The sequence below is a fragment of the Streptomyces sp. NPDC001985 genome (assembly GCF_040296845.1).
Classification (GTDB): domain Bacteria; phylum Actinomycetota; class Actinomycetes; order Streptomycetales; family Streptomycetaceae; genus Streptomyces.
Window position 1 is genome coordinate 1 of the sequence record NZ_JBEOYB010000039.1, and the last position, 56,771, is coordinate 56,771.

Here is a 56,771-nt window from a genome sequence, read left to right on the forward strand (position 1 = left end):
CGCGGGGGGTGGGGTGGCGGGGGGGCGCCCCGCGCCCGGCCCCGCCTCCCCGCTGGGTCCCGCGAGTCCTACGAGGCGGCCTTGAAGCCCCGCAGCCGCAGGCTGTTGCCGACCACGAAGACCGACGAGAAGGCCATCGCCGCACCCGCGATCATCGGGCTGAGCAGGCCCAGCGCGGCGAGCGGCAGGGCGGCGACGTTGTAGGCGAAGGCCCAGAACAGGTTGGTGCGGATGGTGCCGAGGGTGCGCCGGGCCAGCCGGATGGCGTCGGCCGCCGCCCGCAGGTCTCCCCGTACGAGGGTCAGGTCGCCGGCCTCGATGGCGGCGTCCGTGCCCGTGCCCATCGCCAGACCCAGATCCGCCTGGGCGAGCGCGGCGGCGTCGTTGACGCCGTCGCCCACCATGGCGACGCTGCGGCCCTCGGCCTGGAGGCGCTTGACCACATCGACCTTGTCCTCGGGCATGACCTCGGCGATCACCTCGTCGATGCCCACCTCGGCGGCGACCGACTCGGCCACGGCCTTGTTGTCACCGGTCAGCAGGATCGGGGTCAGGCCCAGGGCGCGCAGCCGGGTGATGGCCTCGGCGCTGGTGTCCTTGACCGCGTCGGCGACCTCCAGGACCGCGCGGGCCTCGCCGTCCCAGGCGACCGCGATGGCGGTACGGCCCGCCGCCTCGGCCTCGCGCTTGGCCCGGAGCAGGGCCTCCGGCAGGTGGATCTCCCACTCGGCGAGCAGCTTCTCGCGGCCCACCAGGAGGGCGTGGCCGTCCACGATGCCCTGGACACCGAGTCCGGGAACGTTGGCGAAGTCCTCGGGGGTGGCCAGCTCCCCGGTCCGCTCGGCCGCGCCGGCGGCGACGGCCTGGGCGATGGGGTGCTCGGAGGCGTTCTCCAGGGCGCCGGCCAGCCGCAGGACCTCGTTCTCGTCGGTGGAGGCGGCGGTGTGGACGGCGAGCAGGGTCATCCTGCCGGTGGTGACGGTGCCGGTCTTGTCCAGGACGACGGTGTCGACCTTGCGGGTGGTCTCCAGGACCTCGGGTCCCTTGATCAGGATGCCGAGCTGGGCTCCCCGGCCGGTGCCGACCATCAGCGCGGTCGGCGTGGCCAGCCCCAGGGCGCAGGGGCAGGCGATGATCAGTACGGCGACGGCCGCGGTGAAGGCGGCGGTCCAGCCCTCCCCGGTCGCCAGCCAGACACCGAGGGTGCCCAGGGCGAGCAGGATCACGATCGGGACGAAGACGGCGGAGATCCGGTCGGCGAGGCGCTGGGCCGCGGCCTTGCCGTTCTGGGCGTCCTCGACGAGCTTCGCCATCCGGGACAGCTGGGTGTCGGCGCCGATGCGGGTGGCCTCGACGACCAGCCGGCCGCCGGCGTTGAGGGTGGCGCCGGTGACGCCGTCGCCGGGGGAGACCTCGACGGGGACGGACTCGCCGGTGAGCATCGAGGCGTCCACGGCGGAGGAGCCCTCGACCACGGTGCCGTCGGTGGCGATCTTCTCACCGGGGCGTACGACGAACCGGTCGCCGACCGCCAGATCGGCGGTGGGGATGCGGACCTCGCGCCCCTCGCGGAGCACGGTCACCTCCTTCGCGCCCAGCTCCATCAGGGCCCGGAGCGCTGCGCCCGCCTTCCGCTTGGAGCGGGCCTCGAAGTAGCGCCCGGCGAGGATGAAGGCGGTGACTCCGGCGGCGGCCTCCAGATAGATGTTGGACGCGCCGTCGGTGCGGGAGATGGTCAGCTCGAACGGGTGGGTCATGCCGGGCATGCCCGCGTGGCCGAAGAACAGCGCGTACAGCGACCAGATGAAGGCCGCCGAAGTGCCGACGGAGACCAGGGTGTCCATGGTGGCCGCGCCGTGCTTGAGGTTGGTCCAGGCGGCGCGGTGGAAGGGCCAGCCGGCGTAGACCACGACCGGCGCGGCGAGGGTGAGCGAGAGCCACTGCCAGTACTGGAACTGAAGCGCGGGGATCATCGCCATCGCGATGACGGGGACGGAGAGGAGGACCGCCGTGATCATCCGCTCGCGCAGGGTGCGCAGCTCGCGGTCGTCCTCCGGAGCGCCGTCCTCACCGGGTCCGGCCTCCGCGGCCGTGTCCCGGGGGCGGGGCTCGGTGGCGCTGTATCCGGTCGCTTCGACGGTTCCGATCAGGTCCTGTACGGAGATGTCCGCGCCGCGGTAGGTGACCTTGGCCTTCTCGGTGGCGTAGTTGACCGTGGCCTCGACGCCGTCCATGCGGTTGAGCTTCTTCTCGATGCGGGCCGCGCAGGAGGCGCACGTCATGCCGCCGATGGCGAGCTCTACCTCTTGGTGGGTGGCTGTGTGCGCCACGGTTCCTCCCTGTCCGGTGGCCTATACCCCTAGGGGGTATCTCTTATGGCTCCATGTATACCCCCTCTAGGTATTAATCGCAAGTGTAGGCCGACCCCGGACGCGGTTCCGGATGGGCTCCGGGCGCGGCCGTGCCCCTGTCTTGATCCCGCCCTCGACCGGCAGGGGTGCTGGTGCGCTCGCGGAGCGTGCGCACTAGGCTGGCATTGGACTAGACCTATTTCTAACCATTAGCCGTCGACCAGGAGGAATGGGGTTCCCATGAGCAACCGTGCGGTCCTGGAGGTGATCGCGCTGGACGCGGCGGACGCGGTCGCGGCGCAGTCCGGCGGCGCGGACCGGCTGGAGCTGGTCGCGGACATGGCGGCGGACGGGCTGACGCCGTCGCGGGAGACGTTCGCGCGGATTCGCGCGGCGGTGGATGTTCCGCTGCGGGTGATGCTGAGGCTGGCCGACGGGTTCTCGGCCGGTACGCCCGCGGAGGTGGACGCGCTGGTGCGCGCCACCGAGGGGCTGCGGGCGGAGGGCGCCGACGCCTTCGTGCTCGGCTTCCTCGACGAGGCCGGGAACGCGGACCTCGTGACCGTCGAGCGGCTCGTCGCCGCGATGGAGGGCTGCTCCTGGACCTTCCACCGCGCGATCGACCGCGCGGCGGACCGGGACGCGCTGCGCAAGCAGCTCGCGGACCTGCCCGGGCTCGACACCTACCTCACCGCCGGGGCGCCGGGCGGGGTCGACGACGGCCTCCCCACCCTCCTCACGGAATCGGCCCGCCGGGGCGAGCCCGGGTACGACCCCCTGATCCTGGTGGGGGGTGGGCTCCGCCTCGAACACGTCCCCCAGCTCATCGAGGCCGGCCTCACCGGCTTCCACATCGGCGGCGCGGCCCGCCCCCAGGGCTGGGAGGGCCCGGTGGACGCGGGGGCGGTCCGCGAATGGCGCAAGGTCCTGGACGGGTAGGGGGTGGGCTGTACGGGGTCCTGTGGCCCGGGGGGCCGCGGGGTGCGGGTGTCCTGTGGTGCGGGGTCCGTCCTCAAACTCCCCCAGAGCTGCCTCTGGGAGGTGCCCCCGGCGGGGCTGGGGTTGCTCAGGCTCTCTGGGGAGCTGAGGCACGAAATCCAGCCCCGCCGGCGTTTGAGGCGCGGGGGTTCGGGGGCTGGTCCCCGACGGTGGCCCGCAGGGTGCGGGTGTCCTGTGGTGCGGGGTCCGTCCTCAAACTCCCCCAGAGCTGCCTCTGGGAGGTGCCCCCCAGACGGGCTGGGAGTGGCCGCCCCTGTTGGGGTGCGGGGGGTCGGGGTGCGGGGCCCGGCGCTCGGGGCTGGGCATCCGCGTTGGTGGCGGGACCGGCGGCCTCCGGGCTCGACTCCTCAGGGTCGGCGGGCAGCGGGGTCACGACGGGATCGACCGGGTCTCCCCGCCGATCCCTTCCGGGGACGACCCTGCACCCCCCTCACCCCCCAGCGGCCAGCCCCCCCTCAGCGCCGCGACATGTACAGATCGAGCGCCTTGTGCAGCAACTTGTTCAGCGGGAAGTCCCACTCACCGAGGTACTCCACGGCCTGCCCCCCACTCCCCACCTTGAACCTGAGCAGCCCCAGCAGATGGTTGCCCTCCTCCAGCGTGTCGGTGATGCCCCGGAAGTCGTAGACCCCCGCACCCAGCGCGTGAGCGTCCGACATCATCCGCCACTGAATCGCGTTGTTCGGCTGCACCTCCCGCTTCCGGCTCGTGGACGCGCCGTACGAGTACCAGACATGCTCACCGACGGTCAGCATCGTCGCCGCCGCCAGCACCTCCCCCTCGTGGTGCGCCAGATACAGCCGCATCCGGTCCGGGTCCTCCGCCGTCAGCACCGTCCACATCCGCTGGAAGTACGCCGGCGGTCGCGGGATGAACCGGTCGCGCTCGGCGGTCTCCGCGTACAGCTCGTAGAAGGCGGGCAGATCGTCGTAGCCGCCGAGGACCACCTTCACCCCCGCCTTCTCGGCCTTCTTGATGTTCCGGCGCCACTGCTGGTTCAGACCCCGGTGGATCTCCTCCAGCGACCGCCCCGCGAACGGGACCTGGAACACATAGCGCGGCTGCCCCGCCGCGAAGCCCTCCTCGCCTCCCGCCTCGGTCTGCTGCCAGCCCATCCGCCGCAGCCGGTCGGCGACATCGAAGGCCCCCGGCTCGTGTGCGGTGGCCCGGGCATCGCGCAACTGCCGGGCCTCCGGGTCGGCGATCGCGGCCTTCACCGCCTCCGCGCTCCACCGGCGGGCGACAACGGGCGGCCCCATCTTCACCGAGAACGCGCCCCTGCTCTTGAGATGGGCCAGCATCGGCTCCAGCCATCGCTCAAGATCCGGCGCCTCCCAGGCGATGACCGGCCCCTCGGGCAGATACGCGAGATACCGCTTGAGCCTCGGCAGCGGCCGGAACAGCACCAGCCCCACCCCGGCGAGGCGGCCCCCGTCGTCGAACCACCCCAGACTCTCCGCCCGCCAGTCCGGCTTCACATCCCCCCACGAGGGGACCTGCATATGACTGGCCGAGGGCAGGGCCGCGATGAAGGCCAGATGCTCCTCACGGGTGATCGTCTTGAGGCGGAATCCCATGTGCGCTGCTCCTTCGCTCGACGCGTCAGCCTACTGAGTGCCCCTGTCGGCGATCACGACGAATCCGCACGCCGTGCGGCGATTCCCGGGGCGCTGCCCCCGGCCGGCTCCCATCCCAGCGGCACATGCGCCAGGAACGTCCGCCGCGACCCCAGCCGGTCCAGTACCTGTTCGTACTCCCCGGCGGCGGTGCTCACGGCGGACTGACCCGCCGTCACCACTCCCTGGACGAAACCCCCGACAACCAGCTCCTCGGCCCGCCGCCACCCCGCCCGCCCCAGCGGCTCGGTCATCCCGCACCCGTCCCACAGCACCTCCGCGTGCACCCGCCATCCCCGGTGGACCGCGTACGCCGTGACCCGCTCCAGCGTCCGCGCGGGCGCCCGGTCGCTGGTCGTCAGCGCGTACACGGCGACCAGGAAGCCGTTCGCCGGCTCGGTCAGTCCGGAGAGAAGTTGCTCCCGCCGCGCGGCGAGATGCGCGGTGTCGGGGTGCAGGGGGAGAAGTGGCATGGCGGAGTCCTCCGCGTGAGGGGTTTGGGGGCGCGCGGGGTGGTTGCGCAAGCCCCCTGATCAGGGAACTCGCTCCCGCCGCGCTGCTTCTCAACTACCGTGACGGTCAGGCGTATTGCGTCGCAAGCAAAACGCCGCTGAATAACCATCGCGAGCCCAAAGTGGATTATGCGCAGCCATGCGCACAGGGCCGGGTCGACTGCGCGGGGGCATGGGAGCCTGCGCAGGGTGATACTGAACATGCACAGGGGCACTGGGAGGGTGCACAAGTGGGAGCCAAACGCGGGGCGTCGGGACGTCGCCTGGAACTCGGCATTCAACTGCGGCAGTTGCGGGAGAACTGCCCGGCGATAGAGCCCCACGGAGCCAGAGGGCTGACGCGAAAGGAAGCCGTCCGGGGCCTCAAGGACCTCTCGGAGGCCTCCCTCGCCCGGATCGAGCTGGGTGAACTCAACTTCCGTCGTCATGTGGGCAATCTGCGGACCCTGCTCAAACGTTATGGCGTGACCGATGAGGACCTGGTCCAGCAGTTCATCGAGCTGAACCGCGAAGGCCCGAACGAGCAGTGGCTGACCCAGTACCGCCATGTCATGCCACCGGGCATGCCCCACTATGTGGGGCTGGAGGCCGAGGCACAGGCCATCGCGGCGTACCACCCCACGGTCGTTCATGGGCTGCTCCAGACCGAGGCATACGCCAAGGCGGTCTATGAGATGGACCGTCCCGTGGAGGACACCACGGCAGAGTTCGTGACCCGCAATGTCGGGCTTCGAATGGAGCGAAAGCACCGGGTCCTGACGCGCGAGGACCCCGTGCGCCTTCGGTTCATCCTGGGGGAGGCGGCGTTGCGTGTCCCGATGGGGGACGACGAAGTGATGTGCGAGCAGTACGAGGAGATCATCAGGATCGCCCGGCTGGACCATGTCTCGATACAGATCCTCCCCTTCCGGCGCGGGTATCGAGCGATCAACGACTTCGCGGTACTGAACCTCGGTGGTCTGCCGCCGCGCGTTCAGACCGACAACGCTTGGGGCGCGATCTCCACATCGGACAAGCCCCGAGAAGTGGACCGGTTCACTCGCCGGTTTGACTCGATGGTGGGTGTGGCCCTCGGGGTCGAGGAAACCATCGAATTCCTGACGGAACTAGCCAAGAGGTAGCAGAGCCATTAACACTCACACTCCGGCCACCGAACTGGTAGCCGAAAACGCGTGGTTCAAGTCGTCGTACAGCGGCGGCACCGGCAACAGCTGTGTCGAGGTCGCGGCTCTGACCGGCCGGGTCGGTGTCCGTGACTCGAAGGTGCGGTCCGGTCCGGCCCTGGTGGTTGGCTCGGCGGCCTGGGCGTCGTTCGTGCACTTCGCGGCGGCCTGATCCGTACACACGTACAGCGCGAGTGCCCTCCCCCGGCTCAGGGGGAGGGCACCTCACAGAGACTTCCGAGGTCATGCGGCAGTTCACGCCTCCTCAGTCAGGCGGCCACGGCACGACGGATGCCGTCACCATGCCGTTGTGGTCGAAGGAGCACGGGTCCAGTTCGATGCTGCTGATCAGAACCCCTGGGATGTGCTCGATGCGGGCGAGCGCGCACTTCAAAGCTGTCATGGGTGTCCATGATGTCGTTCTGCTCCACCGTCAGCGGGGTCTGAGGGTGCATGATGAAATGCCAGCCAGGCGTGGTCCCGGCGCTTTCGGACGAAACCATCGATTCTCTTCGACTCGTTTCCCGCGTTCTGGGGTGTGCAGGGACAGCAGATGACGAACCCCACCGGTGCCGGTTCTTGTCGTGGGTCACCTTAAGGCCACATGCCTCCGCCCTCCTGAGTGCGGCTTCGACATCCTTTTTCTGGTGCCGGTCCCCGATTCCCATGGTCATACGACTGCTCCGGCCCGACCGGCCCGGGAATGGGCCGCACGGATTTATCACTCCAACGGGGCGCTGTTCGTATCGAAGGCCCCGGACAGGGGAACGGAGAGAGCATGACCTCCACTGAAGCGGCTCTCCCCGCTCCCGATAAAGCGTGGTTCAAATCTTCCTACAGCGGCGGCACCGGTAATAACTGTGTCGAGGTCGCGGCTCTGACCGGCCGGGTCGGTGTCCGTGACTCGAAGGTGCGGTCCGGTCCGGCCCTGGTGGTCGGGTCGGCGGCCTGGGCGTCGTTTGTGCACTTCGCCGTCCGTACGCCGGCGGGCTGACCCCTCCGGGTCGGAATTCGGTCGCAGAGCTGCCCGCCCGCGCCCTACCCTCGCACCGCGACAGCTCCGATCCCTCCCAACCCCGAGGCACGTATGCACATCCGCTCAGCCGCCCCCCACGACGCCGACTTCCTCGCGCTCATCCTCCTGGAAGCCTTCAACTGGGACGGGAAGGCACGGTTCACGCTCGACGACATGATGCGGGAGCCGCAGATCGCGCACTATGTGAGCGGATGGCCGCAGGCCGGGGATTTCGGGGTGGTGGCCGAGGACGCCTCGGGGGTGGCCATGGGGGCCGCCTGGGCGCGGAGCTTCCCCAGCGACGACCAGGGGTACGGCTACACAGGCCCCGACGTGCCGGAGCTGACCCTCGGCGTGCTGCCGGACTTCCGCAGGCGCGGGGTCGCGCGGGCGCTCATGCGGGGGCTCATCGACCGGGCGGCTCGGACAGGTGTCCCCCGGCTCAGCCTCAGTGTGGAGGACGGGAACGCCGCCGTGGGGCTGTACACCGCGTGCGGGTTCACGACCGTCGGGCGCAACGGCGGGTCGGACACCATGGTGCTCACGGTGGGAGGGGGGCGCGCAGGGGAGGTGCCGGGACGTAAAACGTGATTTGTGGCGCTGAGGGGGCCGCGCTTCGCGGGGGCCCGCACGCGCCGTAAATCATGAGTCCCGGCACCGCACCGGAGCGACCCCCGGTCCCGCCACCACAGGCGCCCCCACACCCCTGGTCACCCGACACTGCCCCCGCGCCCCCGCCCCAGCAGCCCCCCGCCCCAGAGCGCCGGGGGCCTAGCGGAGGCTCACACCGCGCCCAGCTGCTCCGGCAGCTCCTCCCGGTGCACCACCGTCAGCCCCGACACCGCCCGGGTCAGCGCCACGTACAGCCGTCGCAGCCCGGTCCGCTCGTCCGGCTCCCCGGCGACCACGGCGGCCGGCTCGTCCAGGACCACGTAGTCGTACTCCAGGCCCTTCGCCAGCGACGCCGGGACGAGGGTGAGCCGCGACTCGGCGGTGGTCTCGGAGCCGGGGGAGAGCGGGGCGAGCCCCGCGTCCGTGAGGGCGAGGGCCAGCTCCGGCACCCGGGCGTCGGCGGCGATCAGACCCACGGAACCCTCCCGGCGCAGCGCCTCCTCGCAGGCGGCCACCACGGAGGCGGTCGCGGAGGCGGGCTCGGGGGCGACCCGCCGCACCTCCAGTGAGCCGGGGGACTCCCGTACGGAGCTGACCGGCCGCAGCCCGGGGGACATGTGCGGCAGCAGCCGCGAGGCGTAGGCGATCACCTCGCGCGGAACGCGGAACCCGGCGGTCAGCTCCTCCACGGCGGCGTCGGGCTTGCCCAGATGGGTCAGGGCCTCCGCCCAGCTCCCGGTGGCCCACGGGGTGGTCCCCTGGGCGAGGTCCCCCAGCACGGTCGCGGAGCCGGTGGAGCAGCGGCGCCCGACGGCGCGGTACTGCATGGGGGAGAGGTCCTGGGCCTCGTCGAGGACGACATGGCCGAGGGAGGGGGTGCGCTGCACCAGATCCGTCACCTCGTCGATCAGGACCGCGTCGGCCGCCGACCACTTCGCGGACCGGACGCTCCGCGCCGGCCTCTCCCAGCGGACGGTGTGCTGCTCGTCCTCGCTGAGCACGCCGTCGGCGTGGACCGCGAGGTACTCCGGGTCGGAGAGCAGCCGCAGCACCAGCTTCGCCGGGTCGACCGGCGGCCACACGGCCTTGACGGCCGCTTTCACGGCGGGGTTCCGCGCCACCGCGTCCTGCACCCGGTCGTCGGGCGCCTCCCCGGACTCCTCCATGCGGACGAGGACGGAGTGGGCGATGCGCTGGGGGAGGGCGTCGCGGGCGGCGCCGTACCGCATGTCCCGGGCGAGCAGTTCGCGGACGATCGCCTCCAGTTCACCGGCGGGCACGCGCCACCGCCGCGAGCCGCGCACGACCACCACGGGCTCGGTGGGGAGGGTGACATGGGAGCGGACGGCGCGCCGCAGCACCTCGGCCATGCGGGCGTCGCCCTTGACGACGGCCGCCGCCGCGCCGTCCGTGCCCCGGATCTCCACCCCGGCGACCAGGTCGTCCACGGTGGACTGCCGGACGTCCAGCTCGCCGAGGGCGGGCAGCACCTGCTCGATGTAGTGGAGGAAGGACCGGTTGGGCCCGATCACCAGGGTCCCGGTGCGGGCGAGCCGCTCCCGGTGCGCGTACAGCAGATAGGCGACCCGGTGCAGGCCGACGGCGGTCTTCCCGGTGCCGGGGCCGCCCTGGACGCAGACCGTGCCGCCGAGCCCGGACCGCACGATCTCGTCCTGCTCGGGCTGGATGGTGGCGACGATGTCGCGCATCGGGCCGACGCGCGGGCGTTCGATCTCGGCCTGGAGGAGTCTGCTGGTACGGGCCTCCTCGGCCGGGTCGGTGAGGTGCTCGTCCTCGTAGGCGGTCAGCTCGCCCGCGGTGTAGCCGAAGCGGCGGCGCAGCCCGACGCCCAGGGGGTCCTTCCGGGAGGCGCGGTAGAAGGGCTGGGAGACGGGGGCGCGCCAGTCCACCACCATGGGGTCGCCGTCGGCGTCGTGGACGTGCCGGCGGCCGATGTAGAAGCGGAACTCGTCGGGTCCCGGGGCGCTTCCGGCGCCGGGCAGATAGTCGAGACGGCCGAAGAAGAGCGGGGTGTGGCTGAGGTCCGCCAGCTCCTTGATCCGGGTCTCCATCTGGGTGGCCAGCACGAGGGAGTTGACCCAGTTCGCGGTGACATTGCTCAGATCGAGGGCCTCCACGCCCTCGCGCATCACCCGCAGGGCGGTGCGGGAGGCCGTCAGATGGGCGCGCTCACGCGCGAGCGGGCCGGTGTCGGTGTGGTCAGGGGCGTGCGCGGGCACAGGTCGCCTCCGGGCGGACGTACAGGCATGGGGGACATGACATGACCGGCCGGTTTCCGTCCGGGCGGCGGCTCTCCCCGGGGAAACGGGAGGCGGGCAGGCGGGGGAGTCTAGTCATCGGCCGGGAGGAGGGCGAACGGATTTCTCCGCGCGAGGGAGGACCCGGGTCTCCTCCTCAGGTGCCGGACCCTGAGACGAACCCCTATGCCTGGAGTCGTAGGAGGGGCGGGGCAGGGTTCCGCCCTCGGGGCGATGTGGCGGGAGGGGCGGGAAACGAGGATGGGGACATGAACACAGCGACGTTCACCCCCAGCACCCACGCCTCCCGCACCGGCCACACCGAGGGCGGCGCCGCCCCCGCCCCGCAGGGCGTCGGCGGCGCGCTGCGCGCGGTCATGACCTTCGCGGGCGCGCTCTTCAGCGTCGCCGTCCTCGGGGAGTACGCGGAGGACGCGGGCGTCCGCCGCCACTGACCCCGGCTCCTACTTCAGGAGTTCGTCCGCGTCCACGATCCGGTACGCGTACCCCTGCTCGGCCAGGAACCGCTGGCGGTGGGCCGCGAAATCCTGGTCGATGGTGTCCCGGGCGACCACCGAGTAGAAGCGGGCCTCGTGCCCGTCCGCCTTGGGACGGAGTACGCGGCCCAGCCGCTGGGCCTCCTCCTGGCGGGAACCGAAGGTGCCCGAGACCTGGATGGCGACCGTCGCCTCCGGCAGGTCGATGGAGAAGTTGGCCACCTTCGAGACGACGAGCACCGAGATCTCGCCCTGCCGGAAGGCGTCGAAGAGCTTCTCGCGCTGCGCGTTCGAGGTCTCGCCCTTGATGACGGGCGCGTCCAGATGCTCTCCCAGCTCGTCGAGCTGGTCGATGTACTGCCCGATGACCAGGGTCTGTTCGCCCCGGTGCTTGGCGACCAGTGCCTCCGTGACCTTCCGCTTGGTCGCGGTGGTGGCACAGAAGCGGTACTTCTCCTCGGTCTCGGCGGTGGCGTAGGCGAGCCGCTCGGCGTCGGTGAGGTTGACCCGCACCTCCACGCAGTCGGCGGGCGCGATGTACCCCTGCGCCTCGATCTCCTTCCACGGCGCGTCGAACCGCTTGGGTCCGATGAGCGAGAAGACATCCGACTCGCGGCCGTCCTCGCGGACGAGGGTGGCGGTGAGTCCGAGCCTGCGCCGGGCCTGGAGGTCGGCGGTGAACTTGAAGACGGGCGCGGGCAGCAGATGCACCTCGTCGTAGACGATCAGGCCCCAGTCGCGGGAGTCGAACAGCTCCAGATGGGGGTAGATGCCCTTCCGCTTGGTGGTCAGCACCTGGTAGGTGGCGATGGTGACCGGGCGGATCTCCTTCCGCGTACCGCTGTACTCGCCGATCTCCTCCTCGGTCAGCGAGGTCCGCTTCACCAGCTCGTGCTTCCACTGGCGGGCGGAGACGGTGTTGGTCACCAGGATCAGGGTGGTCGCCTTGGCCTGGGCCATGGCGCCCGCGCCGACGAGGGTCTTGCCCGCGCCGCAGGGGAGCACGACCACGCCGGAGCCGCCGTGCCAGAAGCCCTCGACGGCCTGCTGCTGGTAGGGGCGCAGACCCCAGCCGGTCTCGTCGAGGTCGATGCGGTGGGCCTCGCCGTCGACATATCCGGCGTGGTCCTCGGCGGGCCAGCCCAGCTTCAGCAGGGTCTGCTTGATCTGCCCGCGCTCGGAGGGGTGGACGACCACGGTGTCGGGGTCGAGCCGCTCGCCCACCAGGGGCTGGACCTTCTTGGAGCGGAGGATCTCCTCCAGGACGGGCCGGTCGGTGGAGGTGAGGACCAGCCCGTGGACGGGGTGCTTGGAGAGGGTGAGCCGGCCGTAGCGGGCCATGGTCTCGGCGACGTCGACGAGCAGGGCGTGCGGTACGGGGTAGCGGCTGAACTGCACCAGCGCGTCCACCACCTGCTCGGCGTCGTGCCCGGCGGCGCGGGCGTTCCAGAGGCCGAGGGGGGTGATGCGGTAGGTGTGGATGTGCTCCGGGGCGCGCTCCAGCTCCGCGAAGGGGGCGATGGCACGGCGGCAGGCGCCGGCCTGCTCGTGGTCGACCTCCAGGAGGAGGGTCTTGTCGCTCTGGACGATCAGGCAGGACACGCATACCTCCGAAAGTAGGATCGTCCCGTGACAGACAGCACACCCGCCACGGCTCGGGCCCTGCCCCGCGCCAGACGTTCCAAAGGTGTCTCGGCCAGTGCGCCGGGATTGCGCGCTGCCATCTACATCAGACTTTCACGCGAAACAGACGAGTCTACCTCGCCCGAGCGCCAGCGGGCCGCATGCGAGGCGTTGTGTCAGGCCAGGGGCTGGAACATCGTCGCGCTGGAAGAAGACATCGACGTGTCCGGCTATTCCCGGGGACTGGACCGCCCCGGGTTGCAGCGGGTCTTCGCCCGCCTCGCCGAGTTCGATGTGATCGTGTTCTTCAAGATCGACCGTCTCGCCCGGTCCACCGTGGACTTCGCCGAGATCATGAAGGTCACGCAGAGCGCGAGCGTGGCACTGGCATCGGCCAGTGAGCCGCTGGACCTCACGTCGTCCATGGGGCGCGCCATGGCGAAGGTGATCGCGGTCTTCGCCGAACTGGAGTCCGACACCATCGGCATGCGTGTCTCCAGCGCTCATGAGCACCTGCGCCGGGAGGGGCGCTACACGGGTGGCAGGGTGCCGTACGGGTACCGGGTGATCCCGAACCCTGAGGGAGCCGGGAAGGTCCTGGAGATCAACCCTGAGGAAGCGGAGACCATCCACGGGATCGTGGAACGGGTCCTGAACCGGGACTCACTCCTCAAGATCGCATCGGACCTCACCAAGTCGGACAAACCCTCGCCAGGCCACTCGTCTCGGCAGACGACCGGCAAGCGAAGCGATTCGAAGCAGTGGTACACGTCGACGCTGCGCAATATGCTGACCAACCCCCAGTTGCTGGGGCAGGTCATCGAGGATGGCAAGCCGATCCTGATGACCGATGGACTGCCGCTGGTCAACCGCACGCCGATTCTCGACATGGACACCTGGCAGGCCTTGCAGGACGAGCTGAGCCGGCGGGCCAGCCCGGGTGATCGCAGGCGGGAGGGCACGTCGCTGCTGCGCGGGGTTGTCCACTGCGCGGTGTGTGGGACGCGGATGTACACCTACGTCGCCAAGGGGCGGACCCGGTACCGCTGCATCGGCCGCTTGAAGGCGCGACAGGCGGGTGTGGAGAGCACGTGCTACGGGGTGAGCATCGCGGGCGAGGGGACGGAGCAGCACGTCACGGATCTGTTCCTGAAGAAGTTCGGCGCGCTGCGGGTGGTGCTCATGGTCGAGCACGTGGGGGAGGACTTCCGTCCGCAGATCCGGCAGGCCCGGGAAGCGCTGGACGACCTGGAGAAGGACCGGTACGACCGGGGACTGTTCAAGGGGGACGAAGGTGCGCAGAGGTACGCGGCGCAGTACGCCAAGTTGGAGGAGCGCTTGCGCTCGCTGAACGAGAAGCAGCGTCATGCCAAGCCTGCGGGGGTCGAGGCCGTTCCCACGGGCCGGACGCACGCGCAGCTCTGGCACGGTGCCGACACAGCGGGGAAGCGGGATCTGCTGCTCAACGCTGGTACGTACGTCGAAGTCGGCATGTCCCGGAAGGGCGGCCCGAGGCTGGACACGTCCCGTCTGGTGGTCCACTTCGGAGAGGACGGCGAGATTCGCCGTGCGGACGCTGATGGCAAGGACGTTGAAGCGGTCATACGAAGAGCTGTGGCCAGGGACCTTGAGCTGTTCTGAGGCTGCCTGAGGGGCTGTCGCGGTCCGTCGCTGGGGATTCTTCCGGTGGCGGGCCGTTCGGCGTTCCTGGAGTGCGTAAAGGGCTTGGAGAGGTGCCCGTGGCGGTGCCAGGGTCTCGGAGTGGTTCGTGGTTCGGTTCGGTTTTTGTCGTGGGAATGGTGAGGTGATGTTGACGGGGGTGGGTCCGGGTAGCTCTCTTTGCTTCTTCAGGCCCCGTCCGGCACCCCGTCCCAACCCGTGCGATTGCTGGGCTGTAGGCATCTCGCCGGAACCATTCATGATCAACAAAAATGAGAGGGAGGTTGCCACTTGCCAGCCCTTGAGGAGTCGCGCGCCACGTGTTCGGAGTGCCTTGGTCCATGCCCACGCTCCGACCGTGGGACGTGCGGTGCGCCGCTGTGCCGAGAGTCGGCCCGGTTGCAGATCGCCGCCCGTAAGGCTCGTGAGGCGGTGCGTGCCGCCGTAGGCGCCCCTCGGTGCCATCGGTGCGACAAGCCCCATGGTCGGGCCGGGTGGGCGCTGTATTGCGTGCCTTGCGCTGAGGAAGTGGACGCGTCCCGGGAGGCGGAGCGCCGTAAGCGACTGGAGGAGAAGCGGAGGGAAGCGGCCCGCAGACCATGTGAGGGGCTGGAGTGCTCGAACCTTGTGGGCCTGTCGGGCGGGAGGGATCGCTCGTACTGTTCCGACGCCTGCCGCCGTGCCGCTGAGTACATCCGTAAGCGCGCCCGCACCAAGCCCGGCCCGGTGCCCTGCCGGCGCTGCGGCACCCCCGTGGTGCTCAAGTTCCGGGACGGGGTGTGCCGTGCCTGTCAGAAGGTCCAGCGCATTGCCGCACGACGGGTGACGATCCAGCGGCGGGTACGGGCGGCGCATGGTGACGCCGGTTGCTTCCACTGTGCCGCGCCGTTGCCGGAAGAGGGCGTGATTGATCACCTGATCCCGATATCACGGGGTGGACTCTCAACGGTCGCGAACATGCGTGTGGTGTGCGTGCTGTGCAACGCGTCGAAGAAAGATCAACTCATGGACGAGTGGTCTCCGGTGATCTACGCGCGGCAGGGAGACTGAGGCGCACGGGCGGGACTGAACCACTTTGCGCGCTGCGCCCCGCCCCCCCCAGGGGGATGCCCCCTCCTCGTTGTGATTCTGCGCGGCAGGGAGGCTTTTCTTTCGCATGGCTCATCGGAGCGTTTGCGCGGGGCGTTGCTGTGTGTGACGGTCGGCGGGGCGTCCATCAAACGATGGTTTATGAGACACCCCGCTGAGCCGGGCCCGGGGCATCGGAAGCGCGTTCAAAACCCGTCTCAAAACATGCTCGAAACCCCTATCGTTCTGAGACGGGTTCTGAGACGATTCCCGCATGACGACGAACACGAACGCCGGGACCCTGATCGGCTACAAGCGCGTCAGCACCAACGCACAGGACGCACAGCTTCAGACAGACGCGCTGAGCGACGCTGGGTGCTCTCGGGTCTTTGAGGACAAGGCGAGCGGGAAGAACGTGGATCGCGCGGGCTTGATAGCCGCTCTCGACTACATGCGGGACGGGGACACTCTCTGTGTCTGGAAGCTGGACCGGTTGGGGCGCTCCACCAAGGATGTGCTGACGATCGCCGAGGACTTGCACGCACGTGGAATCAGCCTGCGCATCCTTACGGGAACGCTCGCCGGTAGCTACTCCCCGAAGGGTGAGGGGAAGTTCTTCTTCACGATGATGGTCGCCTTTGCTGAGCTTGAGCGAGACATGATCGTTGAGCGGACTCGCGCCGGCCTGGATGCTGCCAAGGCGCAGGGGCGTACGGGTGGACGCCCGACCGTGATGGACGCTGACAAGCTCGCTGCTGCCAAGGCGCGTCGGGCCACGGGGGAGAGCATCACGGCGGTTGCCAAGGCGCTGGGGGTGTCCCGGGCGACGCTGTACCGGGTGCTGAGCGAAGAGGCGTAGCCACCCGACTGGAAGACCGTCCATCCCTGGCGGTGGGTGGACTTCGGGTGTGCGTCAGTGAGTTGAGCCGGCTCCGATGCTCTGCCTCGGGCGTACTCTCGGCTTATGCCTGCAAACTTGGGTGATCGGCTCAGGAACGTTCGCAAGCGTCGGGGGATGACCCAGCAAGGTCTGGCCCGCGCGTCCGGCGTGTCCCTGTCGCTGATCCGGAAGCTCGAACAGGGTGAGAGACAGGACACCCGCCTGGAGACCGCGCGGCTGCTCGCTGCGGCGCTCCGGGTGCCCACCATGTGTCTTGTGGCTGATTCGATGGAGGACGGGGCGAGTTCCACCACCCTTGACCAGTGGTCCGCTGTCAGAGAGGCGCTGACCGCCCCGCTCGGCGACGGTGCCGAGCTGGATGAACCGCCCACCGTGCAAGGGGTGCGTGACGCACTCGGCGCGGCCGTTCCCCTCTTCGCCGGCGACCGGTTCGCGGAGTTGAGGACAGTGCTGCCCCCGCTCCTGCGTGACGCCGACGCCATGGCCCGGATCGACCCCGAGGGGCGCGCTGTCCGTGTGCGCCTCCTGCAGCTCACGGGTTGGCTTCTGGTGCAGACGCGCCAGTTCGAAGCCGCTGAATGGTGTCTGGGGGCCGCCCTGGACGGTTCTGCGGACCGGCTGCAAGGAGCCTGCACGGTCAGCACGATGTGCTGGCTGCTGCTGCGTCAGGGGAAGCTCGGCGAAGCGCGCGAGTTGGCCACCCGTTGGGCCGATGACACGGAACCCCGGCTCTCACGCGCCACGCCGGACGAACTGAGCGCGTGGGGGTGGTTGCTGCTGCGCCTATCGGCTGCGGCAGTACGGGACAACCGCCCGGAAGAGGCTGATGACGCGCTGAGGCTGGCCCACTCCGCCGCTGTGGCCCTCAAGGGGGAGTTCGCTCCGGGTGGGGACTTTCTGCGGGCGTTCGGACCCGTCACGGTGACACTCAAACGGACCGAGAACGCCATGGTTCTGGACCGCCCGGATGTGGTGCTCAAGCTCGCCGCGAAGATCCCCACGACAGGGTTCCGGCCCACTTCGAACAACCGCAATCGTCATCTGCTCGACGTCGCCAACGCCTACGCCAGGACGCGGCAGTACGGGCAAGCCGTCGACACTTTGGCGGGCATCCGTGACGATGCCCCGGAGTGGCTGCCGAACCAGCGGTACGCCCGTGACATCCTCGGCCGCATCGTGGCTGGGCGACGGACGTTGACGGGCGACATGCGTTCCCTTGCCGACACAGTGGGACTGCCCGTGTAACGCTCTGTGGCACTTCCTGTCGATCGTGAACGGGATTGCCATTGTTGCTGGTAGTGGTGATCCCTAGCGTCGTAGGACATGACCACCGAACCCACGCGCTATACCACTTCCCCGATCGAACTGCCCTTGCGGCTGGACCCGGAACCGGCTCCCGTTGAGGGGTGCCCCGGCTGCGTGGAACTCGCCGCCGTACGGGACCGTGCCCGCGCGGGGGGTGACATGACGACAGTCTCCGACTGCAATGTTCATATGCGTCGGCACCCCGAGGGCCACCAGTGACCACCAGCGACGGCGGAAGCGTCCCTGCGGACACGGTACGGCCGTTGCTCGCCTTGAGGGTGTCTCGGGACAGTGGGCGTACCTGGGGCGCTCAGACGGTTGTCCACAGCACGGAGAACCTTGTCCTTCTGTCCTCTGCTGCCTGGCCGCCCTGCGAGTGCCCCAAGTGCGGGGAGTGCTCGTAGTCACCCCCACCGTGAACGGCTCCGTCCGGCTATGGCGAGTGACAGGCGCCGGGCGGGGTGTTCTCGCATTCCTGCTGAATGTGCTAGGTATGTGTATTGCGCTTGATCGTATGGACGATGAGTGGTCCGTTCACACCTGCGCCCTTTCGGTAAGCCAAACCTCCAGTGTGCCGTACTCGTCCTGAGTATCCGTCCGAATGGAGCTGAGTACGCGGGCGGTGCCCCGGGCGGCGGGGGGCCGCTTGAGTGGTGGCATGAGAAGCCCGCAGAACCCCGCAGGCCCGTACGGCTCCGTCCCGCCCCGGATGCCGGTGGCCCCCGCCGACCCGCCGGACCGGCACTGGTGGGCGGCGCCCGCGCTGGCGACGGCGGCGGCGCCGGTGCTGGCGCACCTCGACGCGGGGGCGCTGCCGGGCGGCTGGACGGCGTCGTGGTGGGCGCTGGTGTATCTGCTGCCGCTGGTGCTGGTGGCCGCCTCCTGGCTGGTGGGGCGGACGGCGCGGTGGCGGCGGCCGAGGATCGTGCTGGGGGCGGCGGGGTGCGCGCTGGCGTGGTACATGACGGAGGCGCTCACCACGCTGCTGGTCGGGGTGTGGCTGCTGGGGCAGGTGGTGCGGGTGGTGGACGCGACGCTGGGTTAGCCGGGGGACGGGCCGGTTGCCCGGGGGCGGCGGCCGGTTCGTTCAGGGGACGGCGGGGGCGGCGGCCGGGTTCGTTCAGGGGACGGCGGGGTCGTCGGCCGGCTCGTCGGCGAGTTCCGCGACGCCCGTGACGCGGTGCAGCGGATACGTGCGGACCTCGTCGGCCGTGTGGTCGTACGCGGTCACGAAGCCGCCCTCCACCCGCACCGGGGCGATCACCCGCTGGCTCGCCGTGCCCTCGGCGTTGACATAGCCGATCCAGATCGCCGAACCGGTCATCACCGCCGCCTGGACGGTGGCCAGGGTCTCGGCCGAGGTCGAGCGGGGCAGCCCGCCCTGACGGCCCGCGCCCGCGCCCGTGCCCGTACCCGGGCCCGGCGGGCGGCCGGGTTCCCGGGCCGCGCCCGCCGGCCGGTGCTCCACCGTGGCCGCCAGGTCCCCGGCGCGGATCGCCCGCACCGCGGCGCCCAGCAGGGTGGCGTCCGGCACCGGCGGGCCGTCCGGGACCGGGACGGGCGGGGTGCGCGGCGGGGTGCGGCGGGCGTGGGCGCGGGTGATCAGCACATCGCCCTCGGCGGACTCCGCGGAGGGGGCGTAGCCGAGGGAGCGCAGCCCGGCGAGGAGCGCGGGCGGCTCGGCCCGGGCGGCGAGGACGGTGGGCGCGAGCCGGCGCAGCCCGAGGCTCTGGGAGCGCTTGTCGGCGAGGATCTCGTCCAGCAGGGCGTCGTCGTCGCAGCGGACGTAGGCGGAGGCGGCGCCGATGCGCAGATGGCCGTGGCGGCGGGCCACGTCGTCGATGAGATAGCTCAGCGGCTGCGGCACCGGGGTACGGGAGTGGGTGGCGAGGAAGGTGTGCAGATCGGTGGCCGAGCGGCCCGCGTCCAGGGCGCGGCGCACCGAGCCCGGGGTGAAGCGGTAGACGGTGGCCCCGCCCTTGGACTCGACGTCCGCGAGCACCGCGAGGGTCTCGGCGAGGGGGCGCTCCAGCGGGCCGGGGGCGACGGCGGTGAGGTCGGCCTGGAGCAGGACGTGGTCGAGCGGGGTGGGCAGCAGTGGGGCGAGGGCCGCCGCGGCGGCGGTCTGGGCCGCCGCGCGCCCGGCGGTGGTCAGGGCGGCGGGCGCCGGGGCGGCCGGGGGCGGGGTGCTGTCGGGGGCGACGGCCTCGGGTCCGTACCCCAGCAGGGCCCGGCCGGGGGCCGAGAGCGCGCCCCGGCCCGTGATGCCCAGGGTCTCCGCCTCGCCCAGGGTCCAGGCCGCGATCCGGGAGCGCAGATCCACCGGGCCGCCGCTGCCGCCTCCGGCGCCGTCGCTCCCGGTGCCGGTGCCGGTGCCGGTGCCGGCGCCGCCGGTCCGCAGCGGGCGCTCCCAGCGGAGCCGTGCGAGAACGGTCTCCGGGTCGGGGGCGGTGCCGGGCGGGAGGGTCGCCAGCAGCTCCAGGACCCGCAGCCGCACCTCCGGAGCGGCCGAGCGGTCCAGCTCGGGGCCGAGCGCCGACAGGGTGCGGCCCTTGCCGTCCTGGCCGCCCACCAGGCCGGGGGTGCGGGTGGCGGTCAGCCAGGCGTCGGCGAGGAGCGCCCAGCGCTCGGCGGCGGGGAGGGTGAGCCACTCGTCGTACACCGGGGTCGGGGCGTACCGCTCGTCGGCCTCGCCGTCGGCGGCGAGCAGGCCCGCCGCGTACGCCACCTCGATCCAGAAGGCGGCCATCGGCTCGCCGGTGTCCAGGGCGGCGGCGGTCCGCTTGAGGTCGCGCACGGCGAGGCCGCCGGCGCGGAGCACCGGGGGGCCGCCCTCGTGCCAGTCCTGGAGCAGTTCCTCGACGGTCGCCAGCGCGGTGAAGGACTGGCCGGCGGCGGTGCTGTCCACAGCCTGTGGACGGCCGGACGCGACCGCCGAGGTGGCGGTGACGGCCGGCGGCACCGGCTCGGGCACGCGGTGCGCCCGGCCCGCCCGCAGATGCAGCGCCGCCTCGCGCGGCAGCACCACCGTGCGGGGGGAGGCGGGCAGCAGCAGCCCGTGGTCCCGCAGCCAGCGCACGGGCGGCGCGGGGCTGGCCGTGACCTCGCCGTACGGAGGGCCCCACACCAGCCGGTCCAGCACCGTCAGCGCCTCCGACGGGGCCTGGTCCAGCAGCCGGCCCATCCGTGTCCGGTCGGTGAACAGCGCGGTCAGCGCGGCCACGGCGGACACCGGATCGTGGGTGGTCGGCAGGGCGTTCGCGGCCAGGATCTCCTGGAGCCGGCCCGGTGACATCCCGGCCGTCGCCTCCGCGACGGTGGGGCCGAGGCCGGTGGGGGAGGGTCTGGTGGGGGAGGGGGTGAGCAGCTCGCGGGCGGTGCGGACCAGCCGGAGCCGGTCGTCGCCGCCCCACACCAGCGCCCGGGTCCGCAGCGCCTCCACGGCTCCCGGCAGGGCCGCCTCGACGGCCGGGTCGCCGTCGTCGCCGCCCAGCAGCGCGAGGAGGGTGGCGCGGGGGGCGGGGTCGGGGGCGACGGCCAGTGCCTCGGCGGTCTGGAGCGTGAACCGGTCGAGCCGCTCCAGCGCGCGCACCACGGAGGCACGGGTGCCCGCCCGGGTGGCCAGCTGGGTGAGATCGCCCGGGACGGGGCTCAGCAGATCGGGGCGGGCGCGCAGCAGCGCGGCCAGCTCCGGGTCACCCCGGTGGCGCAGGGCCTCGGCCAGTGTGCGCGGAGAGCCTGTTCCGGGTGATCCTTCGGGTGTTGCTGCGGGTGTTGCCTCGGGCGTGGTCCCCATCCGCACCACGGTAGTCGCTGGAGCGGCCCGTGGAGTCCCCGGAGCGCTGACGGGCGCGCTACGGTCGGCGGGCAACGTCGGGGAACGTCAGGGGAACGGCCGTGGGGATCGAGAGTGATCAGCTCGTCTACGACTATCTGAGCCGGGTCGGCGATCTGGCCCAGCGGCAACAGCTGCCGTCGGCCGCCCGGATGGAGCTGGTGGCGGCGCTGCGGGGGGAGATCGACCGGCAGCGGGGGAGAGGGGTGCTGGACAGCCCGGCCGCCGTACGGCGCATTCTGGGGCGGATCGGGAGCCCGGACGAGGTGGTGGCGTCGGCGCGCGGAGGGGCTCCGGCGGGGGCGGACGCGCCGGCTCCGGAGCCGGGGGGCGCCCCGGGCGCGTCGCGGGGGAGGCGCGGGATTCCGCGGCCCCGGCCGTCCCGGCCCCTGCCCCGGCTCCGGAAGGACGTGGCGGTGCCGCCTCGGCCCGCCGGGGGGCTGTCGCCGCATGTGGCGGGGCTGGACGAGCTGGGGTCGTCGGACACGGACACCGACTGGTGGAGCGTGGAGCCGCGGCCGTTCGGGCCGGGGGAGCGGGTGGCCGGGTTCACGGGTGGGGTGGAGATCCCCGAGATACTGGCTCCTCCGCCGCGGCCTCCGGTGGAGGAGGAGCCGGCTCCGGAGGAGGCCGGGCAGGCCGGGGCGGCGGGCCCGCGCGGGCTGCTGTCGCGGCTGCGGCGCCGCGCCCCGGAGCCGGCTGCCGAGCCTGCTCCGGCTCCCGAAGAGGCGCCCGCGCCCAGGAGGGGCTGGGGGAGCCCGCTGCTGCTGCTCGCCGCGGCACTGCTGGTCGGAGGGGCGCTCTTCGGTTCGTGGATCGCGCTGGGGCTGGGGTGGTTGCTGGTGTACGGCTCGCGCCGGCTGTCCGCCGCCGAGACGAAGACGGCGGTTTTCGCCCTGCCGGGGGCGGCGGTGGGGGCGGGGGCGCTGTGGGTGTGGGGGCGTGCGGCGGGGGAGTGGGGGGATTCCGTGCCGGAGGGGGGGGTGGGGGAGGCGGTGGCGGGGACGTGGCCGTGGTCCCTGAAGGGAGCGGCCCTGGCGTCGGCCCTGTACGTGACATGGCGCTCCCGCCGCTGAGGCGTTACCTCCCGGCGGGGCCGGCGCACTTCGGCCCGTCCGGGCCGTCTGGGGCACCTCCCGGAGGCAGCTCTGGGGGAGTTCGAGGACGGACCCTGTGCGACAGGGCCCCGCACGGTGCGGGCCACGGTCGGGGGCCAGCCCCCGAACCCCCGCTCCTCAATCGCCGGAGGGGCTGGGGTGGTGCGGCTCAATCGCCGGAGGGGCTTGGGTGTGCTGCCTCGGTCGCCGGAGGGGCTGGGGTGGTGCGGCTCAATCGCCGGCGGGGCTTGGGTGTGCTGCCTCGGTCGCCGGCGGGGCTTGGGTGTGCTGCCTCGGTCGCCGGCGGGGCTGGATTTCGTGCCTTGGCTCCCCGGCGAGGCTCGGGGTTGCTCCCGGAGGCAGCTCTGGGGGGACCCCGCACCACGAGGTAGCCCGAGCCATCTTCAGCCCGGCAGCCCCCCAAAGCCCCCCGGGGCTACCGGAGGGCCTCGCGCGGGGGCGGGGGCTTTCGCAGGGGGGTTCCCGGGGTGTAGGGGGCGCCCGGGATTACCAGGGGGGAGGCGGTCACCGGGTCCGGGATCACCACCGCCTCCAGGCCGAACACCTCCCGCACCAGCTCCTCCGTCACCACCTCCGACGGCGCCCCCTCCGCCACCACCCGCCCCGCCTTCATCGCCACCAGGTGATCCGCGTACCGCGCCGCCTGATTCAGGTCGTGCAGCACCGCCACCACCGTCCGCCCCCGCTCGTGGTTGAGCCGGCGCACCAGATCCAGCACCTCCACCTGGTGGGAGATGTCCAGGAAGGTCGTCGGCTCGTCCAGCAGCAGGACCTCGGTCTCCTGGGCGAGCGCCATCGCGATCCACACCCGCTGCCGCTGTCCCCCGGACAGCTCATCCACGGAACGGTCCGCCAGCGCCAGCACATCCGTGCGGGTCATCGCGTCCGTGACCGCCCGCTCGTCCTCCTCCGACCACTGCCTCCACCACGCCTGGTGCGGCTGCCGCCCCCGCGACACCAGATCGGAGACGGTGATCGCCTCCGGCGCCACCGGCGACTGCGGCAGCAGCCCGATCGACTGGGCGATCCGCTTCGTCGGGATGCGGTCCAGCTCCGTCCCGTCCAGCAGCACCGCCCCGCCCCTGGGCTTCAGCAGCCGCCCCAGCGCCCGCAGGGTCGTGGACTTGCCGCAGGCGTTCGGGCCGACGATCACGGTCACCCGCCCGTCCGGCACCGCGAGATCCAGCTCGTGGACGACGGTGCGGTCCTCGTAGGCGAGCGTCAGCTCGCGCGCGGTGAGCCTGCTCACGATGTCCCTCCGGTGGTGCGGCCGCGCATCAGCAGCCAGATCAGATACGGGGCGCCGACGGCGGCCGTCAGCACCCCCACGGGCAGTTCGGTGGGGGCGAGGACCTTGCGCGCCAGCAGATCCGCCAGGACGACGATCACCGCCCCGGCCAGCGCCGAGCTCAGCAGGGGGATCTGCGCGGTCCGGGTCAGCCGCCGGGCGATCTGCGGCGCGAGCAGCGCCACGAAGTCCACCGGCCCCGCCGCGCCCGTCGCCACCGAGGCGAGCACCACCCCGGTGAGCACGAGCCCCAGCCGCACCCGCCCCAGCCGGATGCCCAGGGCGGTGGCGGTGTCGTCGTCCAGGGAGACGTTCCGCTGGGCGCGGGCCGCCCACACCACGGCGGGAAGGAGCACCAGCAGCGTCCAGCCGAGCGGCGCCGCCTCCTCCCAGCCCCGTCCGTTGACCGAGCCGGACATCCAGATGTGCGCCTGCTGGGCGACCACATGGTCGGTCTTGGTCATGAAGAGCAGCGTCACCGAGCGCAGGGCGACCCCGAAGCCGATGCCGATGAGGACGAAGCGGGTGGCGTGCAGCCCGCCGCGCCAGGCGAAGAGATAGACCAGCAGGGCGGCGGCCAGCCCGCCGGCGACCGAGAGATACGGCAGCAGGGCCGCCGAGGAGAACCCGAAGGCCATCCCGGCGACGGTCACCGCTGTCGCGCCCTGGCTGATGCCGATGATGTCCGGGCTGGCCAGCGGATTGCGGGCGACGGTCTGGATGAGGGCGCCCGCGACCCCGAAGGCGAGTCCGACGAGCAGGGCGACGGTCATCCGGGGCAGCCGCAGCGTCCCCACGACCAGCTCGTGGCCGGAGGGCTGCCCGAGGACCACCCGCACCACCTCGCCGGGGGCGACGAAGCTCTCGCCGACGGAGAGGTACGCGACACAGACCGCGGCCAGCAGCACCCCGAGCCCGGCCGCGGTCAGCGCGGCCCGCCGGTGCACGAGGAAGGCCGCCCCCCGGGCCCGTACGACGGTGTATCCGGCGGGGCGGACGGTGGTGGTGCTCATCTGTGGCCCCCCGTGGTGGTGGTGGATCGTCCGGCTGCGCCGGCCCGGCGTCCCGCCCCGCTCATGCCGGGACCGTCTTCCGGCGGACCAGGGCGACCAGGAAGGGCACCCCGATCAGGGCGGTCATCACCCCGGCCGGCACCTCTCCCGGCGGGATCACCACCCGGCCCGCCGTGTCCGCCACCAGCAGCACCACCGGGCCGGCCAGCGCCGCCAGCGGCAGCACCCAGCGGTGGTCGGTGCCGACGATCGCCCGGACGATGTGCGGGACCGCGAGGCCGATGAAGGCGATCGGGCCCGCCGCCGCCACCCCGGCCCCGGTGAGGACCGTGGCGCCGAGGCCGCCCACGATCCGCACGGCGGCGACGTTCTGGCCCAGCCCCTTCGCCATGTCCTCGCCGAGCGCCAGCGCGTCGAGCCCCCGGGCCACCGAGGCCACCAGCACCAGGCCCAGCAGCAGGAACGGCCAGACCTGCGAGATCACCTCGGCGTCCCGCCCGGCGACCGACCCCACCTGCCAGAAGCGGAACTCGTCCAGGGTGGAGCCCTTGGTGGTGAGGATCGCCGTCACGACGGCCACCAGGAGCGCGTTGATCGCCGCCCCGCCGAGCGCCAGCTTCACCGGGGTGGCGCCGCCGCGCCCGGCCGAGGCGATGGCGTACACCGCCACCGAGGTGAGCGCGGCACCCAGGAAGCCGAACCAGACGTACCCCGACAGGGTGTGCACCCCCAGGAACGCGATGGCGATCACCACCCCCACGGAAGCGCCCTGGCTGATCCCGAGAATCCCCGGGTCGGCGATGGGGTTGCGGGTGATGCCCTGCATCACGGCGCCCGCCACCGCGAGGGCCGCGCCGACCAGGACGGCGATCACCGTGCGCGGGACGCGCAACTCGCGCACGACCCGGGCGTCGTCGCCGGCGCCCCCGTTGAGCAGGGCGTCGAACACGGCGGACGGCGCGACGGCGCGCGCCCCCACCGCAAGGCTCAGCAGGACCGCGATCAGCAGGGCCGCGAGGGCCGCTGCCGTCCAGCCGATGCGGCGGACCGCGAGCGCACGTCTGGCGGACATGAGTACCAATCAGGGGTGCGGGCGCCGGTCCGGCGACCGGCGGGGCATGGTTAGGCTTGGCTAAGTGTAAAGGTCACGTGTAAAGGCCATGGATGGGCCGGGTATGGGCACAATTGGCCCTATGAGTCCCCTGATTCCCACCCCGCCGCACCCCCGCGAGCCGGCCTCCGGGCCCGCCCCGCTCACCGTCGGGTTCGACCTCGACATGACCCTCATCGACTCCCGCCCCGGCATCCGCGCCGCCTACCGGGCGCTCACCGAGGAGACGGGTGTGTGGATAGACGCCGATCTCGCCGTCACCCGGCTGGGCCCGCCGCTGGAGCAGGAGCTGGCGCACTGGTTTCCCGATGATCAGATTCAGGCCATGGGCGATCGTTACCGTGCGCTGTATCCGGAGTACGCGATCGCGCCCACGAAGGCCCTCCCCGGCGCGCGCGAGGCCATCGCCGCGGTTCAGGAGTCCGGCGGCCGGGCCATCGTCGTCACGGCCAAGCACGAGCCGAACGCCAGGCTCCATCTCACCCATCTGGGGATGGCGCCCGACGCCGTCATCGGCTGGCTCTGGGCGGAGGCCAAGGCGGAGGCGCTCCATGAGCACGGCGCGGGTGTCTACGTCGGCGACCATATCGGCGACGTCCGCGGCGCCCGCACCGCCGGAGCCCTCTCCGTCGCCGTGCCCACCGGCCCCTGCACCGCCGCTGAGCTGCGGAAAGAGGGTGCGGATGTGGTACTCGACGACCTCACGGCCTTCCCGGCGTGGCTGCGCGGGCACCTGGGGGCACGGGCCTAGGCGGCGGACTTCGCGGCGCGCCGCTGAGCCGCGATCGAACGCAGCACCCCCGCCCCGGCGATCATGAATCCGACGCCCATCAGCATGCAGACCGCATAGGCGATCGGCGGAAACGGGTCCGTCCCCAGAAAGAGCGGTGCCATCGTGACCAGGGTGGCCACGGCGCCGACGACGAAGACAATGCCACCGGTACGGACCAGTCCGTCACCCGGTGCGGCAGGAGTAGCAGTCATCCGGCCAGGGTAGTTCCCAGCGAGTAGGAACCGATCGGCGACGTCTTGTCAGCAGCCCCTGGACCATTAGCCTTGGGTTCGGCGGGTCGGTCGACCCGCTGTAGTGCTTCCAGAGCAGTGCTTCCCGAGCCGAATCCCGGCGACAAGCTTCCGGTGGCCCCAGCGCCCCAATGAGTACGAAGACGAGGACAGACGTGCCTACCGGCAAGGTCAAATGGTTCAACAGCGAGAAGGGCTTCGGCTTTCTCTCCCGCGACGACGGCGGAGACGTCTTCGTTCACTCGTCCGTGCTGCCCGACGGGGTCGACGCGCTCAAGCCGGGCCAGCGCGTCGAATTCGGCGTGGTCGCGGGCCAGCGCGGTGACCAGGCGCTCTCCGTGACGATCCTCGACCCCACCCCCTCCGTCGCGGCGGCGCAGCGGCGCAAGCCCGATGAGCTGGCGTCCATCGTGCAGGACCTGACGACGCTCCTGGAGAACATCACCCCGATGCTGGAGCGGGGCCGCTACCCCGACAAGGTCCACGGCGCGAAGATCGCCGGTCTGCTGCGGGCCGTGGCCGACCAGCTCGACGTCTGACCGCCTCCCGCCGTCGGCGGCCCCGGCGCGCCCGGGGCCGGCCCCTCGGCCCCGCGGTTCCTCGGCCCCGCGGTTCCTCGGCTCCTCGGCTTCCTCCAAGGGGAGGGTCAGCCGAAGGTGAGCGCGCCCGGTCTCAGCGGCGGTACGAGCCCCTCGGCCGCCGCCCGGGTGAGCAGCCCGCGCACCGCCGCGTAGCCGTCCTCCCCCAGGTCGGCGGTGAACTCGTTGACGTACAGACCGATGTGCTGGTCCGCCACCTTCGGGTCCATCTCCTGCGCGTGCTCGCGCACATACGGCCGGGACGCCTCCGGGTCGTCCCAGGCCATCCGTACCGAGGCGCGGATCGACTCCGCCAGCAGCTCCAGCGTCTCCGTCCCCAGCGAGCGTCTGGCGATGATCGCGCCGAGCGGGATGGGGAGCCCGGTGGCGGACTCCCAGTGCTCGCCCATGTCGGCCAGCCGGTGGAGCCCGTACGAGCGGTAGGTGAAGCGGGCCTCGTGGATGACGAGCCCGGCGTCCACCCGGCCGTCCCGGACCGCCGGCATGATCTCGTGGAACGGCAGGACGACCACCTCGCCGACCCCGCCCGGGACCTGGTCGGCGGCCCACAGCCGGAAGAGCAGATACGCCGTCGAACGCTCGCTCGGGACCGCGACGGTTCTGCCGCGCAGATCCGTCCCCGGCTCCCGGGTGAGGACCAGCGGGCCGCAGCCCCGGCCCAGCGCCCCGCCGCACGGCAGCAGGGTGTACTCGTCGAGGACCCACGGCAGCACGGCGTACGACACCTTCAGGATGTCGCCCTCGCCGCGCTCGGCCAGCTGGTTGGTGATGTCGATGTCCGCGAACGTCACCTCCACGGGGGGTGCGCCGGGGACCCGGCCGTGGGCCCACGCGTCGAAGACGAAGGTGTCGTTCGGGCAGGGGGAGTAGGAGATCCGCAGGGTCATGACGACTCCTCCAGGAGGGGGCCGATCCGCTGGAAGCCGGTCCGCAGCGCGGCCAGCGCGTCCCCGACGCGCCAGGCGTCCCGGTCGCGCGGCCCCACGGCGTTGGAGATCGCCCGGACCTCCAGCACCGGCAGCCCGTGGGCGGCGGCGGCCTCGGCGACCCCGAAGCCCTCCATCGCCTCGGCGGCGGCCCGGGGGTGACACCGGCTCAGCTCGGCGGCGCGCTCGGCCGTTCCGGTGACCGTGGAGACGGTCAGGACCGGCGCGTACAGGGCGCCGGCCGCCTCGGCCGCGCGGGCGGCGAGACCGGCGGGCGGCAGATGGGTGGCGCGGCCGAAGCCCAGCTCCGCGACGGAGAGAAAGCCGTCCGGCCCGGCGGCGCCGAGATCGGCGGCCACGATCGCGTCGGCGACCACCAGGGAGCCGACGGGCGCGTGCGGCCGGAAGCCGCCCCCGATACCGGCGGAGATCACCACGTCATAGGGGGAGCCCCGGTGCGCGGCCAGGGACAGCTCCGTCGCGGTGGCGGCGGCGGCGGCCGCCGGTCCGACCCCGGCGGCGAGCACCCGCGCCGCGGCCGTGGTGAGCCCGGCGGAGACGGAGTCCGCCTCCGCCGCCACCGCGGTCACGACCAGTACGCGCACGCCCCGGCCCCCGCGCTACTTCTTCTCGAGCGTGAACTGCCAGATGCCGAGGAGCTTCTTGCTGTCGGTCTTGGTCTCGACGATGCTGATGTTCGTCTTGCTGGGGGCCTCGCCGGTCTGCGAGGTGAAGAACGAGCTGGCGGAGATGGTCCGGTACGTCTTCTTGAACGGCTCCTGCTCGGCCTGCTGGCCGCCGATGAACAGGGTCCAGCCGTTCTCCGCGACCGACGGGTCGACCCCGAAGTGGATGCGGTCCTCCATGGCGACCTTGATGGTCTTACCGGTCTTGTTCAGGCACTCCTCGACCAGGGACTCCTTGATCGCCTTGCCGTCGTTGTAGCAGGCCGCCTCGGAGTGGACGGACTCCGGGCCGACCGTGACGGTCGCGAGGGGGGTCGGCTTTTCGCAGGCCGAGAGTACGAGGAGCCCGGCGGAGACGGCGCCGATGGTGGCAGCGGCCCGGCGGCGCCTGCCGGAGAAGATCGCAACGGTCATGGCCAAAAGGCTATCGGTCCCGCCGTGCCTTCCCGCGCGGGGGTCCGGCGCGCCGCGCTCGGGGAACCCGAACCAGCGGAATCCGGACCGGGGGAGAGGGCGGGCGCGGGGGACGGGCCCGGCCCGGGGAGGCCGGCCGGGGCGTGCCGGGGGAGGCTGGGGGCCAGGGGGTTTCCGGTCGCCCCGGGCGGGGTGCGGGCCCCCGGCGGGTTCCGGGCGCCCCCGGGCGGGGTGCGGGCGGGGTGCGGGTGGCTTCGGGTGCGCACGGCTTCCGGTGGGGTGCGGGTGGCTCCCGGCAGGGCTCACGTACCCCGGCAGGGCTCACGTACCCCGGTGGGGCTCAGGCGACCCTCGGGCGCGGGCGGTGGCCTGGGCGACCCGCGACCAGCAGCCCGCGCCCCGCCAGCGCCGCCCCCGTGCAGACGATCCCCGCCGCCACACCCATCCCCAGGACCCCGTTGAGCGGCAGCAGCATCCCGATGCCCCCGCCCACCACCCACGACATCTGGAGCACCGTCTCGGAGCGGGCGAACGCCGAGGTCCGCACCTCCTCCGGCACATCCCGCTGGATCAGCGCGTCCAGGGACAGCTTCGCCAGCGCCTGGCAGAGCCCCGCCGTCGCCGCGAGCACCGCGACCATCCCCGCCCCGAAGAAGACCGCCGCCAGCACCGCCGCCGCCGGCAGCACCGCCAGCACCGTGGCGATGATCAGCTCCGGGCCCCGGGCCTTCAGCCAGGCCCCCACCGCCGTCCCCAGCGCGTTGCCGAGACCGGCGGCGACCCCCACGAGCCCCAGCGACACCGCCGCGCTCTGCCCGGCCAGCGGATGCTCCCGCAGCAGAAACGCCAGGAAGAAGATGAGGAACCCGGAGAGCATCCGGAAGGAGGCATTGGCCTGGAGCCCGTGCAGCACCGACGGGCCGACCGTCCGCAGCCCCGGCTTCCGCTGCCCCAGCGGCAGAATCCGCGCCTTCCGCTCGCCCTTCGCCGAATCCACCTTCGGCGGCAGCTTCAGCGCCCAGTACGTCCCGAGGACGAAGAGCGCACACGCTCCGTACAGCGTCCACTCCGGGCCGATCCGGTGCAGCCCCGCCCCGATCGGCGCGGCGGCGCCCGTCGCCAGCAGGCCCGCGAGGGTGACCCGGGAGTTCGCCTTGACCAGCGAGAACCCCGCCGGCAGCAGCCGGGGCACGACCGCGCTGCGGACCACCCCGTACGCCTTCGACGCGACCAGCACCCCCAGCGCCGCCGGATACAGCTCAAGGCCCCCGGTGGCGACCGCGCCCGAGAGCCCCAGCGCCAGCAGCGCCCGGGTGCCCATCGCGCCCGCCATCGCCGCGCGGCGGCCGTGCGGAATCCGGTCGAGCAGCGGGCCGATCACGGGCGCCAGCAGGGCGAAGGGGGCGAGGGTGATCGCCAGGTAGAGGGTGACCCGGCCGCGTGCCTCGTCGGTGGGGACGGAGAAGAAGACCGTGGACGCCAGGGCGACGGTGATCATGACATCGCCCGCGCCGTTCACGGCGTGCAGCTCGATCAGCCGGCCGAGGCCCGACTCGCCCGCGCCGTGCGCGTGGGTGGCCCGTCTGATCCGGCGGCCGGTGCCCGTGAACGGCATCCGCAGGGCACGCCCGACCGCCCGGCACGCTCTGCCGAGCGCTCCGGGCCCCTGGGACGACCTGGCGGCTGCCACCTCGTCATAGTGCCCCAAGGACCGCTGAGAACACGCGCGATGCGCCGGAGCGGGGTCACTGGTTGACCCCTTGTTGGAGCGCGCAGGTGGGCGCGGGGCTGCGGAAGGGGTAGCGTGCGTAGCGCGCCACCGGCGATTGTTCCCGGCCGCGCGCCTCTTCGGCATCCCGCAGAATGGATGGCGGTAGGTGTGCCCGGGACGGGTTGGTCCGGGCGCGGACGTCGATGCGGCCCCCTGGTCCGCTCCGCCTGCGGCCCGTTCCTCACGACTCGGCAGGCGCACCCGTGAGACGGCGTAGGAGAGAAGCGAGACCTGTGAGTGCTGCGACGACGCGAAGCCGAACCCCTGACCGCCTGTGCGCCGAGGCGGTAGACCTCGCCCGGTCGGCTGCCGAGGAGGCCGCCGCCCCCGGGGTGGTCGGGGAGCATGTGTCCCTTGTCTCGGAGGGGGATCGTGTCGTCACACACTTCTTCGAGTGCAAGGAGCCCGGGTACCGGGGCTGGCGCTGGGCGGTGACTGTGGCGCGGGCCTCCCGCGCGAAGAACGTCACGCTGGACGAGACCGTCCTGCTGCCGGGGCCCGACGCGCTCCTCGCCCCCGAGTGGGTGCCCTGGAGCGAGCGGCTGCGCCCGGGTGACCTGGGCCCTGGGGACCTGCTGCCCACCGAGGCGGAGGATCTCCGGCTGGAGCCCGGCTTCACCGGGGAGGACGCGCCGCCGCCGAACTCGGTGATCGCCCAGACCTCCCACGACCTGGCCGAACGCGTCGAGGCGGAGGACGCCGAGCTGACCGACCGCGCCCCCGCGGACACGGTCACCAACGCGCGCGGGCAGATCGCCGCGGTGGCGGAGGAGCTGGGGATGCGGCGGGCGCGGGTGCTGTCGCGCTACGGCCTGCACATCGCGGCTGACCGCTGGGAGGAGTCGTTCGGGGCGAAGACGCCGATGGCGCAGGCGGCGCCTGCGGCGTGTGTGACGTGCGGGTTTCTGATGCCGATCGCGGGGTCGTTGGGGCAGGCGTTCGGGGTGTGCGCGAATGAGTACTCGCCGGCGGACGGGAGGGTGGTGTCGCTGGCGTACGGGTGTGGTGGGCACTCCGAGGCGGCGGTCATGCCGAAGACCCCCCAGCCCCCCGCCCCCGTCTTCGACTCGGTGGCGACCGATGCCTTCCCCTTGACCCCCACCCCCGATGACGACCTGGGCCACTCCTAGGGAGTTTCTTTCGGATCAGGCCGGATCGGTGCCGGGGCTCGCGAGCCCGGCAAGATCCGAAAGAGACGACCTAGCCCCGCTCCCGCGCCACGGGGAGCCCGAGCAATCCCAGCCTGTCCGGCGCCCCCGGCCGGTCTGGGGGCGCCTCCCGGAGGCAGCTCCGGGGGAGTTTGAGGACGGACCCCGCGCTACGGGTGGCCCGAGCAAACCCGGCCCGTCTGGGGGCACCTCCCAGAGGCAGCTCTGGGGGAGATTGAGGACGGACCCTGTGCCACAGGACCCCGCATCCCGCGGGCCACGGTCGGGGGCCAGCCCCCGAACCCCCGCTCCTCAATCGCCGGAGGGGCTGGAGTTGCTCAGGTCACCGGAGGGGCTGGGGTTTCTCAGGTCATCCGAGGGGGGCTGGGGTTTCTCAGGTCGCCAGCGGGGCTGGGGTTGCTCAGGTCACCCGAGGGGGCTGGAGTTGCTCAGGTCGCCAGCGGGGCTTGGGTTTCTCAGGTCGCCGGAGGGGCTTGGGATGCTCAGGTCACCTGAGGGGGCTTGGGATGCTCAGGTTGCCGGAGGGGCTTGGGATGCTCAGGTTGCCGGAGGGGCTTGAGTTGCTCAGGTTGTCGGCGGGGCTGGGGTGGTGCGGCTCAGGTCGCCGGCGGGGCTGGGAATCTCAGCCTGGCTGGGGGCACCTCCCGGAGGCAGCTCTGGGGGAGATTGAGGGCGGCCCCCGCGCCACAGGGCCCCGCACGCTGCGGGCCACGGGATTTCGTGCCTCGGCTCGCAAGCGAGACTGGTGGTGCGGGGTGGACGGATTGGGGGCAAAGCGGGTCGGTGGGCGGACCGTGGCCCGGGGGGACGAGGGGAAGCTGTACCTTCAGCCGAAGCCCATCCCCACAGAGCGGAGCACCCCCGTGACCCTCACGACCACCGAGTGGGCAGACCCCTTCGGGACCGCCGACCTGCGGCGCGGGGTGCTCGACGCATGGCGCACCACCCCCGCCCGCTTCCGCGAGGACGCCAACGCCGAAGAGGACCTCGTCCTCGGCGGCTACCGCGACCGCCTCGTCGTCGAGCTCGCCCAGAACGCCGCCGACGCCGCCGCCCGCGCCGGCACCCCCGGCCGCCTCCGCCTCACCCTCCGGCCCGCCGCGGGCGACACCCCCGCCGTCCTCGCCGCCGCCAACACCGGCGCCCCCCTCGACGCCGCCGGCGTCGAATCCCTCAGCACCCTCCGCGCCTCCGCCAAGCGCGACGACGGCGACACCGTCGGCCGCTTCGGCGTCGGCTTCGCCTCCGTCCTCGCGGTCAGCGACGACCCCGCCGTCCTCAGCCACCACGGCGGCGTCCGCTGGTCCCTCGCCGAGGCCCGCGCCCTCACCGAGGACGCCGCCGCCACCAGCCCCGGCCTCGGCGACGAACTCCGCCGCCGCGACGGCCAGGTCCCCCTGCTGCGGCTCCCGCTCCCCGCCGAGGGCCCCGCCCCGGACGGCTACGACACGGTCGTCGTGCTGCCCCTGCGCGACGGCGCCGCTGTCGACCTCGTCGAACGCCTCCTCGCCTCCATCGACGACGCCCTCCTCCTCACCCTCCCCGGCCTCTCCGAGATCGTCGTCGAGACCCCCGGCTCCACCCGCGAACTCCACCGCTCCACCGACGGCCCCTACGTCCACATCCGCGACAGCGCCCACGGCGACCGCCGCTGGCGGGCCGTCACCGACGGCGGCCCCATCGCCCCGGAACTCCTCCGCGACCGCCCGATCGAGGAGCGGCTGCGCCCCCACTGGTCCGTCACCTGGGCCGTCCCCGTGGACGGGGACGGCACCCCCGCCCACCCGCGCACGGCCCCCGTCGTCCACGCCCCCACCCCCACCGACGAGCCCCTCGGCATCCCGGCCCTGCTGATCGCCTCCTTCCCGCTGGACACCACCCGGCGCCACCCCGCCCCCGGCCCCCTCACCGACTTCCTCGTGGAGCGCGCGGCCCGGGCGTACACCGGACTCCTCGGCGACTGGCGGCCCGTCACCACCGGCACCATCGACCTGGTCCCGGGCCCGCTCGGCAAGGGCGAGCTGGACGGGGCGCTGCGCGCGGCCGTCCTCGGACTGCTGCCGCGCACGGCGTTCCTGGAGCCCGCCGCCGCCCCCCGGGACACCTCCGGCGAGGACACCGGGCTGCCGGACCGCGCCGCCCCCGCAGCCCTGCGCCCCATCGAGGCCGAGGTCCTGGAGGGCGCCGGCGCCGACACGGTGCGGGTCCTCGCCGAGGTGCTGCCGTCCCTGCTCCCCGCCGGTCTGGAGCGCCGGGCGGAGCTGCGCACCCTCGGCGTCGCCCGGGTCCCGCTGACCGAGGCCGTCGACCGCCTGGCCGGTCTGGAGCGCGAACCGTCCTGGTGGCGGCGGCTCTACGACAGCCTCGCGGGTGTCGACCCGGAGCGCCTGACCGGCCTCCCCGTCCCGCTCGCGGACGGCCGCACCACCATCGGGCCCCGCCAGACCCTCCTCCCGCTGCCGGACACCCCCGCGAGCCTCGCCCGGCTCGGCCTCAAGGTCGTCCACCCGGACGCCGCCCACCCCCTCCTGGAGAAGCTGGGCGCCCTCCCCGCCACCCCCCGCGCCGTTCTGACCACTCCTCAGGTCCGTGCCGCCGTCGCCGCCTCCCTCGACGCGGGCGAGATCTGGGACGAGGACGCCCCCGACGCCGAGGAACTCGCCGACACGGTCCTCGGCCTCGTCCGGGACGCCGACCTCGAACCCGGCGACGAGCCCTGGCTCGGCGCTCTCGCCCTCCCCGACGACGAGGGCGAACCGGCCCCCGCCGGCGAGCTGGTGCTGCCCGGCAGCCCCTTCGCCCTGGTCATGCGCGAGGACGAACTCGCGCTCTGCGACGCCGGCCTCGCCGCCCGCTGGGGACAGCGGCCGCTGGCCGCCTGCGGAGTGCTGGCCGACTTCACCCTCGTACGCGCCACGGACGTCGTCCTGGACCCCGACGAGCTGGAGCCCCGCGACGGCGACTGGGCCGAACCGGACGACGCCGGCCTCCTCGACGCCGTCGACGTCTGGTGCGAGGACGTCCTCGACCGGCTGCCCGACACCCCCGTCCCGCCCGTCGCCACCGAGATCGTCGCCGTGCGCGATCTGGACCTCGTGGACGACGACTGCTGGCCGCAGGCCCTCGCACTGCTCGCCCGGCCGCCGCTGCGGGACGCGCTCACCCAGCCCGTGCGCGTCCTGCTCCCGGACGGCACCACCGAGACCGTCCGCCCCTACACCGCGTGGTGGCTGCGCGACCACCCCGTCCTCGACGGCCGCCGCCCCGCCGGGCTCCGTGCCGCCGGGGGCGATCCCCTGCTGGAGGGGTTGTACGAGGCGGTGGACGCCACCGGGTTCGACGACGCCCAGGTGCTGCGCGCGCTGGGGGTACGGACCTCTGCCGCCGACCTCCTCGACGAGCCGGGCGGCGCCGCCGAACTGCTGGGCCGGCTCGCCGACCCGGATCTCCCGGTGCGACCCGCGCAGCTCCACGGCCTCTACAGCGCCCTCGCCGAGCTGGACCCGGAGCAGGTGACCCTCCCCGACGAGCTGCGGGCGGTCGTCGACGGCGAGGTGCGGGTGGTGGACGCGCGGGACGCGGTGATCGCCGACGCCCCCGATCTGCTGCCCCTCGCCGATGGTCTGCCGCTGCTGCCCGTCGCCCCGGAGCGGGCCGGGGAGCTGGGTGAGCTGCTCCAGGTCCGCAGGCTGAGCGAGACGGTCACCGCCGAGGTGACGACCGAGGGGGAGGAGCACCGGGTCCCGGACCCGGTCCGGGTCCTGCTCGGTCCCGCGACCCCCGCCGCGTACATCGAGCACGACGAGCTGATCGCGGGCGGTGCCGCGCTGGACTGGCACCGCACCCCCGACGGTGTGCTCCATGCCGCGACCCTGGAGGGCGTCGCCGCCGGACTCGCCTGGGCGGCGGGCCAGTGGTCCCGGCGGTTCGAGGTCGCGGCGCTGCTGGAGGACCCGTCCCGTACGGAGGAGCTGGCGCGGGACCGCTGGTTCGACTCCGGATGGGTGAGCCGATGACCCGCTGAGCACCGGGCCACCCGCCTGAACCATGTGAGCCCGCCCACCATTCGACGACGGCCCCCGCGCAGCAGGCAATCCCAGCCCGTCTGGGGGCACCTCCCAGAGGCAGCTCCGGGGGAGTTTGAGGACGGACCCCGCACCCCAGGTAGCCCGAGCAATCCCAGCCGGTCCGGCACACCCAGCCGGTCTGGGGGCACCTCCCAGCGAGGCTGGAACGCGTGCCTCGGCCCGCCCGGCGAGGCGGATCTTGTGCCTCGGCCCGCCCCCGCGAGGCCGGCGCGGCTCGCCCCCGGAGGGGCTGCGCGGGTGCGCCGCGGACGGCGGGCAGCGGCAGGGGCGGCGCCCCCGGACCCGGCCATCGGGTCACCGCGAGGCGGACACCCCCCGGGCAGCCCAGCGCCACCCCACCTCCAGCAACCCCGCCCCCACCACCCCCACCCCCACCGCCCCCCAAGGCACCCCCACCCCCACCAACCGCAACGCGAAGAACTCCTGCAACCACGGCACCGCCAACACCACCACAAACCCCGCCCCCATCGCCCCCACCAAACACACCCGCCACCATGTGTACGGCCGCGCCACGATCCCCAGCACCCACATCGACACCAGGAACAGCGTCAGCGTCGCCGCGCTGGTCTCCGCCTGGAGCGCGCCCGGGCCGCTGTAGTGCGCGCGGGCCAGCAGATACGTGGTGAAGGTGGCCGCCGCCACCACCACCCCCGCCGGGATCGCGTACCGCATCACCCGGCGCACGAAGTGCGGCTGCGCCCGCTCCCTGTTGGGGGCCAGCGCCAGGAAGAAGGCCGGCACCCCGATCGTCAGCGTCGAGATCAGCGTCAGATGCCGGGGCAGGAACGGGTACTCCACCTGGCTGCACACCACCAGCACCGCCAGCAGCACCGAGTACACCGTCTTCGTCAGGAAGAGCGTGGCCACCCGGGTGATGTTCCCGATCACCCGCCGCCCCTCCGCCACCACCGACGGCAGCGTGGCGAAGCTGTTGTTCAGCAGCACGATCTGGGCCACCGCCCGGGTCGCCTCGGACCCCGAGCCCATCGCGACCCCGATGTCCGCGTCCTTGAGGGCGAGGACGTCGTTGACCCCGTCCCCCGTCATGGCGACCGTGTGCCCCCGGGACTGGAGCGCCCCCACCATGTCCCGCTTCTGCTGCGGGGTGACCCGGCCGAAGACGGTGCGCGCCTCCAGCTCCGCCGCCATGGCGTCGCGTTCGGCGGGCAGGGCGCGCGCGTCGACGGTGTGCTCGGCGCCCGGGAGCCCGAGCTTCGCCGCCACCGCGCCCACGGAGACCGCGTTGTCCCCGGAGATCACCTTGGCGCTGACGACCTGCTCGGCGAAGTACCGCAGGGTGTCCGCCGCGTCGGGCCGCAGCCGCTGCTCCAGCACCACGAGCGCGGCGGGCCGGACGCCGTCGGCGACCGCCGGGGAGTCCAGCGGGACGTCCGACTCGGCCAGCAGCAGCACCCGCAGCCCCTGCTCGTTGAGCGCGTCGATCCCGGACAGCTCCGGCGCGCCGCCGGGCAGCAGCACATCGGGCGCGCCCAGGAGCCAGACGGAGGAGCCCCCGCCCTCGCCCCCGGTGAGGCTCGCACCGCTGTATTTGCGGGCCGACGAGAAGGGAAGGGTGTCGGTGGCGAGCAGTCCGCCGTGGTCGGGGTGGGCGTCGGCGATCGCCCGGAGGGAGGCGTTGGGATGCGGGTCGGCGGTGCCGAGGGCGCCGAGCACCTTCCGTACGCGGTCCTCGTCCGCCCCGCCGAGGGTCCGCACCTCCGTCACGTCCATCCCGCCCTCGGTGAGGGTGCCGGTCTTGTCGAGACAGACCACATCCACCCGGGCGAGCCCCTCGATCGCGGGCAGCTCCTGCACCAGGCACTGCCGGCGGCCGAGCCGGATCACCCCGATGGCGAAGGCGACGGAGGTGAGCAGCACCAGCCCCTCGGGGATCATCGGCACGATCCCGCCCACGGTCCGGGCGATGGAGTCCTTGAGGTTGCTCTGTTTGACGATCAGCTGGCTGATGACGAGCCCGGTCGCGGTCGGGATCATCATCCAGGTCACGTACTTGAGGATGGTGCTGATGCCGCTGCGCAGCTCGGAGTGGACGAGGGTGAAGCGGGACGCCTCCTCGGCGAGCTGCGCGGCGTAGGCCTCGCGGCCCACCCGGGTGGCGGTGAAGGAGCCGCCGCCCGCGACGACGAAGCTCCCCGACATCACCCGGTCCCCGGGCCGCTTGAGCACGGGGTCGGCCTCGCCGGTGAGCAGCGACTCGTCGATCTCCAGGCTCTCCGACTCCACCACCTCGCCGTCCACGACGACCTTGTCGCCGGGGCCCAGCTCCACCAGGTCCCCGAGGACGATCGCGGAGGTGGAGACCTCGGCGGCCCGTCCGTCGCGCCGTACGGTCGGCTTCGCCTCGCCGATGACCGCGAGCCCGTCGAGGGTCCGTTTGGCCCGCAGCTCCTGGACGATGCCGATCCCGGTGTTGGCGACGATCACAAAGCCGAAGAGGCTGTCCTGGATCGGCGCGACCACCAGCATGACCGCCCAGAGCACACCGATGAGGGCGTTGAAGCGGGTGAGGACATTGGCCCGGACGATCTCCCCGATGGAGCGGGAGGAGCGCACGGGTACGTCGTTGACCTCGCCCCGCGCGATCCGTTCCGCGACCTCGGCGGAGGTCAGCCCGGTGGCCCGGGCGCGCGCCTCGGGCAGCCGGACGGGGTGGACGGGGTCGAGTTCGGAGCCCGCGTCGATGAGCGGCCCGGTCCGGTGGTCCCGCCGGGCACGGGCCCCGCCGTCCGGCTCAGGGTCTTCCGTGTCGATCCCCGCACGCTGCGTCATGGTCCGTACGGTACGGAAGGAGCGGCGGCTCCACCCGTCGGGAAACGGGCCGTGTCCCGGCCGTACGGGCCGCCCGGTCTACTCCGCCGCGGAGTTCTCCGCCGAGCGCCGCGCGGCCTCCGCGCGCTTGATGGCGGCGTCGCGCCCGCGGACGTACCAGATGCCGATCAGGCCCAGCCCGGCGCCGGCCAGACAGGTCCACACCCACCACATCAGATCGCGGTCGGCGAACCAGCCGTAGAAGGGGATCTGCACCAGGAAGAGGACGAACCAGATGATCGTGCCACCGGTGATGGTGGCGACCACGGGCCCCTCCAGGGGTTCGGGTGCCTCGTGCCGGGGAGTCCACTTCGCCATGTCTGGAGTGTAGGCCCACCCGGTCGGCCGGCAGGGGTGGCCTTCCAGGGGCCTTCCGGGGGCCGGTCGGGGGCCGGTCGGGCCGGGCGCCGCACGGGTCTACGCGCGAAGATGGCGATCATCCGTTCATATGTTCATACTGAAACGGTTTGCCCCTGACCTGATTCATTCGTAGGAATATCCAAGCCAAGCCAGTGATGAGGACGGAATGACCCCGTCGGCCGACGCCGCCGCCCCCGAGCACTCGCCGAAGGGCACCCCCAGCGGCCTGGACCGCTACTTCAAGATCTCCGAGCGCGGCTCCACCGTCGCCCGCGAGGTGCGCGGAGGCTTCGCCACCTTCTTCGCGATGGCGTACATCATCGTGCTGAACCCGATCATCCTCGGCAGCGCCAAGGACATGTACGGGCACCAGCTCGACAACGGCCAGCTCGTCACCGCCACCGTGCTGACCGCCGCCTTCTCCACCCTCCTCATGGGTGTCATCGGCAATGTCCCGATCGCGCTGGCGGCCGGTCTCGGCGTGAACACCGTCGTCGCCCTCCAGCTCGCGCCCAGGATGTCCTGGGCGGACGCCATGGGCATGGTGGTGCTCGCGGGCTTCGTGGTGATGCTGCTGGTCGCCTCGGGCCTGCGGGAACGGGTGATGAACGCCGTCCCGCGCAGTCTGCGCAAGGGCATCGCGATCGGTATCGGCCTCTTCATCATGCTCATCGGGCTGGTGGACGCGGGCTTCGTCTCCCGCATTCCGGACGTGGCCCAGACGACCGTGCCGCTCACCCTGGGCAGCGGCGGTCATCTGCTGGGCTGGCCGGTCCTGGTCTTCGTCCTCGGCGCGCTGCTCACCCTGGTGCTGATCATCCGCAAGGTGCCGGGCGCGATTCTGATCTCCATTGTGGCCATGACGGTGGTGGCGATGGTCATCGAGGCGCTCGCCGAGGTCCCGAGCTGGGGTCTGACCACCCCGAAGTGGCCGGGCAATCCGCTCAGCACCCCGGACTTCGGCCTGGTCGGCGAGGTGAGCCTGTTCGGCGGCTTCGAGAAGGTCGGCATCCTCACCGGCGCGCTCTTCGTCTTCACCGTGCTGCTGTCCTGCTTCTTCGACGCGATGGGCACCATCCTGGGCGTCGGCGACGAGGCGAAGCTGATGGACAAGGACGGCAACTTCCCCGGCATCAACAAGGTGCTCATCGTGGACGGCATCGCGGTCGCCTCCGGCGGCGCGACCTCGTCCTCGGCCACCACCTGCTTCGTCGAGTCCACGGCCGGTGTCGGCGAGGGCGCCCGCACCGGTCTGGCGTCCGTGGTCACCGGCGCCCTCTTCTCGGTGGCGCTCTTCCTCACCCCGCTCGCCACCATGGTCCCCTCCCAGGCGGCGACCCCCGCCCTGCTGGCGGTCGGCTTCCTGATCCTGGCCGGCTCGATCCGGGACATCGACTGGAGCGACTTCACCCTCGCGGTGCCCGCCTTCCTGGCCATGGTGATGATGCCCTTCACCTACTCGATCACCAACGGCATCGGTATCGGCTTCATCGCCTTCAGCGTGCTGCGCCTGGCCTCGGGCCGAGGCCGGGAGGTGCCGGTCGCGATGTACGCGGTCTCGGCGGTCTTCGTCTTCTACTACGCGATGCCCGCGCTGGGGCTGACCTGACGCACGGCGGCACCCGGAGGTGAGCGCCCGGACCGGCCGGTCCGGGCGCTCGCGCGCGTCCGGAGCCGTTCCGGGCCGCCCGCGCGCGTCCGGCGGGTGCCGGCGGGTGCCGGCGTGCCGGCCGGTGTTCGCGGGCATCCGCGTGAACCCGGTGGTCTTTAGGAAGGGTAATGAGTTATGCTAACAAACATGTCTGACCTGTCCCCTGGCGGCGCCGCCCGCGACCCCGCTCGCGAGGTGGCCGAGGTGGCCGCCGGCGCGGTACCCCCCGACGACGCCGCCGCCATCAGCGCTCTGCGCTCCGCCGTGATGCGGCTGGGCCGGCGGCTGAAGCACCAGCGCGTCGACGAGTCGCTGAGCCCCACCGAGATGTCGGTGCTCGGCACCCTCGCCCGCTGCGGCAGCGCCACCCCCGGCGAGCTGGCCCGCAAGGAGCATGTCCAGCCGCCGTCCATGACCCGCATCGTGGCGCTGCTGGAGGCCAAGGGACTGGTCCGGCTGGAGCCGCACCCCGACGACCGCCGGCAGAAGGTCGTCAGCCAGACCGAGCAGGCCGAGGCCATGCTCGACGAGAGCCGCCGCAAGCGGAACGCCTGGCTGGCGGAGCTCGCCGAGGGACTGGACGAGGACGAATGGGCCAGGCTGCGTGCCGCCGCCCCTGTTCTGGAGAAGCTCGCGCACCTGTAGGAAACACAACGAGGAGGCGACACTTTTGCGTACGGGACCCGGAGCAGACTCCGCACCCGCACCTTCCCCTGCGACCATGTTCAGCTCACTGAGAATCCGGAACTACCGGCTCTTCGCCATCGGCCAGGTGGTCTCCAACACCGGTACCTGGATGCAGCGCATCGCCCAGGACTGGCTGGTTCTGACCCTGACCGGATCGGCGTCCGCCGTCGGTATCACGATCGCTCTGCAGTTTCTGCCGATGCTGCTCTTCGGGCTGTACGGCGGGGTGCTCGCCGACCGCCTCCCCAAGCGCCCCCTGCTGCTGGGCACCCAGTCCGCGATGGGGCTCACCGGAATCGCGCTCGCCGTCCTCACCCTCACCGGAGAGGTCCAGGTCTGGCACGTCTATCTGACGGCCTTCCTGCTCGGGCTGGTCACCGTGGTGGACAACCCGGCGCGGCAGACCTTCGTCGCCGAACTCGTCGGCCCGGACCAACTGGCCAACGCGGTCAGCCTGAACTCCGCGAACTTCCAGTCCGCCCGGCTGGTCGGACCCGCCGTCGCCGGTGTGCTGATCACCGCTGTCGGCAGCGGTTACGCCTTCCTCTTCAACGGGCTCTCCTTCATCGCGCCCATCGCCGCGCTGCTGCTGATGCGCACCGCCGATCTGCACCGGGTCGACCGCGCCCCGCGCGGGAAGGGCCAGCTGCGGGAGGGGCTGAGGTATGTCTCCTCGCACCCCGAGCTGATCTGGCCCATCGTCCTCGTCGGTTTCATCGGCACCTTCGGCTTCAACTTCCCGATCTGGCTCACCGCCTTCGTCCACGACGTCTACGACTCGGGCGCGAGCACCTACGGCCTGCTGAACACCCTGATGGCGGTCGGCTCCCTGGCCGGCGCCCTGCTCGCGGCCCGGCGGGCCACCTCGCGGCTCCGCATACTGGTGGGCGCGGCGGTGCTCTTCGGGGCGCTGGAGATCGTGGCCGCCGTCGCCCCCACTTTCTGGATCTTCGCCCTGGTGATGGTGCTGGTGGGGATGTTCGGCCTCACGGTCAATGTCACCGCCAACTCCAGCATCCAGATGGCGACGGACCCGGCGGTGCGCGGCCGGGTGATGAGTCTGTTCATGATGGTCTTCGTGGGGGGTACGCCGCTGGGCGGGCCGCTCTTCGGCTGGATCACCGACGCGTATGGGCCCCGGGTGGGGCTGGCGGCGGGCGGGGCGATCTCGCTGGCGGCGGCGCTGGGGGTGGGGGTGATGCTGGCGCGTGCGGGCGGGTTGCGGCTCAAGGTGGACTTCCGCCGGGGCCACAAGCACCTGACGGTGGTCCCGCGCCCCCGCCCCAACCCCCGCGTATCCACCCCGGCCTGACCCACCCCGCACGATCCCCCGCAGCCCGGGCCTCCGGCACGAATTCCAGCCCCGCCGGGCGATTGAGGCGCGAGGGTTCGGGGGCTGGTCCCCGACGGTGGCCCGCGGGGTGCGGGGTCCTGTGGCCCGGGGTCTGCCCTCAAACGCCCCCAGAGCTGCCTCTGGGAGGTGCCCCCGGACGGGCTGGGTTGGTCGGTCTGTGCGGGGTCCTGTCGCACAGGGTCCGTCCTCAAACGCCGGACGGGCTGGGTTTGTGCGGGGTCTGTCCTCAAGCTCCCCCAGAGCTGCCTCTGGGAGGTGTCCCAGGTGGGCCGGGTTTGCTCAGCCTCTCCGGCGGGCTGAGGCACGAATTCCAGCCCCGCCGGCGATTGAGGCGCGGGGGTTCGGGGGCTGGTCCCCGGCACGAGACGGTCGGCGGCCGGCCCCTGGGCGCGAGGGACGGGGGGGACGCGGGTTAACCTCGTGGGGTGAACTCCAAGACCAGAAACAAGATCATGGCGGGCGTCCTCGTGCTGATGTTCGCGATCATCGCGGTGGCGGCCGTGGCCGGCGTCTGACACCCACCCCACCCCGGCCGGGCCGGGCGGCCGCACCGCCGCCACCCGGCCCCCACCACTCCGTACCCACCGGCACGGCACCGGCACCCGGCCAGGCGCCGCACCTGCGCCGCACCCGTCTACCAGGCGAAGGCCTCCGGCGACGGCCCCGTCCCCGGGAAGATCTCCTCCAGCGCCGTCAGCAGCTCCTCGCCCAGCTCCAGCTCCACCGCGCGCAGCGCGCTCTCCAGCTGTTCGGCGGTGCGCGGCCCGACGATGGGCCCGGTCACCCCCGGCCGGGTCAGCAGCCAGGCCAGCGCGGTCTCACCCGGCGCCAGACCGTGCTTGTCGAGCAGGTCCTCGTACGCCTGGACCTGCTCCCGCACCCCGGGCCGGCTCAGCGAGTCCGCCGCCAGACCCGCGGTCCGCCGGGGTCCTTGCGACTCCTTCTTGAGCACTCCGCCGAGCAGCCCGCCGTGCAGCGGCGACCAGGGGATGACCCCGAGGCCGTACTCCCGCGCGGCGGGGATGATCTCCATCTCCGCGCGGCGCTCGTAGAGGTTGTACAGGCACTGCTCGCTGACCAGCCCGTACGACCCCTTCCGCGCGGCGTTCTCATTGGTCTGGGCGATCTTCCAGCCGGGGAAGTTGGACGATCCCGCATAAAGGATCTTGCCCTGCTGGATCAGTGTGTCGACGGCCTGCCAGATCTCCTCCACCGGGGTGTCCCGGTCGATGTGGTGGAACTGGTAGAGATCGATGTGGTCGGTGCCGAGCCGCTGGAGACTCGCCTCCACGGACCGGCGGATATTGAACGCGGAGAGCTTGTGGTGATTGGGCCAGGGATTTCCGTCGGGGCTCATATCGGCGTACACCTTGGTGGCGAGCACGACCTTGTCCCGGCGGTCGCCGCCCTTGGCGAACCAGCTTCCGATGATCCTCTCGGTGTTGCCCTTGTTCTCGCCCCAGCCGTAGGCGTTGGCCGTGTCGAAGAAATTCACCCCGGCGCCGAGAGCGGCGTCCATGATCGAATGGCTGTCCGCCTCGGTGGTGTGCGGACCGAAGTTCATCGTGCCGAGGACGAGACGGCTGACTTTGAGTCCGGTGCGTCCGAGCTGTGTGTACTTCATGAACACCAAGCCAACGCCTTGGAGCGCGCTCGAAGCAAGAGCGGACCGGAGCCTCGTCGCGGCCGGCGGCCGGGCCGGCGCGCCGGGCGGCGGGGGAGCGGCGCGGACGGGACCGCGCCGGCGGCCACGGAGCGTCACCGGAATGCCGTCCCGCACGGTGAACACCCCGCTACAGCCTGACCGAAACTGGCCCCTGCTTCCGTGAACCTTTCGGGCCGCTGCGGACAACAACGGGATGACAGGCTGACCGCTTGACCCGTGGAGCTGATGTGACCGGACCGCCGGCCGCCCCCGATGACGCCGAGGTCGTCGCCCAATCGCTGGCGCACCCCGACGTCTTCGCCCTGCTCTACGACCGGCACGCGTCCGACATCCACCGCTACGCCGCCCGCCGCCTCGGGGAGGGCGCCGCGGAGGACATCATGGCGGAGACCTTCCTCATCGCCTTCCGCAGCCGCCGCCGGTACGACACCGCCCGCGGCAGCGCCCGCCCCTGGCTCTACGGGATCGCCGCGAAGCTCATCGGGGGCCACCGGCGCAGTGAGGAACGGGCGTTGCGGGCGATGGCGAGAAGCGGGGAGGACCCGCTCGCCGACGCCTGGAGCGACCGTTCCGACGACCGTCTCGCCGCACAGGCCCCGCTCGCCGGCGCGCTCGCCGCGCTGTCGCCGGGCGACCGGCACGTCCTGCTGCTCATCGCCTGGGCCGACCTCGGATACCAGGAGGTCGCCGAGGCCCTCGGGATTCCCCTCGGCACCGTGCGGTCCCGTCTCAACCGCGCCCGTCGCAAAGTGCGCGAGGCCCTGATCGCCGATCCCGCGTTCACCCCCGATGACACGGAGCTGACCCCGTCATGGATGAGATGACCCGCGTGCGCGAGCTGCGCGCCCACACCCCGGCTCCCGGCCGTGCCGTGCTCACCGCGGGCCGCCGCAGACTCACCGAGGCCATCGCGGACGACGGCCGCCGGACCGCGCCCGTCCGGGGCCGGTTCGGCGGCCGGCTGCGCGGTCTCGGCTCCGACTGGCGGCTCGCCTCGCTCGGCGCCGCCGCCGCCATCACCGCCGCGGCGCTGCTCGCCAGCCACATCGGCACCGATCCGGCGGAACGGGACGGTTCCCAGCAGGCCGCCGGCCCCGATCTGCGGGACCCGGTCGCCCTGCTCAACCGGGCCGCCGCGGTGGTCCGGGACCAGCCCGCGGCCCCCGAGCCCGCCCCCGACCAGTGGATCTACACCAAGCAGGTGCTGGTGGATCAGCCGGTGCTGTCCTCGGCCGGCCGGCCGGACAGCGTCGAGGGGGACCCGGAGGGCTGGGTCCGCTACGCCGAACCCGCCGCCGAGAAGGACGCGTCGGACGGGGACCGCTCGGCCCGGGAGATCTACCGGATCGCGGAGGCGCTGCCCGACGACCCGGCGCGGGCCGCCGCCGAGGCCCGCCGTCTCTACCCGGCGGCCGATGACCGCGAGGGCCGCGCCGAGACCGTCTCCGAGCACAGCTTCCGCGCGCTGTGGCGGCTGATCGAGTCCTATCCGCTCTCCTCCAGGGCCCGGTCCAAGCTCTTCCGGGCCCTGGCCGCCGTCCCCGGGATCACGGTCGGCGACCGGCTGGTCGAGGACGCCGCGAGGCGGCCGGCCATCGCGGTCGGCCTCACCGGCGACGGCCTCGCTCCCGGCACCCGTACCGAAGTGCTGATCGACCCGAACGACTATCACTATCTGGGCAGCCGGACCGTGGCCTCGCGCGATCACCGGACCGATCCGCCCACGCATATGAACCAGCCGAGCCACCGATATGCCAAAGGTGACGTCCTCTACAGCGAGGCCCGCACAGACGCAGCGGTCGTGGACGCAGAGGGCCAGACGCCATAACCACGGGGGAAGCCGCGCCACGGGGGCACAGAATTCCCGGTTCATGCCGGGTTGCCTGCGCACTATGTAGCTCATGTCACATCGAGCGATTCCATCCGGACCTGTCCGGACGCGGTTGGCCCTGAGCTAGGAAAGCAGCGATGCCAGAGATTTCGATTGTCGTACCGTGCTTCAACGAGAGTGAGGTGATCGAGGCCTTTCACACCACGCTCGTCGGTGTTCTGGAACCGACGGGCAGGAGCTTCGAAATCTGTTACGTGGACGACGGGAGCGGCGACCACACACGTGCCCATCTCCAGGAACTCGCCTCCGCCGACCACCGCACCCGCTATACGTCATTCAGCCGTAATTTCGGCAAGGAATCGGCCATGCTGGCCGGCCTGCGCATGGCCCGGGGCGAGCAGGTCGTCCTGATGGACGCCGACCTCCAGCACCCGCCGGGACTGATCCCCCGGATGCTGGAACTCCGCGAGCACGGCTACGACCAGGTCGTGGCCCAGCGCGACCGCGCCGGCGAGGGGATGGTGCGGACCCGGCTCAGCCAGGCGTACTACCGGCTGGTGCGCCGCTTCATGGAGGTCGAGGTCATCGACGGCGCCGGGGACTTCCGGCTGCTGTCGCGGCGCGCGGTCGACGCGCTCCTCGCGCTCCCGGAGAGCAACCGCTTCTCCAAGGGGCTCTTCTCCTGGATCGGGTTCGACACCGTCAGCTTCACCTATCAGAACGTGGAGCGGGCCGCCGGCCAGTCCAAGTGGGGCGGGCGCCGGCTGCTCAACTACGGCATCGACGGGCTGCTCTCCTTCAACAGCCGCCCGCTGCGGATGGCGGTCCACGGCGGGCTGTGGCTCTTTCTCTCGGCTCTGGCGTACGCGCTGTGGATCGTGGCCAATGTCGTCGTCGACGGCGTCGACACGCCCGGTTACGCGACGCTGATCACCGTCATCGTGGGGATGAGCGGGGTCCAGATCGCGACCATGGGCGTCATCGGGGAGTACGTGGGGCGGATCTACCACGAGTCCAAGCGCAGACCCCACTATGTGGTCCGGGAGACCGACGGCTCCGGCGAGCGGCTGCCGGCCCCCGGTGCCGCGCTCGCCGCCCCGGCCGCCCGCACCGCCGCCCGCGCCGCCCCGGCCGCACACGCCGCCGGTGCGGCCCGCGCCGCCGGCCCCCGGCTCGGCGAAGGACGGTGGTGACCGTGGCCGTCGACACCCCGGCCCGGTCCTCCCGGTCCTCCCGGTCCGCCCCGGCCGCCCCCGCGGGCCCCTGGGCCGCGCGGTGGAAGGAGATCTGGCCGCCCGCCCTGGCGCTGCTGCCGCTGGGTCTGCTCACCGTCTCCTTCTGGTACGGGCGCCATGTGCGGCCCAGCGCCGACGAATGGTGCTTTCTGCCGGTCGTCCGGGACGACGGGATCTGGGGCCTGGCGGACAAGTTCTGGTCCACGGACAACGGACGCGTGGGCAACGGGCTGCTGGTCGGCCTCTACGCCGAGTTCCCGGTCGCCGGCCACCAGTGGTACGGCCCGGTCAGCGGGGCCCTGATGCTGGGGCTGCTCTGGGCCCTGACGGCGGCGCTGCTGCGCCGCACCGGGACCCGGGCCCCGCGCGGGGTGCCGCTGCTGGCCGCCGCGATGATCACCGCGGTGTTCCTGTTCGCCACCCCCAACACGTACAAGACGTTCTACTGGCCCGCCGCCTCCGTCTCCCACACGCTGGCCCCGGTGCTCTGCGCCGCCGCGGCGATCCCGCTGCTGCGGGCGCGCGGACGGGCGGGCCGGATCGCGGCGCTCGCCGTGGTCGCCGTGGCCGGGGTGTTCATGGGCACGCTCTCCGAGGAGGCGTCGGTCGTCTCGCTGGTGGTGCTCGGCGGCGCGGTCCTCGCCGCCGGTCGGCTCCTCGTCCCGGACGCGGCCCGCGCCGTGCGCGTCTGGTCGCTCACCGGCATCGCGGGCGTCGGCGCCGGCACCCTGCTGCTGATCAGCTCGCCCGGCTCGCGCAACCGCCGCAGCCGCTTCGACGCGGAGAGCGTCTCGATGCTGGCGCCCGAGTCGCTGTGGGGGTCCCTGCGGGGGTTCGCGGAGATCCTCGGGACGGTCCTGACGACCTGGCAGTACGTGGGTGCCGTCGCCGCGGGCGCCGTGCTCGGCCTGCTCGCGCGCCGGGCGCCGGGGGCGGCGGCCGGCCGGGCGCGCGCCGTCTTCCGGCCGGTCCGCCCCTCTCTGCCGCTGACCCTGGGGGCGGCGGCGTTCCTGGTCTCCGGCTATCTCTGCACCGTCATCACCTATCCGGTCTTCGGCGCGCGCGTGGTGACCACCGAGCGCACCTGGAACGACTATCTGCTGCTGTACGTGCTCCTGCTGGCCGCCGCCGGTGTCCTCATCGGCCGCCGGCTGCGCGACCGGGGCCCGGCTCCGGCGGGCGCCGCCGCTCTGGGCGCCGGGGCGCTGTGCGCCCTGGCCGTCGCCGGGCTCGCCGTCCCGCTGGAGGCCCTCGGCGACCGCATGTCGGTCCGCGCCCAGCAGTGGGACCGCCAGGACAGCCGGCTGCGCGCGGGGGCCGCGGCGGGGGAGACGGTGATGCCGTACACCCCGACGCGGGTGGGGAAGATGCTGGAGCCGTTCTCCCGCGACGGGAAGGGGTACTGGCCCGCCGGGTGCGTGGCCGACTTCTACGGCCTGGAGCGGGTGACGTACGCGCCGCCGGAGCGCTGAGCCACCCGGGGAGGGCGGGGGCCCGGTGTCAGCGGCCCCCGTCCTCCCGGGGCCGGTAGGGCCCGCCGAGCCCCCACGCCTGATGCATCGCCGTCGCGAACGCCTCCGCGAGTTTGTGCTCGCCCGAGGGCCCCGGGTGGGTGCCGTCGTAGGTGTCCGTGCCGATGTCGTACGACTCGGGGACGGAGGCCAGCAGCAGCGGCGCCGACGGCGTGTCCAGATCGGCGACCGCCTTCGCGAGCAGCACATTGAAGCGCGCGCACTCGGCGGCGAACGGCGCGTCCGTCAGCGCCCGCACATTGGGGATGACCGGCAGCAGCACCATCCGCACCCGGGGCGCGGCGGCCCGCGCCGCCGCGATGAAGGCGCGCACATTCACCAGGGTCTGGTCGCTGTCCGTGTAGAAGCCGAGATCGATCAGTCCCAGGGAGACCAGCAGCACGTCCGGCCGGTGCTCCGCCACCGTCTCGCCGATCAGCGGCGCCAGATGGAACCAGCCCTCGCCCCAGCCCGCGAGATGGCCCCGGGCCGCCGCCGGAAAGGGCGCGGCGTGGGCCGAGGGGTCCTCGGTGCCGTACAGACCGGTGCGCGGGCCGGTGATCTCGTACGGGCCGCCCGGGACCGAGCCGAGGTGCTGCCACATCCGGTAGCGCCAGGTGTAGTCGCCGGCGCGTCCGATGGTCATGCTGTCGCCGACGAAGAGAAAACGCATGGACGCCATGATGACCGATCCCGGCGCCGCCCCCGCTTCCTGTTCCCGTACCGGTCCTGTCGCGTGCCGGCAACGGACGCGCGGGCGGCGCCGGGGCCGGGGCCGGGATGGCAGGCTGGGGGCATGCGTTCGCTCCCGCGCGCCACCGGCGCCACCGCCGTCACGGCCGCCGCCGCCCTGCTCGTGCTCTCCGCCGCGTCCGTGCCCGCGTCCGCCGCCGGCGACCCCGGCTTCACCATCGAGGACCCCAGGATCAAGGAGTCCAGCGGCCTCGCCGCCAGCCGGGCGCATCCGGGCGTCTACTGGACCCACAACGACCAGGACGAGCCCCGGGTCTTCGCGGTCGACTCAAGGACCGGGAAGACGGTCGCGACGGTCACCCTGACCGGTGTCGGCAAGCCCCGTGACATGGAGGCGATCTCGGTGGGCCCGGACGGCCGGGTCCATGTCGGCGACATCGGGGACAACCTCGACGGCTCCTGGCCGCACGTCTGGATCTACGCGTTCCCCGAGCCGGAGCGGCTCCGGGACACCACGGTCCGCGCGACCCAGTACACCGTGAAGTACGCGGACGGCCCGCGCAACGCCGAGGCGATGATGGTGCACCCCCGGACCGGCCGGGTCTACATCGCCTCCAAGAACGAGGACGGCGGCCGGCTCTACGAGGGCCCGGCCTCGCTCGCCCCCTCGGGGACGAACACCTTCCGCCGGATCGGCGATGTGCCGTGGGTGACGGACGGCGCGTTCTCCCCGGACGGTACGGAACTGGTGCTGCGCTCCTACTTCAGCGCCCGCGGCTACGCCTGGAAGGACGGCCGCCTCGGCGCCGACCACCGCGTGCGCGCCCCGATCCAGGGCCAGTCCGAGTCGGTGAGCTACACACTCGACGGCGACGCGCTGATGTTCGGCTCGGAGGGCGAGCGGAGCGGGGTGGAACGGGTCGCCCTCGGCAAGGGCGGCACCGGCAAGCCCTCGTCGAAGGAGGCGGGTTCGGCCGCCGCCGACGAGGAGGGCGACGGCGACCGGAGGACGACCTACGGCGCCCTGGCCCTCGCGGCGGCCCTGGTCCTGGCCTTCGCCTTCAAGCGCCGCTCCCGCCGCTCCTGACACCCGCCGGGCGCCGCGCCCCCGACCGCGCCCGCGCCGGGCCGAGGGGCGGCGCGGCCGGGTCGTCTCTCTAGCCGGGGCCCGCGCACCCGGCGCGGCCCTCCCCGGCGCGCTCCCGCCCGGCGCGCTCCTCCTCGGCGCGGGCCTCCTCGGTGCGCTGTCGCACCAGCACCTCCAGCCCGTCGACGAACCGCCGCAGCCCGAAGGCGAAGTGGTCGAAGCCCTCGCTGAAGGTGTCCTCCCCGAGCTGCCCCATCAGCGGATATCTCCCGCTCTCCATCGCCCGGTCGAGGAAGGGCCGCTGGCGCTCCCAGAACTCCTCGTGGCTGAGCCCGGTGGCCTCCGCCGCCTCCGCCGCCTCGGCCTCCATCCGGGCGACCCCCGAGGCGATGCTCTGCACCGTGATGATCACCGAGATCAGCTCGGGGTCGCGCAGACGCGTCCCCCGCAGCACCGCGAGAGCGGCCTCCATGCTGTCCAGCGCGCTGGGCCCCAGTACGGTCCTGGCCTGGTTGACCTTGTGCAGCCAGGGGTGGGCCCGGTAGAGGGCGAGATAGCCGTGGGCCATGACCTCGATGGCGCCGCGCCAGTCGTGCTCCGCGTCGGCGGGCGGCTTCCAGGGGCAGGTGTCGCCGACCCGGTCCAGCATCAGATCGAGCAGCTCGGCCTTCCCGGGGACGTACCGGTACAGGCTCATCGTGCCGGTGCCCAGCTCCGTGGCGATCCGGCGCATCGAGACCGCGCCCAGGCCCTCCGCGTCGGCGATCCCGACGGCGGTGGTCACGACCCGGTCGAGGGTCAGCCCCGGCTTGGGCCCTCGGCTCGGCCGCTCGGCCGTGCCCCACAGGAGCTCCAGGCTGCGGTTGATATCGCCGCTGCCACTGGTTTCGGTCGTCATGGCCACACCTTATGTCCCTCCGCCGAACCCGCTGGACAGAAATTGAGTACGGTGTACTCTCTGCTGGGTACACCGTACTCAGTACTTGTGGGAGGGACCTGTGGAAGAGATCGAGGACGAGTTCGCCGTGCGGGCCGAGGGGCTGGAGAAGCGGTACGGGGAGAAGCGCGCGCTCGCCGGTTTCGACCTCGCCGCCCGCCGGGGAACCGTGCACGGCCTGCTCGGGCCGAACGGCGCGGGCAAGACCACCGCGGTCCGGGTGCTCTCCACCCTGCTGCGGTTCGACGGGGGCCGGGCCCGGGTGGCGGGCGTCGACGTGGCCCGCGAGCCCGCCCGGGTGCGCGGCCGGATCGGGCTCGCGGGCCAGTACGCGGCCGTGGACCAGGTGCTGACCGGCCGCCAGAACCTGGAGATGTTCGCCCGGCTCTTCCACCTCGACCGCCGGCGGGCCCGGCGGCGGGCCGCCGAACTCCTGGAGCGGTTCGACCTGGTGGAGGCGGCCGACCGGGGCGTCGGCGGCTACAGCGGCGGGATGCGGCGCCGGCTCGATCTGGCCTCGTCCATGATCCTCGCCCCCGATGTGCTCTTCCTCGACGAGCCGACCACCGGGCTCGACCCGCGCGGGCGCGGCGAGGTGTGGGAGGCGGTCAGGGCGCTGGTGGCGGGCGGCACCACCGTCCTGCTGACCACCCAGTACCTGGAGGAGGCCGACCGGCTCGCCTCCCGGATCACCGTCATCGACCGGGGCCGGGCCATCGCCGACGACACCCCCGACGGGCTGAAGAACCGGGTCGGCCGGGACCGTGTCGAGGTCGTCGTGGGGGACCCGGCCGATCTCCCGGCCGCCCTCGCCGCGGTCGCCCGGGTCGCGGACACCGTCCCGGAGTGCGACGAGACCGGGCGCCGGGTCCACGCCCCGGTCTCCGACCGGGTCGCCGCCCTCACCGAGGTGGCGCGCACCCTCCAGGACCAGCGGATCGGGGTGGAGGACATCGGACTGCGCAGACCCAGCCTGGACGATGTCTTTCTGCGGCTGACCGGCCGCCCCGCCGAGTCCGCGGAATCCACCGGGTCCACCGAGAGCCCTGCGGAGGCGGCGGCATGAGCGACGTACTGAACCGGAGCACCCCTCGCACCGGGGAGACGGTTCCCCTGACCGTCCCGGCGGCGGGTGAGCGCCGGATGTACTGGGCGGTCGCCGACTGCTGGAGCGTCACACGGCGCGGACTGCTCCACTACCGCCACCAGCCGGTCAACATCGTCTGGCAGCTCGGCTTCCCGGTGCTGTCGGTCCTGCTCTACGCCTATGTGCTCGGCGGCGCGATGAAGGCCCCCGACGGTGGCGACTACCGCGACTATCTGATGCCCGGCATGTTCGTGATGACGATGGCCATGGGTTTCATGAGCACCGCGATCATGGTGGTCAACGATGCCACCCAGGGGGTCATCGACCGCTTCCGCTCCATGCCGATGGCCTCATCGGCGGTGGTCACGGGCCGGGGGCTCAACGATCTGCTGGTCGCGGTCGCCGAGCTGACGATCCTCGCGGCCACCGCCCTCGCGACCGGCTGGCGCTCCCACGCCGGCTTCGGCGGCACGCTCGCCGCCTTCGCGCTGCTGGTGCTGCTGCGCTTCTCGCTGATCTGGGTCGGCATCTGGCTGGGCCTGCTGGTCCCCAACCCGGAGGCGGCGGGCGGGCTCTACGCGGCGGTGCTCCCGATCACGATGATCTCCAGCATCTTCGCCCCGCCCTCCACCATGCCCGACTGGCTCGGTGTCGTGGCGGCCTGGAACCCGATCTCCTCCACGGCGGCGGCCACCCGCGAGCTCTTCGGCAACCCGGTGGCGGCCGACGGCACCTGGATTCAGGAGAACGCCCTGCTGATGGCGGTGGTCTGGCCGCTGATCGTGACCGCGGTCTTCCTCCCCCTGGCGGTCCGCCGCTTCCGGCGCCTGAGCCGCTGAGCCGAGCCGCTGTGCGGTGGGCCGCTGCGTCGTGAGCCGCTGTGTCGTCAGCCGCTGTGCGATGAGCCGCCGCCGGCCGCGGTCCGGTCAGCCGTGCCGGCCCGCGGCCTGGAGCAGGGCCTCCACATCGAGCTTGACCTCGGCCCCGATCGCCCCGGGGAGGGTCACCAGCTCGCCGGGGGCGTGGACGCGGTGATCGCGCCACCGATGATCTCGACGCGCTGCCCGGGGTTCCGCGCCATGAGGGCCTCGGCCTCATGGAGCAGGGTCCGCGGGTCGCCTTCCCCGGGGTGCCCGACTGCTGCGGCAGACACATCGGCCTCCTGATGACTGATGTCGAGAACATCACGGTGGGCAGAGCGCGGCGTCCGTGTCCCGTACCGATCCCTCACCCGGACGGGTGAGGCCCCGGCGGGAGTGATCCCGCCGGGGCCCCATCCGCGCACGCCACAGGGGTGCTCGGGCCGGTCCGGGCCATGCGGTTCGGATCAGAGATTCTCGATCACATAGTCGATGCACGAGGTCAGCGCGGCCACGTCCGAGGGCTCGACCGCCGGGAACATCGCCACCCGCAACTGGTTCTTCCCGAGCTTGCGGTACGGCTCCGTGTCCACGATCCCGTTCGCCCGCAGGACCTTGGCGATCGCCGCCGCGTCGATGTCGTCCTCGAAGTTGATCGTGCCGATCACCTGCGAGCGCTTCGACGGGTCGGTGACGAAGGGGGTCGCGTGCTTGGAGCTCTCGGCCCAGCCGTACAGCGCCTGCGAGGAGGCCGCCGTGCGCGCCACCGCCCAGTCCAGACCGCCCTGGCCGTTGATCCACTTCAGCTGCTCGTTGAGCAGGAAGAGGGTCGCGAGGGCGGGGGTGTTGTACGTCTGGTTCTTCAGCGAGTTGTCGATCGCGGTCGGCAGGCTGAAGAACTCCGGGACATGGCGCCCCGAGCCGTGGACGCGCGCCGCGCGCTCCAGGGCGGCGGGGGAGAACGCCGCGATCCACAGTCCGCCGTCGGCGGCGAAGGACTTCTGCGGGGCGAAGTAGTAGACATCGGTCTCGGTGATGTCGACGGGCAGCCCGCCCGCCCCGGAGGTCGCGTCGACCAGCACCAGCGCGCCGTCGTCCGCGCCCGCGACCCGCCGGACGGGCGCGGCCACACCGGTCGAGGTCTCGTTGTGGGTGAGGGCGTACACATCGGTGCCCGCCTCCGCCACCGGGTCCGGGTGGGTGCCCGGGTCGGAGGAGATGACGGTCGGCTCGGCCAGCCACGGGGCCAGCTTCGCCGCCTTCGCGAACTTCGAGGAGAACTCGCCGAAGGAGAGGTGCTGGGACTTGTTCTCGATCAGACCGTGCGTCGCGATGTCCCAGAACGCGGTGGAACCGCCATTGCCGAGGACGACCTCGTAACCCTCGGGGAGCCGGAAGAGGTCGCGTACGCCGGTACGCACCTCACCGACCAGATTCTTGACCGGGGCCTGGCGGTGGGACGTGCCGAGAAGAGAGGAGCCGGTGGCGGCGAGCGCGTCGAGCGCCTCCGTACGCACCTTGGAGGGGCCCGCGCCGAAACGGCCATCGGCGGGCTTGATGTCAGCGGGAATCTGGATATCAGCCACAACAGGGGAGGGTATCGGTTCGCCGGTGGCGCGGGACGCGCGGTCCGTCGGCTGAGACACCCGGGGGCGCCCGGCCCCGCCGCCGGGCGCGCCGGGTGCCTCAGCCCTTCTGGTGCACCGAGAGCGCGTGCAGATGCTCGACCAGCGCGATCAGCACGAACTTGCTGGAGGAGTGGTCCCGGGCGTCGAACTCCACCAGCGGGACGTCCTTCTCCAGGGCCAGCGCCTGCCGGATGTGCTCATCGCTGTGGAGCGGACCGCCGAAGTCGTTGACGGCGACGATGTACGGCATACCGTGGTGTTCCAGACGGTCCAGGGCATACCAGGCATCGGTCGGCCGGCGGGTGTCCACCAGGACCACCGCGCCCATCGTCCCCGACAGCAGCCGCTCCCACAGGAACCAGAACCGTTCCTGCCCCGGGGCGCCGAAGAGATACAGCACGCTCCGGTCGTCGATCGTGATCCGCCCGAAGTCGAAGGCCACCGTCGTGGCGTTCTTCGCCGACACCCGGCTGGTGTCGTCGATGGTGCGGCCCGCGCGGCTCATCACCTCTTCGGTGTGGAGCGGGCGGATCTCGCTCACGGAGCGGACCATCGTCGTCTTGCCGACCCCGAAACCGCCGACCACGGCGATCTTCAGGGCGTTGTCGGCCGGCCCGGGGAGCATCGCGTCCAGCTCTGCCGGGTGGGGGTGGACCGTTCGGGTGCCGCGGGTCATCGCTTCTGGACGGTGCCGGTCATCGAGTGTTGCCTTCCGAGGGGTGGCGGGGGCATAAC

Annotated in this window: 50 protein-coding genes; 27 read left to right on the forward strand and 23 right to left on the reverse strand. The window is 72.4% G+C overall.

All coding sequences use genetic code 11. The features are described from left to right. Positions 1-68 precede the first annotated feature (68 nt). Positions 69-2,330, reverse strand: a complete 2,262-nt coding sequence (locus tag ABT122_RS18880; protein ID WP_351553013.1) for a heavy metal translocating P-type ATPase — start codon at positions 2,328-2,330, stop codon at positions 69-71. A gap of 261 nt (positions 2,331-2,591) precedes the next feature. On the opposite strand from ABT122_RS18880, the gene ABT122_RS18885 reads away from it, so the two are divergent. Further along, a complete protein-coding gene (locus ABT122_RS18885) occupies positions 2,592-3,290 on the forward strand; it encodes a copper homeostasis protein CutC (protein ID WP_351553016.1) in 699 nt (232 codons plus the stop codon). 515 nt (positions 3,291-3,805) lie between these two features. Here ABT122_RS18885 and ABT122_RS18890 read toward each other — a convergent pair. Continuing rightward, positions 3,806-4,927 carry a lipid II:glycine glycyltransferase FemX gene (locus tag ABT122_RS18890; RefSeq protein WP_351553019.1) on the reverse strand — a complete coding sequence of 374 codons (1,122 nt, stop codon included), beginning with the start codon at positions 4,925-4,927 and terminating at the stop codon, positions 3,806-3,808. A gap of 53 nt (positions 4,928-4,980) precedes the next feature. Continuing rightward, complete coding sequence (locus tag ABT122_RS18895) at positions 4,981-5,439, reverse strand: hypothetical protein (protein ID WP_351553022.1); 459 nt, start codon at positions 5,437-5,439, stop codon at positions 4,981-4,983. 269 nt (positions 5,440-5,708) lie between these two features. Between ABT122_RS18895 and ABT122_RS18900 the strand changes: the two genes are divergently transcribed. Next, positions 5,709-6,599, forward strand: a complete 891-nt coding sequence (locus ABT122_RS18900; RefSeq protein ID WP_351553025.1) for a helix-turn-helix domain-containing protein — start codon at positions 5,709-5,711, stop codon at positions 6,597-6,599. Positions 6,600-6,633: 34 nt separating this feature from the next. Next, positions 6,634-6,813: a DUF397 domain-containing protein gene (locus ABT122_RS18905; protein ID WP_351553203.1), complete on the forward strand. Its 180-nt coding sequence runs from the start codon at positions 6,634-6,636 to the stop codon at positions 6,811-6,813. Positions 6,814-6,906: 93 nt separating this feature from the next. Here the strand turns inward: ABT122_RS18905 and ABT122_RS18910 are convergent, their stop codons facing one another. After that, the gene (locus ABT122_RS18910; RefSeq protein ID WP_351553028.1) at positions 6,907-7,044 is read right to left on the reverse strand and encodes a hypothetical protein; all 138 of its coding nucleotides are present in this window, start codon (positions 7,042-7,044) and stop codon (positions 6,907-6,909) included. A gap of 375 nt (positions 7,045-7,419) precedes the next feature. Here ABT122_RS18910 and ABT122_RS18920 point away from each other — a divergent pair, with 375 nt between their 5' ends. Beyond that, positions 7,420-7,635 (forward strand): DUF397 domain-containing protein, encoded by a 216-nt coding sequence (locus tag ABT122_RS18920; protein WP_351553031.1) that lies wholly within the window; start codon positions 7,420-7,422, stop codon positions 7,633-7,635. Between the two features lie 93 nt (positions 7,636-7,728). Next, positions 7,729-8,247, forward strand: a complete 519-nt coding sequence (locus ABT122_RS18925) for a GNAT family N-acetyltransferase (RefSeq protein ID WP_351553034.1) — start codon at positions 7,729-7,731, stop codon at positions 8,245-8,247. A 191-nt stretch (positions 8,248-8,438) separates the two neighbouring features. Here ABT122_RS18925 and ABT122_RS18930 read toward each other — a convergent pair whose 3' ends face one another. Next, positions 8,439-10,508 carry a HelD family protein gene (locus tag ABT122_RS18930; RefSeq protein ID WP_351553037.1) on the reverse strand — a complete coding sequence of 690 codons (2,070 nt, stop codon included), beginning with the start codon at positions 10,506-10,508 and terminating at the stop codon, positions 8,439-8,441. 287 nt (positions 10,509-10,795) lie between these two features. Here ABT122_RS18930 and ABT122_RS18935 point away from each other — a divergent pair, with 287 nt between their 5' ends. Then, positions 10,796-10,981, forward strand: a complete 186-nt coding sequence (locus ABT122_RS18935) for a hypothetical protein (RefSeq protein WP_351553040.1) — start codon at positions 10,796-10,798, stop codon at positions 10,979-10,981. Positions 10,982-10,990: 9 nt separating this feature from the next. Here the strand turns inward: ABT122_RS18935 and ABT122_RS18940 are convergent, their stop codons facing one another. Then, positions 10,991-12,625 carry a DNA repair helicase XPB gene (locus ABT122_RS18940; protein ID WP_351553044.1) on the reverse strand — a complete coding sequence of 545 codons (1,635 nt, stop codon included), beginning with the start codon at positions 12,623-12,625 and terminating at the stop codon, positions 10,991-10,993. A 27-nt stretch (positions 12,626-12,652) separates the two neighbouring features. On the opposite strand from ABT122_RS18940, the gene ABT122_RS18945 reads away from it, so the two are divergent. From ABT122_RS18945 to ABT122_RS18970, 6 genes are all read left to right on the forward strand, one after another. Next, the gene (locus ABT122_RS18945; RefSeq protein WP_351553046.1) at positions 12,653-14,287 is read left to right on the forward strand and encodes a recombinase family protein; all 1,635 of its coding nucleotides are present in this window, start codon (positions 12,653-12,655) and stop codon (positions 14,285-14,287) included. A gap of 771 nt (positions 14,288-15,058) precedes the next feature. Beyond that, positions 15,059-15,355 (forward strand): HNH endonuclease, encoded by a 297-nt coding sequence (locus tag ABT122_RS18950; protein WP_351553048.1) that lies wholly within the window; start codon positions 15,059-15,061, stop codon positions 15,353-15,355. Between the two features lie 292 nt (positions 15,356-15,647). Then, positions 15,648-16,232: a recombinase family protein gene (locus ABT122_RS18955; RefSeq protein WP_351553050.1), complete on the forward strand. Its 585-nt coding sequence runs from the start codon at positions 15,648-15,650 to the stop codon at positions 16,230-16,232. Positions 16,233-16,337: 105 nt separating this feature from the next. Beyond that, positions 16,338-17,519 carry a helix-turn-helix transcriptional regulator gene (locus ABT122_RS18960; protein WP_351553051.1) on the forward strand — a complete coding sequence of 394 codons (1,182 nt, stop codon included), beginning with the start codon at positions 16,338-16,340 and terminating at the stop codon, positions 17,517-17,519. 78 nt (positions 17,520-17,597) lie between these two features. Beyond that, positions 17,598-17,798: a hypothetical protein gene (locus ABT122_RS18965; protein ID WP_351553054.1), complete on the forward strand. Its 201-nt coding sequence runs from the start codon at positions 17,598-17,600 to the stop codon at positions 17,796-17,798. Positions 17,799-18,237: 439 nt separating this feature from the next. Then, positions 18,238-18,624, forward strand: coding sequence for a hypothetical protein (locus ABT122_RS18970; RefSeq protein WP_351553056.1), 387 nt, complete (start codon positions 18,238-18,240; stop codon positions 18,622-18,624). Between the two features lie 75 nt (positions 18,625-18,699). Here ABT122_RS18970 and ABT122_RS18975 read toward each other — a convergent pair whose 3' ends face one another. Further along, the gene (locus ABT122_RS18975) at positions 18,700-21,375 is read right to left on the reverse strand and encodes a helicase-associated domain-containing protein (protein WP_351553058.1); all 2,676 of its coding nucleotides are present in this window, start codon (positions 21,373-21,375) and stop codon (positions 18,700-18,702) included. Positions 21,376-21,476: 101 nt separating this feature from the next. Between ABT122_RS18975 and ABT122_RS18980 the strand changes: the two genes are divergently transcribed. Next, complete coding sequence (locus ABT122_RS18980; protein WP_351553060.1) at positions 21,477-22,490, forward strand: hypothetical protein; 1,014 nt, start codon at positions 21,477-21,479, stop codon at positions 22,488-22,490. 457 nt (positions 22,491-22,947) lie between these two features. Here the strand turns inward: ABT122_RS18980 and ABT122_RS18985 are convergent, their stop codons facing one another. The 3 genes from ABT122_RS18985 to ABT122_RS18995 form a co-directional block, all read right to left on the reverse strand. Beyond that, positions 22,948-23,781: an ABC transporter ATP-binding protein gene (locus ABT122_RS18985; protein WP_351553062.1), complete on the reverse strand. Its 834-nt coding sequence runs from the start codon at positions 23,779-23,781 to the stop codon at positions 22,948-22,950. Next, positions 23,778-24,833 (reverse strand): FecCD family ABC transporter permease, encoded by a 1,056-nt coding sequence (locus ABT122_RS18990; RefSeq protein ID WP_351553065.1) that lies wholly within the window; start codon positions 24,831-24,833, stop codon positions 23,778-23,780. The genes ABT122_RS18985 and ABT122_RS18990 overlap by 4 nt, the downstream gene beginning before the upstream one ends. A gap of 61 nt (positions 24,834-24,894) precedes the next feature. Continuing rightward, the gene (locus tag ABT122_RS18995) at positions 24,895-25,905 is read right to left on the reverse strand and encodes a FecCD family ABC transporter permease (RefSeq protein ID WP_351553068.1); all 1,011 of its coding nucleotides are present in this window, start codon (positions 25,903-25,905) and stop codon (positions 24,895-24,897) included. Between the two features lie 121 nt (positions 25,906-26,026). Here ABT122_RS18995 and ABT122_RS19000 point away from each other — a divergent pair, with 121 nt between their 5' ends. Further along, positions 26,027-26,695, forward strand: a complete 669-nt coding sequence (locus ABT122_RS19000) for an HAD family hydrolase (protein ID WP_351553071.1) — start codon at positions 26,027-26,029, stop codon at positions 26,693-26,695. Here ABT122_RS19000 and ABT122_RS19005 read toward each other — a convergent pair. Next, positions 26,692-26,928, reverse strand: coding sequence for a hypothetical protein (locus ABT122_RS19005; RefSeq protein ID WP_351553074.1), 237 nt, complete (start codon positions 26,926-26,928; stop codon positions 26,692-26,694). The two genes, ABT122_RS19000 and ABT122_RS19005, sit on opposite strands and share 4 nt — an antisense overlap. Positions 26,929-27,122: 194 nt before the next feature. Here ABT122_RS19005 and ABT122_RS19010 point away from each other — a divergent pair, with 194 nt between their 5' ends. Then, positions 27,123-27,506, forward strand: coding sequence for a cold-shock protein (locus ABT122_RS19010; protein WP_351553077.1), 384 nt, complete (start codon positions 27,123-27,125; stop codon positions 27,504-27,506). 107 nt (positions 27,507-27,613) lie between these two features. On the opposite strand, the gene ABT122_RS19015 is transcribed toward ABT122_RS19010, so the two are convergent. The 4 genes from ABT122_RS19015 to ABT122_RS19030 form a co-directional block, all read right to left on the reverse strand. After that, the gene (locus tag ABT122_RS19015) at positions 27,614-28,453 is read right to left on the reverse strand and encodes a 1,4-dihydroxy-6-naphtoate synthase (protein WP_351553080.1); all 840 of its coding nucleotides are present in this window, start codon (positions 28,451-28,453) and stop codon (positions 27,614-27,616) included. Next, complete coding sequence (locus ABT122_RS19020) at positions 28,450-29,097, reverse strand: futalosine hydrolase (protein WP_351553083.1); 648 nt, start codon at positions 29,095-29,097, stop codon at positions 28,450-28,452. The genes ABT122_RS19015 and ABT122_RS19020 overlap by 4 nt, the downstream gene beginning before the upstream one ends. 15 nt (positions 29,098-29,112) lie before the next feature. Next, positions 29,113-29,592: a DUF2771 domain-containing protein gene (locus ABT122_RS19025; RefSeq protein ID WP_351553085.1), complete on the reverse strand. Its 480-nt coding sequence runs from the start codon at positions 29,590-29,592 to the stop codon at positions 29,113-29,115. Positions 29,593-29,932: 340 nt separating this feature from the next. Then, positions 29,933-31,282, reverse strand: coding sequence for an MFS transporter (locus ABT122_RS19030; RefSeq protein WP_351553088.1), 1,350 nt, complete (start codon positions 31,280-31,282; stop codon positions 29,933-29,935). A 314-nt stretch (positions 31,283-31,596) separates the two neighbouring features. Between ABT122_RS19030 and ABT122_RS19035 the strand changes: the two genes are divergently transcribed. Together ABT122_RS19035 and ABT122_RS19040 are read left to right on the forward strand one after the other, a co-directional pair. Further along, positions 31,597-32,493, forward strand: a complete 897-nt coding sequence (locus ABT122_RS19035) for a DUF3027 domain-containing protein (RefSeq protein ID WP_351553091.1) — start codon at positions 31,597-31,599, stop codon at positions 32,491-32,493. A 902-nt stretch (positions 32,494-33,395) separates the two neighbouring features. Beyond that, positions 33,396-36,548 carry a sacsin N-terminal ATP-binding-like domain-containing protein gene (locus ABT122_RS19040; protein WP_351553094.1) on the forward strand — a complete coding sequence of 1,051 codons (3,153 nt, stop codon included), beginning with the start codon at positions 33,396-33,398 and terminating at the stop codon, positions 36,546-36,548. Positions 36,549-36,914: 366 nt separating this feature from the next. Here ABT122_RS19040 and ABT122_RS19045 read toward each other — a convergent pair whose 3' ends face one another. After that, on the reverse strand, positions 36,915-39,410 hold the full coding sequence (locus tag ABT122_RS19045; protein WP_351553097.1) for an HAD-IC family P-type ATPase: 2,496 nt from the start codon (positions 39,408-39,410) through the stop codon (positions 36,915-36,917). Between the two features lie 78 nt (positions 39,411-39,488). Continuing rightward, positions 39,489-39,767, reverse strand: coding sequence for a DUF2530 domain-containing protein (locus ABT122_RS19050; protein ID WP_351553100.1), 279 nt, complete (start codon positions 39,765-39,767; stop codon positions 39,489-39,491). Positions 39,768-39,975: 208 nt separating this feature from the next. Between ABT122_RS19050 and ABT122_RS19055 the strand changes: the two genes are divergently transcribed. The 3 genes from ABT122_RS19055 to ABT122_RS19065 all read left to right on the forward strand — a co-directional run bounded on the left by ABT122_RS19055 (position 39,976) and on the right by ABT122_RS19065 (position 43,459). After that, positions 39,976-41,418: an NCS2 family permease gene (locus ABT122_RS19055; protein WP_351553103.1), complete on the forward strand. Its 1,443-nt coding sequence runs from the start codon at positions 39,976-39,978 to the stop codon at positions 41,416-41,418. 309 nt (positions 41,419-41,727) lie between these two features. Continuing rightward, a complete protein-coding gene (locus ABT122_RS19060; protein WP_351553206.1) occupies positions 41,728-42,105 on the forward strand; it encodes a MarR family winged helix-turn-helix transcriptional regulator in 378 nt (125 codons plus the stop codon). 25 nt (positions 42,106-42,130) lie between these two features. Beyond that, complete coding sequence (locus ABT122_RS19065) at positions 42,131-43,459, forward strand: MFS transporter (protein WP_351553106.1); 1,329 nt, start codon at positions 42,131-42,133, stop codon at positions 43,457-43,459. 676 nt (positions 43,460-44,135) lie between these two features. Here the strand turns inward: ABT122_RS19065 and ABT122_RS19070 are convergent. Next, positions 44,136-45,125, reverse strand: a complete 990-nt coding sequence (locus tag ABT122_RS19070) for an aldo/keto reductase (RefSeq protein ID WP_351553109.1) — start codon at positions 45,123-45,125, stop codon at positions 44,136-44,138. A 269-nt stretch (positions 45,126-45,394) separates the two neighbouring features. On the opposite strand from ABT122_RS19070, the gene ABT122_RS19075 reads away from it, so the two are divergent. From ABT122_RS19075 to ABT122_RS19090, 4 genes are all read left to right on the forward strand, one after another. Further along, positions 45,395-45,991, forward strand: coding sequence for an RNA polymerase sigma factor (locus ABT122_RS19075; protein WP_351553112.1), 597 nt, complete (start codon positions 45,395-45,397; stop codon positions 45,989-45,991). Continuing rightward, the gene (locus ABT122_RS19080; RefSeq protein WP_351553115.1) at positions 45,979-46,995 is read left to right on the forward strand and encodes a CU044_5270 family protein; all 1,017 of its coding nucleotides are present in this window, start codon (positions 45,979-45,981) and stop codon (positions 46,993-46,995) included. The genes ABT122_RS19075 and ABT122_RS19080 overlap by 13 nt, the downstream gene beginning before the upstream one ends. Positions 46,996-47,135: 140 nt before the next feature. Then, positions 47,136-48,191 (forward strand): glycosyltransferase family 2 protein, encoded by a 1,056-nt coding sequence (locus ABT122_RS19085; RefSeq protein ID WP_351553118.1) that lies wholly within the window; start codon positions 47,136-47,138, stop codon positions 48,189-48,191. A gap of 2 nt (positions 48,192-48,193) precedes the next feature. After that, entirely contained in the window at positions 48,194-49,705 is a 1,512-nt protein-coding gene (locus tag ABT122_RS19090; RefSeq protein WP_351553121.1) for a DUF6056 family protein, read from the forward strand. Between the two features lie 28 nt (positions 49,706-49,733). Here ABT122_RS19090 and ABT122_RS19095 read toward each other — a convergent pair whose 3' ends face one another. Continuing rightward, positions 49,734-50,417, reverse strand: coding sequence for a GDSL-type esterase/lipase family protein (locus ABT122_RS19095; protein ID WP_351553124.1), 684 nt, complete (start codon positions 50,415-50,417; stop codon positions 49,734-49,736). Between the two features lie 123 nt (positions 50,418-50,540). Between ABT122_RS19095 and ABT122_RS19100 the strand changes: the two genes are divergently transcribed. Further along, on the forward strand, positions 50,541-51,524 hold the full coding sequence (locus ABT122_RS19100) for a WD40 repeat domain-containing protein (protein ID WP_351553127.1): 984 nt from the start codon (positions 50,541-50,543) through the stop codon (positions 51,522-51,524). 70 nt (positions 51,525-51,594) lie between these two features. Here ABT122_RS19100 and ABT122_RS19105 read toward each other — a convergent pair whose 3' ends face one another. Further along, the gene (locus tag ABT122_RS19105) at positions 51,595-52,422 is read right to left on the reverse strand and encodes a TetR/AcrR family transcriptional regulator (protein ID WP_351553130.1); all 828 of its coding nucleotides are present in this window, start codon (positions 52,420-52,422) and stop codon (positions 51,595-51,597) included. Positions 52,423-52,531: 109 nt separating this feature from the next. On the opposite strand from ABT122_RS19105, the gene ABT122_RS19110 reads away from it, so the two are divergent. Together ABT122_RS19110 and ABT122_RS19115 are read left to right on the forward strand one after the other, a co-directional pair. Further along, positions 52,532-53,527, forward strand: coding sequence for an ATP-binding cassette domain-containing protein (locus ABT122_RS19110; RefSeq protein WP_351553208.1), 996 nt, complete (start codon positions 52,532-52,534; stop codon positions 53,525-53,527). 77 nt (positions 53,528-53,604) lie between these two features. Continuing rightward, positions 53,605-54,387: an ABC transporter permease gene (locus ABT122_RS19115; RefSeq protein WP_351553209.1), complete on the forward strand. Its 783-nt coding sequence runs from the start codon at positions 53,605-53,607 to the stop codon at positions 54,385-54,387. A gap of 164 nt (positions 54,388-54,551) precedes the next feature. Here ABT122_RS19115 and ABT122_RS19120 read toward each other — a convergent pair whose 3' ends face one another. The 3 genes from ABT122_RS19120 to ABT122_RS19130 form a co-directional block, all read right to left on the reverse strand. After that, entirely contained in the window at positions 54,552-54,701 is a 150-nt protein-coding gene (locus ABT122_RS19120; protein ID WP_351553133.1) for a hypothetical protein, read from the reverse strand. A 174-nt stretch (positions 54,702-54,875) separates the two neighbouring features. Continuing rightward, positions 54,876-55,994, reverse strand: a complete 1,119-nt coding sequence (gene serC / locus ABT122_RS19125) for a phosphoserine transaminase (protein ID WP_351553136.1) — start codon at positions 55,992-55,994, stop codon at positions 54,876-54,878. Positions 55,995-56,094: 100 nt separating this feature from the next. Continuing rightward, complete coding sequence (locus ABT122_RS19130; protein ID WP_451068519.1) at positions 56,095-56,712, reverse strand: GTP-binding protein; 618 nt, start codon at positions 56,710-56,712, stop codon at positions 56,095-56,097. Positions 56,713-56,771: the final 59 nt, after the last annotated feature.

Excerpts from the sequence above, each read along its gene's own strand:
- ABT122_RS18885 (WP_351553016.1), top strand. The coding sequence starts at position 2,592 with ATGAGCAACCGTGCGGTCCTGGAGGTGATCGCGCTGGACGCGGCGGAC.
- ABT122_RS18890 (WP_351553019.1), bottom strand. The coding sequence starts at position 4,927 with ATGGGATTCCGCCTCAAGACGATCACCCGTGAGGAGCATCTGGCCTTC.
- ABT122_RS18895 (WP_351553022.1), bottom strand. The coding sequence starts at position 5,439 with ATGCCACTTCTCCCCCTGCACCCCGACACCGCGCATCTCGCCGCGCGG.
- ABT122_RS18910 (WP_351553028.1), bottom strand. The coding sequence starts at position 7,044 with ATGACAGCTTTGAAGTGCGCGCTCGCCCGCATCGAGCACATCCCAGGG.
- ABT122_RS18920 (WP_351553031.1), top strand. The coding sequence starts at position 7,420 with ATGACCTCCACTGAAGCGGCTCTCCCCGCTCCCGATAAAGCGTGGTTC.
- ABT122_RS18925 (WP_351553034.1), top strand. The coding sequence starts at position 7,729 with ATGCACATCCGCTCAGCCGCCCCCCACGACGCCGACTTCCTCGCGCTC.
- ABT122_RS18935 (WP_351553040.1), top strand. The coding sequence starts at position 10,796 with ATGAACACAGCGACGTTCACCCCCAGCACCCACGCCTCCCGCACCGGC.
- ABT122_RS18955 (WP_351553050.1), top strand. The coding sequence starts at position 15,648 with ATGACGACGAACACGAACGCCGGGACCCTGATCGGCTACAAGCGCGTC.
- ABT122_RS18960 (WP_351553051.1), top strand. The coding sequence starts at position 16,338 with ATGCCTGCAAACTTGGGTGATCGGCTCAGGAACGTTCGCAAGCGTCGG.
- ABT122_RS18965 (WP_351553054.1), top strand. The coding sequence starts at position 17,598 with ATGACCACCGAACCCACGCGCTATACCACTTCCCCGATCGAACTGCCC.
- ABT122_RS18970 (WP_351553056.1), top strand. The coding sequence starts at position 18,238 with ATGAGAAGCCCGCAGAACCCCGCAGGCCCGTACGGCTCCGTCCCGCCC.
- ABT122_RS18975 (WP_351553058.1), bottom strand. The coding sequence starts at position 21,375 with ATGGGGACCACGCCCGAGGCAACACCCGCAGCAACACCCGAAGGATCA.
- ABT122_RS18990 (WP_351553065.1), bottom strand. The coding sequence starts at position 24,833 with ATGAGCACCACCACCGTCCGCCCCGCCGGATACACCGTCGTACGGGCC.
- ABT122_RS18995 (WP_351553068.1), bottom strand. The coding sequence starts at position 25,905 with ATGTCCGCCAGACGTGCGCTCGCGGTCCGCCGCATCGGCTGGACGGCA.
- ABT122_RS19000 (WP_351553071.1), top strand. The coding sequence starts at position 26,027 with ATGAGTCCCCTGATTCCCACCCCGCCGCACCCCCGCGAGCCGGCCTCC.
- ABT122_RS19005 (WP_351553074.1), bottom strand. The coding sequence starts at position 26,928 with ATGACTGCTACTCCTGCCGCACCGGGTGACGGACTGGTCCGTACCGGT.
- ABT122_RS19015 (WP_351553080.1), bottom strand. The coding sequence starts at position 28,453 with ATGACCCTGCGGATCTCCTACTCCCCCTGCCCGAACGACACCTTCGTC.
- ABT122_RS19025 (WP_351553085.1), bottom strand. The coding sequence starts at position 29,592 with ATGACCGTTGCGATCTTCTCCGGCAGGCGCCGCCGGGCCGCTGCCACC.
- ABT122_RS19045 (WP_351553097.1), bottom strand. The coding sequence starts at position 39,410 with ATGACGCAGCGTGCGGGGATCGACACGGAAGACCCTGAGCCGGACGGC.
- ABT122_RS19050 (WP_351553100.1), bottom strand. The coding sequence starts at position 39,767 with ATGGCGAAGTGGACTCCCCGGCACGAGGCACCCGAACCCCTGGAGGGG.
- ABT122_RS19055 (WP_351553103.1), top strand. The coding sequence starts at position 39,976 with ATGACCCCGTCGGCCGACGCCGCCGCCCCCGAGCACTCGCCGAAGGGC.
- ABT122_RS19060 (WP_351553206.1), top strand. The coding sequence starts at position 41,728 with ATGCGGCTGGGCCGGCGGCTGAAGCACCAGCGCGTCGACGAGTCGCTG.
- ABT122_RS19070 (WP_351553109.1), bottom strand. The coding sequence starts at position 45,125 with ATGAAGTACACACAGCTCGGACGCACCGGACTCAAAGTCAGCCGTCTC.
- ABT122_RS19080 (WP_351553115.1), top strand. The coding sequence starts at position 45,979 with ATGGATGAGATGACCCGCGTGCGCGAGCTGCGCGCCCACACCCCGGCT.
- ABT122_RS19085 (WP_351553118.1), top strand. The coding sequence starts at position 47,136 with ATGCCAGAGATTTCGATTGTCGTACCGTGCTTCAACGAGAGTGAGGTG.
- ABT122_RS19095 (WP_351553124.1), bottom strand. The coding sequence starts at position 50,417 with ATGCGTTTTCTCTTCGTCGGCGACAGCATGACCATCGGACGCGCCGGC.
- ABT122_RS19100 (WP_351553127.1), top strand. The coding sequence starts at position 50,541 with ATGCGTTCGCTCCCGCGCGCCACCGGCGCCACCGCCGTCACGGCCGCC.
- ABT122_RS19105 (WP_351553130.1), bottom strand. The coding sequence starts at position 52,422 with ATGACGACCGAAACCAGTGGCAGCGGCGATATCAACCGCAGCCTGGAG.
- ABT122_RS19115 (WP_351553209.1), top strand. The coding sequence starts at position 53,605 with ATGTACTGGGCGGTCGCCGACTGCTGGAGCGTCACACGGCGCGGACTG.
- ABT122_RS19130 (WP_451068519.1), bottom strand. The coding sequence starts at position 56,712 with ATGACCCGCGGCACCCGAACGGTCCACCCCCACCCGGCAGAGCTGGAC.